57 protein-coding genes and 1 tRNA gene (1 of these 58 running past the window's edge) are annotated in these 57,671 nt (G+C 36.2%); 32 read left to right on the plus strand and 26 right to left on the minus strand.

What is annotated here, in order from left to right; genetic code table 11:
• From AC13DP_RS14995 to AC13DP_RS15005, 3 genes are all read left to right on the plus strand, one after another.
• Positions 1-345 (plus strand): beta-galactosidase small subunit-related protein (locus AC13DP_RS14995; RefSeq protein WP_483068040.1); only part of this gene is annotated, 345 nt, incomplete at its 5' end.
• A gap of 98 nt (positions 346-443) precedes the next feature.
• Positions 444-1,424 (plus strand): family 43 glycosylhydrolase, encoded by a 981-nt coding sequence (locus AC13DP_RS15000; RefSeq protein WP_483068041.1) that lies wholly within the window; start codon positions 444-446, stop codon positions 1,422-1,424.
• Between the two features lie 42 nt (positions 1,425-1,466).
• Positions 1,467-1,682: a hypothetical protein gene (locus AC13DP_RS15005; protein WP_483068042.1), complete on the plus strand. Its 216-nt coding sequence runs from the start codon at positions 1,467-1,469 to the stop codon at positions 1,680-1,682.
• Between the two features lie 268 nt (positions 1,683-1,950).
• Here the strand turns inward: AC13DP_RS15005 and AC13DP_RS15010 are convergent, their stop codons facing one another.
• Positions 1,951-3,243 (minus strand): porin, encoded by a 1,293-nt coding sequence (locus tag AC13DP_RS15010; RefSeq protein WP_483068043.1) that lies wholly within the window; start codon positions 3,241-3,243, stop codon positions 1,951-1,953.
• Between the two features lie 34 nt (positions 3,244-3,277).
• On the minus strand, positions 3,278-4,813 hold the full coding sequence (locus AC13DP_RS15015; protein ID WP_483068044.1) for an SLC13 family permease: 1,536 nt from the start codon (positions 4,811-4,813) through the stop codon (positions 3,278-3,280).
• 610 nt (positions 4,814-5,423) lie between these two features.
• On the opposite strand from AC13DP_RS15015, the gene AC13DP_RS15020 reads away from it, so the two are divergent.
• Positions 5,424-6,563 carry a hypothetical protein gene (locus AC13DP_RS15020; RefSeq protein WP_483068045.1) on the plus strand — a complete coding sequence of 380 codons (1,140 nt, stop codon included), beginning with the start codon at positions 5,424-5,426 and terminating at the stop codon, positions 6,561-6,563.
• Positions 6,564-6,839: 276 nt separating this feature from the next.
• Positions 6,840-8,420 carry a phosphoenolpyruvate carboxykinase (ATP) gene (gene pckA / locus AC13DP_RS15025; RefSeq protein ID WP_483068046.1) on the plus strand — a complete coding sequence of 527 codons (1,581 nt, stop codon included), beginning with the start codon at positions 6,840-6,842 and terminating at the stop codon, positions 8,418-8,420.
• 451 nt (positions 8,421-8,871) lie between these two features.
• Here pckA and AC13DP_RS15030 read toward each other — a convergent pair.
• A tRNA-Arg gene (locus AC13DP_RS15030) sits at positions 8,872-8,943 on the minus strand.
• Positions 8,944-9,258: 315 nt separating this feature from the next.
• On the opposite strand from AC13DP_RS15030, the gene AC13DP_RS15035 reads away from it, so the two are divergent.
• Positions 9,259-10,209, plus strand: a complete 951-nt coding sequence (locus tag AC13DP_RS15035) for a DUF1028 domain-containing protein (RefSeq protein WP_228250871.1) — start codon at positions 9,259-9,261, stop codon at positions 10,207-10,209.
• 14 nt (positions 10,210-10,223) lie between these two features.
• On the plus strand, positions 10,224-11,372 hold the full coding sequence (locus AC13DP_RS15040) for a DUF3095 family protein (protein ID WP_347405727.1): 1,149 nt from the start codon (positions 10,224-10,226) through the stop codon (positions 11,370-11,372).
• A 117-nt stretch (positions 11,373-11,489) separates the two neighbouring features.
• Here AC13DP_RS15040 and AC13DP_RS15045 read toward each other — a convergent pair whose 3' ends face one another.
• The gene (locus AC13DP_RS15045) at positions 11,490-13,043 is read right to left on the minus strand and encodes a M20/M25/M40 family metallo-hydrolase (RefSeq protein WP_272957306.1); all 1,554 of its coding nucleotides are present in this window, start codon (positions 13,041-13,043) and stop codon (positions 11,490-11,492) included.
• 240 nt (positions 13,044-13,283) lie between these two features.
• Between AC13DP_RS15045 and AC13DP_RS15050 the strand changes: the two genes are divergently transcribed.
• From AC13DP_RS15050 to AC13DP_RS15065, 4 genes are all read left to right on the plus strand, one after another.
• Complete coding sequence (locus AC13DP_RS15050; RefSeq protein ID WP_483068047.1) at positions 13,284-15,665, plus strand: S9 family peptidase; 2,382 nt, start codon at positions 13,284-13,286, stop codon at positions 15,663-15,665.
• A gap of 5 nt (positions 15,666-15,670) precedes the next feature.
• Positions 15,671-16,894 (plus strand): cysteine desulfurase-like protein, encoded by a 1,224-nt coding sequence (locus AC13DP_RS15055; RefSeq protein ID WP_228250867.1) that lies wholly within the window; start codon positions 15,671-15,673, stop codon positions 16,892-16,894.
• A gap of 185 nt (positions 16,895-17,079) precedes the next feature.
• Positions 17,080-17,586 carry a type II RES/Xre toxin-antitoxin system antitoxin gene (gene parS, locus AC13DP_RS15060; RefSeq protein ID WP_483068048.1) on the plus strand — a complete coding sequence of 169 codons (507 nt, stop codon included), beginning with the start codon at positions 17,080-17,082 and terminating at the stop codon, positions 17,584-17,586.
• Positions 17,586-18,071, plus strand: coding sequence for an RES family NAD+ phosphorylase (locus tag AC13DP_RS15065; protein WP_483068049.1), 486 nt, complete (start codon positions 17,586-17,588; stop codon positions 18,069-18,071). Before parS ends, AC13DP_RS15065 begins: the two co-directional genes overlap by 1 nt.
• A gap of 111 nt (positions 18,072-18,182) precedes the next feature.
• On the opposite strand, the gene AC13DP_RS15070 is transcribed toward AC13DP_RS15065, so the two are convergent.
• On the minus strand, positions 18,183-19,325 hold the full coding sequence (locus AC13DP_RS15070; protein WP_483068050.1) for a cystathionine gamma-synthase: 1,143 nt from the start codon (positions 19,323-19,325) through the stop codon (positions 18,183-18,185).
• 156 nt (positions 19,326-19,481) lie between these two features.
• Between AC13DP_RS15070 and AC13DP_RS15075 the strand changes: the two genes are divergently transcribed.
• The 3 genes from AC13DP_RS15075 (at position 19,482) to AC13DP_RS15085 (ending at position 21,654) form a co-directional block, all read left to right on the plus strand.
• Positions 19,482-20,252, plus strand: a complete 771-nt coding sequence (locus tag AC13DP_RS15075; RefSeq protein WP_228250863.1) for a DUF3298 and DUF4163 domain-containing protein — start codon at positions 19,482-19,484, stop codon at positions 20,250-20,252.
• Between the two features lie 159 nt (positions 20,253-20,411).
• Positions 20,412-20,765 carry an arsenate reductase family protein gene (locus AC13DP_RS15080; protein ID WP_228250862.1) on the plus strand — a complete coding sequence of 118 codons (354 nt, stop codon included), beginning with the start codon at positions 20,412-20,414 and terminating at the stop codon, positions 20,763-20,765.
• Positions 20,758-21,654, plus strand: a complete 897-nt coding sequence (locus tag AC13DP_RS15085; RefSeq protein ID WP_347405731.1) for a DMT family transporter — start codon at positions 20,758-20,760, stop codon at positions 21,652-21,654. Before AC13DP_RS15080 ends, AC13DP_RS15085 begins: the two co-directional genes overlap by 8 nt.
• A 46-nt stretch (positions 21,655-21,700) precedes the next feature.
• On the opposite strand, the gene AC13DP_RS15090 is transcribed toward AC13DP_RS15085, so the two are convergent.
• A complete protein-coding gene (locus AC13DP_RS15090; protein ID WP_483068051.1) occupies positions 21,701-22,192 on the minus strand; it encodes an acyl-CoA thioesterase in 492 nt (163 codons plus the stop codon).
• 108 nt (positions 22,193-22,300) lie between these two features.
• On the opposite strand from AC13DP_RS15090, the gene AC13DP_RS15095 reads away from it, so the two are divergent.
• The 6 genes from AC13DP_RS15095 (at position 22,301) to AC13DP_RS15120 (ending at position 28,542) form a co-directional block, all read left to right on the plus strand.
• Positions 22,301-23,263 (plus strand): YheT family hydrolase, encoded by a 963-nt coding sequence (locus AC13DP_RS15095; protein WP_483068052.1) that lies wholly within the window; start codon positions 22,301-22,303, stop codon positions 23,261-23,263.
• A gap of 93 nt (positions 23,264-23,356) precedes the next feature.
• On the plus strand, positions 23,357-24,229 hold the full coding sequence (locus tag AC13DP_RS15100) for a YicC/YloC family endoribonuclease (RefSeq protein ID WP_483068053.1): 873 nt from the start codon (positions 23,357-23,359) through the stop codon (positions 24,227-24,229).
• A 31-nt stretch (positions 24,230-24,260) separates the two neighbouring features.
• Positions 24,261-24,833, plus strand: coding sequence for a guanylate kinase (gene gmk, locus AC13DP_RS15105; RefSeq protein WP_483068054.1), 573 nt, complete (start codon positions 24,261-24,263; stop codon positions 24,831-24,833).
• Position 24,834: 1 nt separating this feature from the next.
• Entirely contained in the window at positions 24,835-25,419 is a 585-nt protein-coding gene (gene nadD, locus AC13DP_RS15110) for a nicotinate (nicotinamide) nucleotide adenylyltransferase (protein WP_013069846.1), read from the plus strand.
• 341 nt (positions 25,420-25,760) lie between these two features.
• Positions 25,761-26,756 (plus strand): NAD(P)H-dependent glycerol-3-phosphate dehydrogenase, encoded by a 996-nt coding sequence (locus AC13DP_RS15115; RefSeq protein ID WP_228250857.1) that lies wholly within the window; start codon positions 25,761-25,763, stop codon positions 26,754-26,756.
• Between the two features lie 121 nt (positions 26,757-26,877).
• Positions 26,878-28,542, plus strand: coding sequence for an LVIVD repeat-containing protein (locus AC13DP_RS15120; protein WP_483068055.1), 1,665 nt, complete (start codon positions 26,878-26,880; stop codon positions 28,540-28,542).
• 59 nt (positions 28,543-28,601) lie between these two features.
• Here AC13DP_RS15120 and AC13DP_RS15125 read toward each other — a convergent pair whose 3' ends face one another.
• From AC13DP_RS15125 to AC13DP_RS15145, 5 genes are all read right to left on the minus strand, one after another.
• Complete coding sequence (locus tag AC13DP_RS15125; RefSeq protein WP_228250855.1) at positions 28,602-28,997, minus strand: hypothetical protein; 396 nt, start codon at positions 28,995-28,997, stop codon at positions 28,602-28,604.
• A gap of 12 nt (positions 28,998-29,009) precedes the next feature.
• Positions 29,010-29,252, minus strand: coding sequence for a hypothetical protein (locus AC13DP_RS15130; RefSeq protein WP_013069842.1), 243 nt, complete (start codon positions 29,250-29,252; stop codon positions 29,010-29,012).
• 19 nt (positions 29,253-29,271) lie between these two features.
• Positions 29,272-30,291, minus strand: coding sequence for a phenylalanine--tRNA ligase subunit alpha (gene pheS, locus AC13DP_RS15135; RefSeq protein ID WP_013069841.1), 1,020 nt, complete (start codon positions 30,289-30,291; stop codon positions 29,272-29,274).
• A 92-nt stretch (positions 30,292-30,383) separates the two neighbouring features.
• Positions 30,384-31,073: a membrane protein gene (locus tag AC13DP_RS15140; RefSeq protein WP_013069840.1), complete on the minus strand. Its 690-nt coding sequence runs from the start codon at positions 31,071-31,073 to the stop codon at positions 30,384-30,386.
• Positions 31,074-31,430: a hypothetical protein gene (locus AC13DP_RS15145; RefSeq protein WP_013069839.1), complete on the minus strand. Its 357-nt coding sequence runs from the start codon at positions 31,428-31,430 to the stop codon at positions 31,074-31,076.
• A gap of 56 nt (positions 31,431-31,486) precedes the next feature.
• On the opposite strand from AC13DP_RS15145, the gene AC13DP_RS15150 reads away from it, so the two are divergent.
• Entirely contained in the window at positions 31,487-31,924 is a 438-nt protein-coding gene (locus tag AC13DP_RS15150; protein WP_483068056.1) for an RDD family protein, read from the plus strand.
• 31 nt (positions 31,925-31,955) lie between these two features.
• Positions 31,956-32,504 (plus strand): CvpA family protein, encoded by a 549-nt coding sequence (locus AC13DP_RS15155; protein WP_013069837.1) that lies wholly within the window; start codon positions 31,956-31,958, stop codon positions 32,502-32,504.
• A 57-nt stretch (positions 32,505-32,561) separates the two neighbouring features.
• Here AC13DP_RS15155 and can read toward each other — a convergent pair whose 3' ends face one another.
• The 10 genes from can to AC13DP_RS15205 form a co-directional block, all read right to left on the minus strand.
• Positions 32,562-33,194 carry a carbonate dehydratase gene (can, locus tag AC13DP_RS15160; protein WP_483068057.1) on the minus strand — a complete coding sequence of 211 codons (633 nt, stop codon included), beginning with the start codon at positions 33,192-33,194 and terminating at the stop codon, positions 32,562-32,564.
• Positions 33,195-33,465: 271 nt separating this feature from the next.
• Positions 33,466-34,215, minus strand: coding sequence for an SH3 domain-containing protein (locus AC13DP_RS15165; protein ID WP_483068058.1), 750 nt, complete (start codon positions 34,213-34,215; stop codon positions 33,466-33,468).
• Positions 34,216-34,217: 2 nt separating this feature from the next.
• Positions 34,218-35,993: a BatD family protein gene (locus AC13DP_RS15170; protein ID WP_013069834.1), complete on the minus strand. Its 1,776-nt coding sequence runs from the start codon at positions 35,991-35,993 to the stop codon at positions 34,218-34,220.
• A gap of 167 nt (positions 35,994-36,160) precedes the next feature.
• Positions 36,161-37,075 (minus strand): tetratricopeptide repeat protein, encoded by a 915-nt coding sequence (locus AC13DP_RS15175; RefSeq protein ID WP_013069833.1) that lies wholly within the window; start codon positions 37,073-37,075, stop codon positions 36,161-36,163.
• 1 nt (position 37,076) lies between these two features.
• On the minus strand, positions 37,077-38,120 hold the full coding sequence (locus AC13DP_RS15180) for a vWA domain-containing protein (RefSeq protein ID WP_228250849.1): 1,044 nt from the start codon (positions 38,118-38,120) through the stop codon (positions 37,077-37,079).
• Positions 38,121-38,128: 8 nt separating this feature from the next.
• Positions 38,129-39,133, minus strand: coding sequence for a vWA domain-containing protein (locus AC13DP_RS15185; protein WP_013069831.1), 1,005 nt, complete (start codon positions 39,131-39,133; stop codon positions 38,129-38,131).
• On the minus strand, positions 39,133-40,791 hold the full coding sequence (locus AC13DP_RS15190; RefSeq protein ID WP_483068059.1) for a DUF4381 family protein: 1,659 nt from the start codon (positions 40,789-40,791) through the stop codon (positions 39,133-39,135). The genes AC13DP_RS15185 and AC13DP_RS15190 overlap by 1 nt, the downstream gene beginning before the upstream one ends.
• 10 nt (positions 40,792-40,801) lie before the next feature.
• Positions 40,802-41,668, minus strand: coding sequence for a DUF58 domain-containing protein (locus AC13DP_RS15195; RefSeq protein WP_013069829.1), 867 nt, complete (start codon positions 41,666-41,668; stop codon positions 40,802-40,804).
• A gap of 75 nt (positions 41,669-41,743) precedes the next feature.
• Positions 41,744-42,748: an AAA family ATPase gene (locus tag AC13DP_RS15200; protein WP_013069828.1), complete on the minus strand. Its 1,005-nt coding sequence runs from the start codon at positions 42,746-42,748 to the stop codon at positions 41,744-41,746.
• A 410-nt stretch (positions 42,749-43,158) separates the two neighbouring features.
• Positions 43,159-43,965 carry a DUF4382 domain-containing protein gene (locus tag AC13DP_RS15205; RefSeq protein WP_483068060.1) on the minus strand — a complete coding sequence of 269 codons (807 nt, stop codon included), beginning with the start codon at positions 43,963-43,965 and terminating at the stop codon, positions 43,159-43,161.
• A 165-nt stretch (positions 43,966-44,130) separates the two neighbouring features.
• Here AC13DP_RS15205 and AC13DP_RS15210 point away from each other — a divergent pair, with 165 nt between their 5' ends.
• The 4 genes from AC13DP_RS15210 (at position 44,131) to AC13DP_RS15225 (ending at position 47,922) form a co-directional block, all read left to right on the plus strand.
• Positions 44,131-44,886 carry an SDR family NAD(P)-dependent oxidoreductase gene (locus AC13DP_RS15210; protein ID WP_483068061.1) on the plus strand — a complete coding sequence of 252 codons (756 nt, stop codon included), beginning with the start codon at positions 44,131-44,133 and terminating at the stop codon, positions 44,884-44,886.
• On the plus strand, positions 44,883-46,019 hold the full coding sequence (locus AC13DP_RS15215; protein WP_228250846.1) for an ATP-binding protein: 1,137 nt from the start codon (positions 44,883-44,885) through the stop codon (positions 46,017-46,019). Before AC13DP_RS15210 ends, AC13DP_RS15215 begins: the two co-directional genes overlap by 4 nt.
• A 1-nt stretch (position 46,020) precedes the next feature.
• Complete coding sequence (locus tag AC13DP_RS15220) at positions 46,021-46,752, plus strand: metallophosphoesterase (protein ID WP_483068062.1); 732 nt, start codon at positions 46,021-46,023, stop codon at positions 46,750-46,752.
• Between the two features lie 165 nt (positions 46,753-46,917).
• A complete protein-coding gene (locus AC13DP_RS15225; RefSeq protein ID WP_013069822.1) occupies positions 46,918-47,922 on the plus strand; it encodes an acyl-ACP desaturase in 1,005 nt (334 codons plus the stop codon).
• Positions 47,923-47,995: 73 nt separating this feature from the next.
• Here AC13DP_RS15225 and AC13DP_RS15230 read toward each other — a convergent pair whose 3' ends face one another.
• Positions 47,996-48,388, minus strand: coding sequence for a YkvA family protein (locus tag AC13DP_RS15230; RefSeq protein ID WP_483068063.1), 393 nt, complete (start codon positions 48,386-48,388; stop codon positions 47,996-47,998).
• A 566-nt stretch (positions 48,389-48,954) separates the two neighbouring features.
• On the opposite strand from AC13DP_RS15230, the gene AC13DP_RS15235 reads away from it, so the two are divergent.
• The 3 genes from AC13DP_RS15235 to AC13DP_RS15245 all read left to right on the plus strand — a co-directional run bounded on the left by AC13DP_RS15235 (position 48,955) and on the right by AC13DP_RS15245 (position 50,657).
• Positions 48,955-49,608, plus strand: a complete 654-nt coding sequence (locus AC13DP_RS15235; protein WP_483068064.1) for a hypothetical protein — start codon at positions 48,955-48,957, stop codon at positions 49,606-49,608.
• A gap of 136 nt (positions 49,609-49,744) precedes the next feature.
• A complete protein-coding gene (locus tag AC13DP_RS15240; protein WP_483068065.1) occupies positions 49,745-49,945 on the plus strand; it encodes a hypothetical protein in 201 nt (66 codons plus the stop codon).
• Positions 49,946-50,072: 127 nt separating this feature from the next.
• Positions 50,073-50,657: a PhnA domain-containing protein gene (locus AC13DP_RS15245; protein WP_483068066.1), complete on the plus strand. Its 585-nt coding sequence runs from the start codon at positions 50,073-50,075 to the stop codon at positions 50,655-50,657.
• 114 nt (positions 50,658-50,771) lie between these two features.
• Here the strand turns inward: AC13DP_RS15245 and AC13DP_RS15250 are convergent, their stop codons facing one another.
• On the minus strand, positions 50,772-53,162 hold the full coding sequence (locus AC13DP_RS15250; protein WP_483068067.1) for a TonB-dependent receptor: 2,391 nt from the start codon (positions 53,160-53,162) through the stop codon (positions 50,772-50,774).
• 273 nt (positions 53,163-53,435) lie between these two features.
• Here AC13DP_RS15250 and AC13DP_RS15255 point away from each other — a divergent pair, with 273 nt between their 5' ends.
• Both AC13DP_RS15255 and AC13DP_RS15260 read left to right on the plus strand, forming a co-directional pair.
• Positions 53,436-54,467: a sensor histidine kinase gene (locus AC13DP_RS15255; protein ID WP_228250841.1), complete on the plus strand. Its 1,032-nt coding sequence runs from the start codon at positions 53,436-53,438 to the stop codon at positions 54,465-54,467.
• Positions 54,468-54,475: 8 nt separating this feature from the next.
• Complete coding sequence (locus AC13DP_RS15260; RefSeq protein WP_339809534.1) at positions 54,476-55,201, plus strand: LytR/AlgR family response regulator transcription factor; 726 nt, start codon at positions 54,476-54,478, stop codon at positions 55,199-55,201.
• 11 nt (positions 55,202-55,212) lie between these two features.
• On the opposite strand, the gene AC13DP_RS15265 is transcribed toward AC13DP_RS15260, so the two are convergent.
• The 3 genes from AC13DP_RS15265 to AC13DP_RS15275 form a co-directional block, all read right to left on the minus strand.
• Positions 55,213-55,380: a tetratricopeptide repeat protein gene (locus tag AC13DP_RS15265; protein ID WP_272957231.1), complete on the minus strand. Its 168-nt coding sequence runs from the start codon at positions 55,378-55,380 to the stop codon at positions 55,213-55,215.
• Between the two features lie 33 nt (positions 55,381-55,413).
• On the minus strand, positions 55,414-56,088 hold the full coding sequence (locus tag AC13DP_RS15270) for a tetratricopeptide repeat protein (RefSeq protein ID WP_272957230.1): 675 nt from the start codon (positions 56,086-56,088) through the stop codon (positions 55,414-55,416).
• A gap of 333 nt (positions 56,089-56,421) precedes the next feature.
• The gene (locus AC13DP_RS15275) at positions 56,422-57,276 is read right to left on the minus strand and encodes a helix-turn-helix domain-containing protein (RefSeq protein WP_272957229.1); all 855 of its coding nucleotides are present in this window, start codon (positions 57,274-57,276) and stop codon (positions 56,422-56,424) included.
• 126 nt (positions 57,277-57,402) lie between these two features.
• On the opposite strand from AC13DP_RS15275, the gene AC13DP_RS15280 reads away from it, so the two are divergent.
• Positions 57,403-57,671: the 5' portion of a DUF1186 domain-containing protein gene (locus AC13DP_RS15280; RefSeq protein ID WP_013069812.1), read on the plus strand. It continues 1,420 nt past the right edge of the window; only the first 269 of its 1,689 coding nucleotides appear in the window; it begins with the start codon at positions 57,403-57,405; its stop codon lies off the right edge, out of view.

Here is a 57,671-nt window from a genome sequence, read left to right on the forward strand (position 1 = left end):
AACCAGTTTACCTGGGAGTATATTCGTCCGCAGGAAGCAGGGTATAAAACTGATGCGAGATGGATTCGACTTGAAAATAAAAAGGGAGCCGGGTTACAGATTACCGGGGAACAACCCCTGGGCTTTAGCGCATTGAATGTACCGACAGAGGATCTGGATCCGGGGGAATGGAAAGCCCAACGTCACCCTACCGATATTACGGTTCAGGACAAGGTGTTTTTACATATCGACCTGAAACAGCGTGGCCTTGGTGGTGATGATTCCTGGGGACGGTATCCGCATCAACAGTACCGATTGGAAGATAATAGTTATCAATATTCCTATATTATTTCTTTGCTGAAATAGGAAGCTGAGATGATATAAAATAAGACCACATAAACGCTCTGGTTTTAAATTTAGCAGGTTTTACAAAAATTAGATTGGATTCAAAATTATTATATATAATGACACACATTTTAAAAAAATATGGGGTAATAATCGCACTAATGTTATTTGCTTTGGTGACGAGTTGTTTGGAAAAAAAGAAAAGTGAAATTGTTTTACAAGATCCACTTATCGATGGCGATTTTGCAGATCCTTCAATCATTAAATTTGAGGGAAAATATTATATCTACGCTACGATAGACCCCTGGGGAACAGAAGAATTAGGAGTATTAGAATCAGATGATTTTGTGCATTGGGAGCAAAAACACATCAAGTGGCCAAGCAAAGAACTTTGTACCAGTGAAACGTCTAATTCAAGTAATGTTTGGGCGCCTTCGGTTATTCAGGCAAAAGATGGAAAATTTTATATGTATGTTTCTGTAGGTAGCGAAATTTGGGCAGGAGTAAGCGATCATCCGTTGGGACCATGGAAAAATGCTAAAAAAGATAATTCACCGCTTATTAAAGGCAACATGTTTCCAGAATATCATATGATCGATGCTGAAGTTTTTATAGATGATGATGGACAGGTGTATTTGTATTGGGGCTCTGGGCTCGATTGGGTAAACGGACATTGTTTTGTGGTTCCTTTAAAAGACGATATGATTTCTTTTGATGAAACTGCAATCAAAGATATTACTCCACCAAATTACTTTGAAGCACCTTTTATGGTTAAAAAAGGCGAAACTTATTTTTTAATGTATTCTGATGGAAAATGTACTACAGAAACTTATAAAGTAAGGTATGCCAAATCCGATAATCCATTTGGGCCATTTACAGAAGGAAAGAATAGTCCGGTTTTAACCACTTCCGAAGATAGATCAACTTTAGGACCAGGACACCATAGTGTATTTACAGAAGCTGGTCAGGATTATATTTTATACCATCGCATAACCGATAATAGTGATAAATTGTATAGAGAATTGGCTATTGATAGCCTTAACTTTTCGAATGATGAAATAGAAGTGGTTAGACCATCCAATACGTTGATGAATTTTTAATTATTAAACTTTTAAAAGGTCCAAAGCATTATTTTAAACTCATTGAAATTATTTCAGAAAGTAATCGTTTGCTATCCTTACGAACCTGAAAAAATAAACACTAGTATTAATAGTGCTTTGGAGACTTCAGTGAATCCTACCGGGCTCCATCCCTATAAAGGCTATACAACCAATGGTGAAATGATGCAAAAGAATAATATTAATGTAATACGCATAAGCCATTATCCATACGATTCATATAATTTACCATTTCTTTAATAGAGTAGTATAGAATATATCAATTAAATCACTTCTTACCTCTCCCCTTTTTTACACTGGGAGAGGTTACGATTGATCAGGAGTTATATTTTCGAATGAATTTAAAACAGATCAAATTTTAAATAGTGTTTATTCTTTTTTCATGCACATCACAATGAATAAAGGTGGGTTTTATCTAGTTTTATGAGGCAATAACAATTCTTTTCAATTCCCTTTTGTTCGAGCATAACGACCGTTAAGCGGCAAAAGCACAATAAGAGATAATTTGTTATTTGAACTTAAATTGATACATCAATACCACGAGGGAATTCCTTGAGTTTTTTCTTGAAGAGTCTTTCATAACTACAGGCCAGTTTTGATACCCCAGAACAAATTTTGAATTATGACCATTCATTAAGAAACTAACCCCTCCTTCATAAAGCATAATCGGGTCTTCAAGTTTCTCTAAATCTGAATATTGGGTCAAAAAATAAGGTTGTACTCCTTCTATAAACATATCTTTTTGAAACTTTTGTAAATATCCAGCCTGAAAAACCAAAATGTCTCCGGTACCGTTTACAGGAATCGCATTACCAACACCATTAACAGAAATACTTGTACCTGCATCTGCTATATTATTAGCCGCCAGGTTACGTACATAGTTGGGGCCAATATCGTGGTTTATATATGCTGTATAAAGCGTCCATGAATGATTATTGGTAAGCGCCTGTTCATAATAGGCATCTATGGCAAATGATCTCGCTGCGTGGGTTAAAGTATCATTTAGTGCGGTAAGGCTTTGAGACGACTTGGTTTGGTTTGTAAACCCCGCACCTATGTTAAGAATATTTCTTGTCCCGTGATAGGTGCCGGCACTAAATGGGGTGTTAGGCTCATGCTCTCTAAACTGATACTTCACATAAGCAGAGGTATACACTGCATTTGGATTATAGGTTAGTTTAGCATCTTCTGATAATGATGAGCTACTAACCCTGTTCATAGGTTTTGATAATACCGCACGGTAATCAAATTTTCCAGCAATACCATGTGCAGCTATTGAGAATTTACGGTACAGGTCATCTTGGAAATTGAGGAACGGCCCAGAAGCAAAATTTACATCGAGTCCCAAAGAATTAGATGAAGAAGGTGCCGCATACCTTGATAAGCCAGTCCAGGGATTCTTCCCGGCGGTGATTATAATATGATCACTCAGCTTATAGCTCATATAAAGCTCCAATAATATTGGAGACGTATTAGGGGATTTTATATTTATATTATTGTTTCCAAGTAATAAAGCAAAATCTATTTTATCTGAAACCTCTCCTTTGAATCCTAATCGGTATCTTCTAACCGATATATCCCAGAAATCCTGTACTTCGTTGTTATTAATTTGGGTGCCCGGATTTAAATCACTGTAACGCAACCAAAGCTGCCCAGAACCATTTATAGAAAGGCTTGAAAGTATTTTCTCTCCTTTATTAAGAGTTTTTGGTTGTGCAACCAAATTATAGATGCCAAAAATGCAAACTATACTGGCTATGACATATCCTTGTCTAAAATCTTTAGAAATCTTAAAAATCATAATTTTACAGTTTTAAGAAATTAAAATTGAAAGTCTATAGATTCGGGGTGTCCATAAATTGTCTAAAAACCTGGGGGAAATGAAACTTATCTATATCCCATAAATAAGGCAGAAGGAAATAGGTTATTAGGGTTACGATTAGAATGGAAACTATATTCATCACTACTCCAACTTTTACCATTGACGATATTTTGAGATATCCAGAACCAAAAACCACAGCATTAGGTGGAGTTGCTACCGGTAACATAAACGCGCATGACGCCGCAAGAGTGGCTGCTACCATAATCATATAGGGATGTATCCCCATAGAAAATGCAATAGGAGCTAATACTGGAAGTAACATGGCAGTAGTCGCAAGATTAGAGGTGATTTCGGTAAGAAAATTAACCGCTGCCACCAGGATGAGCATAAGAAAGAAAAGTTCCATTCCTTTTAAATAGGAAAATTGCGCAGCAATCCAATCCGCAAGACCTGTATCTGTAAATCCTTTTGCCAAGGCCATACCTCCACCAAAAAGTAGAATGATTCCCCAGGGTAGTTTAACAGCTTCTGACCAAAGTAATAGCCTCCTATTTGATGATTTGGCCGATATCATAAATAAGGTTATCGCAGCAATAGTCGCTATGATCGTATCATCAATAATGGGGATAAAAATTTGAATAAATGACCGGAAGACCCAGGCCAGGGCAGTCAAAATAAATACAATTAATACCGCTTTCTCTTCATAGGAAATCTTACCCAGATCTTTAAGCATGCTTTTGATTTCTTTATGACCTCCAGGAAAGACTTCGTCACTAATCTTAAAGGCAAACTTTGTTAAATAGATCCAGCATAGAAAAAGCAGTAAAATTGAGACAGGTAATGCAAATTGCATCCATTGCATAAAACTGATCTTAACACCATAAAGCTCTTCTATTACTCCTGCTAAAACCAGATTTGGCGGTGTTCCTATTAAAGAAGCAAATCCACCAATAGATGCACTGTAAGCAATAGATAACATGAGTGCACGACCTAACTTCTTCTCACGCTTTTTACTTGTCTTTGCTCCAAATTGTTTAATTATGGCGACGCCTATGGGAAGCATCATTACTGCTGTTGCCGTATTGGAAATCCACATTGATAAAAATGCAGTGGATACCATAAAGCCCAGTATGATATATTTCACTTTTGAACCAACAATATTCAGGATGTTTAATGCTATACGCCTATGAAGCTGCCACCGTTCTATCGCCAAGGCTAAAATGAAACCTCCTATATAAAGAAATACATATTTGTGACCATAGGATGGGGTTGTGGATTCTAAAGTTAATGCTCCGGTCAATGGAAACAGCACGATAGGCAGAAGGGCTGTAACAGCAATAGGAACGGCTTCAGAAACCCACCAAATTGCCATCCAAATTGCAACAGACAAAATTTCGAAGGCTTCTGGCGATAACGTTTTCGGAGGTTCTACAAATTGTAGTACACAAAACATTATAGGCCCCAACAATAGCGTAAAATTTTTCCACTTTTTCGGTTCTTTTCTGTCAGGATTTCTATTGCCCGAAATATTCTGTACATCATTAATCATAGGTTTGATCTTTAAAATTGTTGAACATTCTCTTTCTATAGGCTAAAAAACCGGCTTTATTGATCAAGCAATAAGAGCGCAAAATTTTTATAGAGTCTACAATTTTATAGATAATTTTTAGGTATTATGTTATTTCAGTAAATTTTATTGATTTTTAATGAATTTTATTGATGATTTTTTAGTTATTTAGTAAAATTTATAATTGATCATCACATGTAAATTGTTACTACAATTTTCATATTGGCCTATAATCAGTCTCCGTCAGTTTTAATTAGCCGCCCATATTTTGAAAAGAAATGTTATCATCTAACCATTCATTCAGTTAAAAGAAAAATTATATGGAATTTGAGAAGTGCGATCTATTAATTTTCCATCTAAATAAAGTAACTCTTAATTTGTACTACGATGTAATAGTACCAATTCTTAGTCCTTTGGTAGATATCATAATATGTAAATATGTTTCCATATTTTTTCTAAAAAACATCGTAAAGCGATCCAGACTTTAACATTTTCTTAAAAAATGAGGAATGATATCCTTCAAAAAATAAGGTATTTACATATATTAGTACAATAAGATTAACGATACTCAATTTAATATTGGTTTCAGAAAATGGAAGAACTGTACGCACGAATTACAGAAAAACTTGAGAAGCTTTACGGCACATTTGAATCTGATAAGAAAAGATTTAAAAACTCCAGTAATTCTAAAATTGCACGTGACCTTGGTTATAGTGATGCCCAGTTTTCACGTTTAATAAATGGGACGGCAACTCCTGGGGAGTATGAGAGAACCTTGCAGAATGTAGATCGCGTACTTAAAATTAAAGAACTGGAGAAAAATGCTACCACAAGTAATTTATCCAAACCTGAGACTTCAAGAAAAAAGAACTGGCTAATAGGCATATTGGCCGCTTTACTATTGATTTCCTTAACATTACTAATTTTAGATCTTCAAGCCACCAAAACAAATGTTGAAGATTACCCAAGAGATTACACGTTAAGATGGGCTTTTGAAACCGAATTCGTAAATCCATACACTAAATTGGAGGAGCTTCCGGCAGATTGTAATTTTCCGTGTTATAAGTTACAGGGACAATGGGAACTAAATAAAAAATACAAAATCCCACTCTATATAGAGACAGATGGCTTTCATTATCAAGCAACCTCTGTAAAAATGTACACACGATGTGCTATCAATATAGAACCCGATGGTAGTTTGCTTGAAGGTTATGAATACCAAAAGCATGAAATCTGGTATGACATGACCGAATCGAATATATCAACATTTATGAACAATAATGATGTGAGGAATGGCGAAGGTTCCTTTTATGAGACACTTGACTTTAATAAGGACAGTCGGTTTGTAAAAGTTGCGACAGTTCATACACTATTTAGAAATAGATTCACCATTGGTGATTCCATTTCCAGAGATGGCCAGGTTATTGGTAGGGATTTAGTGCCTGTGCCACAGGATATATTAAAAGATAAACTAAGTGAGGAAAAAGTAATTTTTATTAATAAAAAACTGAATCTAATCGCCAGAAATGGTTTAGAAGATTTTTCCCGACCTATAAACTGCGCAGAAAGTCCACTACCAGGTATTGATTTTCATGATGTTAAGGAAGGAGATTTAATGAAGTTTACTTGCAAGTTAACCACAAATAGAGTTCCCTCAGTTTATACCAAAGCCTTTAAATTAACCCGGCAGTTTATCAAAAGTACCTGTAGACAATCATTAGATGATGAATAACTACTGCCCTGTTCTAAAAATGCCTTAACTAAAAGCTGAGTCTTATATATCACCCATATAAAATTTGGCGCGCCTTAAAAGACCGTAAACAGCATCAAATTATATAGTCTTACGCAAATGGCATTACTTTTAATAATGAATTATACTTCACATCATTTTTCGATGCATTTATGAAATACGCGCTTAAAATTTAATAAAAATTAATAAAATTCATTAAAACACAACTTATCATTTATATTTTAAGCAAATTGCCATGAAATATTTAAAACACTCATTATGAACGATAACGTTTTAGATGGTGCTCAAGTAGCATTTCAGTTGGATCCAGAAAAACTAAGTCAACTTATTATTGAAAATAATGAGGGAGTCAAAACTTCCTCAGGCAGTATTGCTATACAAACAGGAACTTTTACGGGAAGGTCCCCGAAAGATCGCTTTATTGTAAAAGATGAGATTACTAAAGAACCTGTAGATTGGGGATCTATCAACCAACCCATAAATTCTCAAAATTTTGCCCGCATTAAAAAAGACATCCTCGATTATTTAGAAGGAAAAAAGATGTATAAACGTTTTGCTTATGCTTGTGCACTTGATAAATACCAACTAAATATAGAATTCATATCTGAATATGCATGGTCAGATTTATTCATACACAATATGTTTTTACGTTTGAAAGAATCTGAACTTAAAAACTTCACCAAAGAATGGACAGTTATCAATGCTCCGGGTTTTAAGGCACATCCAGAAATACACGGTACCCATAACTCAAACTTTACGGTAATCAGCTTTAAAGAAAAAACGGTATTAATAGGTGGCACAGGCTACACAGGAGAAATAAAAAAAGGAATATTCTCTGCTTTAAATTTTTTATTCCCGGTTTATCATGATGTATTGCCTATGCATTGTTCTGCCAATGTTGGAAAAGATAAGGATACCGCACTATTCTTTGGGTTATCAGGCACAGGAAAGACCACGCTTGCTGCAGACCCTGAACGCAAACTTATAGGAGATGATGAACACGGATGGGATCCTAATAACACTATTTTTAATTTTGAAGGAGGCTGCTATGCAAAAGTGATCAACCTGAATGAAAAATCAGAACCCGACATTTTCAATGCAATTAAAGCGGGTGCGCTTGTTGAAAACACGGTCGTAAAAAACTCTGAAATAGATTTTAACGACTCCTCTATAACTCAAAATACACGGGTAAGCTACCCAATACACTATATTGAGAATATACAGATTCCCTCTGTAGGGAGCACGCCAAAAAATATTTTTTTCCTCACCGCTGATGCTTTTGGTGTATTACCCCCGGTTTCAAAATTGACCGCAAGCCAGGCTGCCTATCATTTTATTTCAGGATATACTTCAAAAATAGCTGGTACTGAAGCAGGTATTGTAGAACCTTTGCCTTCATTTTCTGCGTGTTTTGGAGCGCCTTTTATGCCATTACACCCCACTAAATATGCAGAAATGTTAAACAAAAAAATCAAAGAAAGTGGAGCCAATGTATGGTTAATCAATACCGGATGGACCGGTGGTGCTTATGGGGTAGGTACACGTATAAAACTAAAATATACTAGAGCCATGGTAAATGCAATTCTTGACGGTAGCATAAATCCTGATTATACCTACAAAGATTATCATATTCATTCGGTATTTGGTGTTGCACAACCAAGAACATGCCCCGGAGTTCCGGATGCTGTATTAAGTCCTCGTAAAATCTGGGATAATGATTCCGCTTACTACAAGGCGGCCTTTAAACTTTCTAATGCTTTCCGTAAAAACTTTGAAAAATTTGAATCATACGCTAATGAAGACATTCGAAGAGGAGGCCCTCAGCGTTTTGATTTTTAATGGAATGCAAAGTTTATCGCAATCTTATAAGTATTAGTTGTTAATATACTTTTTTTAAATAAAGTTTTATTTAGCAGTGATTAATGTTTGATGTAGCTAAAACTTTGGATCTTTATTTTAAAGAATTATAATCTTTGAGGGCAAAATAGTTTATAAACTAGGTTTATTGAATTAACCATGAAATAGTTTAAACAGCCTCTGTAAAAATAATGATGCCCATAAACCTGCCAGAATTCTTTTTTCGGGGTGCAGTCTAAATGATCTAGATATTATTTTTTCGCTAAGCCATTTGCGCTTTAAAGAGAATAAATATAAATCAAATGCTCTGATCCATATACTAAACCCTTTTTGACCTTTCAATTCCTCTGGGGCTATTCCCGGAGGAATTTGCATTTATAGACAGAGGTATCTGTAATTTAAAAATAACAGAAAATATCTATTATTACTCCAGTAGCCTCGCCAGGAATCGAACCTGGATCTAAAGTTTAGGAAACTTCTATTCTATCCGTTGAACTACGAGGCCATTTTTCTTTGGCAACACAAAAATAAAAATGTTTTTATTATGGAAACGCTATACTCGTTAAAACTTCCCTAAGAATATCAATAAGATTACATCCAAGTGAATACAGGATGCTCTAGATTAAAGACTAATATTATCGGCTAAATATTCTGTTACTCAACACCTAGCGAGCAGGTCTGGGACATCGCGTCTTAATTATCTAGTAAAATTTAAAAAAATCGAGCTACAACTTCTGCCAAGATTGTATATTTAAATTAGTTTTTATTTATAGACGATCCCATGAAAAAGATTACATTATTTATTTTAATTAGTTTTTTTATGATAACAGCAAATGCTCAAAACGCCAATATCGATAAAGAAGCTTTTGCTCACACCTTCTCTATTGTTGCTAAAGATCCAGGAACCGGCGAAATGGCTATTGCAGTCCAAAGCCATTGGTTTTCTGTAGGCTCCTTGGTAAGTTGGGGTAAATCTGGGGTGGGCGTGGTAGCAACACAATCTTTTGTGAACCCCGCGTATGGTCCAAACGGACTTAAATTAATGAGCGGCGGAATGTCTGCTAAAGATGCTTTAGAGGAGTTAGTTAAACAGGATGAAGGCCGCGATTACAGACAGGTTGCCTTTTTAGATGTTCAGGGCAATGTTGCTGCCTATACAGGAAAACTTTGTGTGGAAGCTGCATCGCATATCGAAGGTGAGAATTTTTCTGTGCAAGCCAATATGATGCTGAACAATAAGGTAGTTCCTGCAATGGCCGAAGCTTTTAAAGCCCATAAAAATCTTCCTTTAGCTGAAAAGATGATCGAAGTTTTAAAAGCGGCGCAAAATGCCGGTGGCGATATTCGTGGTAAACAATCGGCTGCACTTATCGTTGTAGGTCCCAAAAAAGTAGAAAACTCCTGGGAAGAAAAGAAAATCGATCTAAGAGTAGACGATCATCAAAATCCAATTCTGGAATTAGAGCGATTACTCAAGACTGCGCGAGCTTACGAACATATGAACAAAGGGGATCTAGCCGTCGAAAAAGGAGAGGTGGATATTGCTTTAGAAGAATATGGTATTGCGGAAGAAATGTTTCCTGATAATCTGGAAATGAAATTCTGGAAAGCAGTAGCTATGGCTAATAGTGACCGCCTGAAAGAGGCATTGCCTGTTTTTGCTACTATATTTGAAGAGGACGATAACTGGCGGGAAATGATTACCCGACTTCCAAAAGCAGGACTGTTAAATCTTACTGAGGAGGAAATAGATCAGATCACCGACCTGTAAAATCATGACTTAAAATGGCTAATAATAGCACCCGTTTTTATGAAAATCTGCCGGCTTTAAATATTCCGGTAAGTACACTTGTGGGAGATATTGGTCATTTTCATCGTGTTCCTGATAGCTGGCATATCGTTGCTGCCGATATTAAAAATTCGACCAAAGCTATTGCCAAAGGTCAGCATAATTCGGTTAACCTGATCGCTACAGGTGCTGTAATTGCCATCATTAATATTGCCTATAAGGCAAAAATTAATATTCCATTCTTTTTTGGCGGCGATGGTGCAATTGCTCTGGTACCCCAGGAAATTCTACACGAAACGCTTAATGCACTTCAGAAACATAAAAAAAATACCCTTAAAAACTTCAAATTAGAACTTAAAACCGGATCGCTTCCGGTAAAAACCATCTATCAGGAAAAGATTCAGCTTAAAATCGCCAAACTTAAGGTGAATGACGATCTAAATATCCCTGTTGTACTGGGGGATGCTTTGCATTATGCAGAAGACCTTATTAAGAATACCTTACCCCAACAGGAAATTATCCCAGATCATAAACCACTTGATCTGGAGGGCATGGAATGTAAATGGGATAAAATAAAGCCCCCTAAAAACGGACAGGAAGTAGTTAGCTTAATCGTAATTTCTAAAGACGACACTAAATCCTCTAAAATTTTTGCTGAAGTACTTAAAGCTATCGATGATATTTATGGTTCGCCCAGTCGTAGAAAGCCTATAACGGCAAGACGATTAAAACTGAAAGCAAACCTTCGTAAAATCAATGCTGAAATGAAGGCTAAATTAGGCAAATTTAACCTTCCCTATCTTTTGAAAAGCTGGATGATTGGACAATATGGAAAACATATTTGGCTAAAAAAAGACAACTCAAAAATTTACCTTAAAAAACTAGTTGCCTTAACCGACACATTAACGATCGATGGCCGAATTAATACGGTCATTTCAGGAACACCTCAGCAAAGAGATGCACTTACCGGCTATTTAGACAATCTGGAAAATTCAGGAAAAATAGCTTATGGAATTCATGTTAGTGAAGAAAGCATTATGTCTTGCTATGTACGGGATATTAACACCCACGAACATATTCACTTTGTAGACGGCGGTAATGGCGGATATACAAAAGCAGCTAAAAGTTTAAAGCGTAAACCCTAAACTATTAACTGCTTTATGATTAATCTTAGAAATTATCGAATCGCTGTAAACCAGCCAAGCCAATAGGCATTTATCAGCCCTTTGGTTTTGAGCGGTAGGAATTCAAAACCTTCGGGATTAATCTAAACCTCCTCTACGGGTCGCATCTCTGGGTTCTGGCCAGGTAGATTGCTCACCTGTTCTTTGATTTATAGGAAGAACACGTTGCTTTCTGGAAGTCTTATCAGCGTCTTCACTTGCTTTATAGGCTAAGATGGCAGCAAGGATGGCATTGCTTTGCACATCGTCCCAAACAATTTTATCATAGGTGTCACGGTTAGTATGCCAGGTATAATTCCAATACGACCAGCTTAGTGAACTTAAATTAAAAGCCGGTGCTCCTGCCGCAAGAAAAGAAGCATAATCTGATCCTCCTCTACCAGGCATTCCCGGAAAATTGGTTTCAATCTGGTTAGAAATACTATCCGGCACTGCAGATAGCCAGTCTCCTAAATAATCGTAAGCGTCTACCAATCCATTTCCAGAAAGATTAACTACACGCCCAGTACCATTATCCTGATTGAAAACGGCCTGGATATTTTCTACAATTTCAGGGTGATCTTTTACAAAGGCACGAGAACCATTCAATCCCTGTTCTTCACTTCCCCAGTGACCGGCAATAATGGTACGTTTAGGATTTGGATATACTTTTTTAAGAATACGCATTGCTTCCATCATTACTAGAGTACCTGTACCATTATCGGTAGCCCCGGTTCCTCCATCCCAACTATCAAAATGCGCGGAAAGCACAATATATTCTTCAGGTTTTTCTGAACCTTCAATGCTTGCGATTGTATTAAATGTTGGTACTTCACCAAGATCTTTAGAAGTAGCTACGATATGAAGCTCTGGTTTGTCTCCGTTTTCTGCCATTCTGAACACCAAACCATAATCCTCCAAAGATAGATCTACAGTAGGAATGTCCCTGGTATAAGCAGAAAATACTTTGTTCACACCAAAGCCACTAGACCAGTTTAGAGTGATAATACCCTCTGCTCCTGCTTTCTCTAAAATTTCAGGCAATTCTCTTGAAGAATATCCGGTAGCTTTTATACGCGCTCTCCAGTCATTTTCAGCTTCAGATCGTTCTTTTTTCATTTTTTCAAATGACTGCTCTGTTGCCCATTCTTCCCAGTTATAATCAGGACGGCCGGTTGGCTCGTTAAAAGACAACAATACAAACTTTCCTTTTACCTGGTTTAATTTAGATTGAAAATCGGCCGAGTCTTTCGCTTCTGGTAAAATTATAGCCTCAGCGGTAACTCCTTTTTTCGATGTCGATGGGCTCCATGCTAATTGTCTTCCCTCTAAAGTTCGTAAACGAGGTGCTACAAGATCGATATGGGTAATCCCACGTTCCCAACCTTTCCAGGTACCCCATTGCTGATTTTCAGCAGCGATCCCCCAGTCGGCATAGGTTTTAACAGCCCAGTCATGTGCCTGTTCCATTTGTGGTGAACCTACGAGTCTTGGTCCTATAACGTCTAAAAGTTCATGGCCTAATTTTTTTAATTGAGAATTTTCGGTAGCCTCTGTAACGATTTCCTGTACCATGGGATCCGGCTGTTGTGCAAACGAAGTTGTCGCGGCCAATACCATAGATACAAAAGCTAGTTGTAATTTGGTTTTCATTGGATTTTGATTAATTATTGGTGAAATATAGCTCTCAAATATAAATATATTCTTTACCGAAATCATAGCTTAGCACCTATTATTCTTGAATCCGACAGTGTTTTTAAGTATATTGTGTGCAAATTTTAAGGCTTTTTTCACGGAAAGCTGAAGATTATATTTTTGAGAATTTTAGTTTCGAAAGCTTTATTTTTCGATTATAGAAATCTCACCACTAATTGAAATTCAATATTTACCTAAATGACAAAATTTACGCTTCGTTTTAGCAATTTCGCAATCCTGACATTTATTGCTTTTAGCAGCTTTTTATTGCAGGCACAGCAAAGTGATCTTTCTGTTGAAAAAATCATGCAGGATCCCAAATGGATGGGAACTTTTCCTTCTGGCATACATTGGGGAATAGAAAGTGAGAATATTTACTTTCAATATAACCTGGAAAATGATCCGGAAGATTCGTTATACAAAATCAACATTTCCAACCAATCAAAAATCATAAAAGTATCTCAGCAAGAAAAAGAAAATATGATTCCGCGATATGGTGATTATAACGACAAAAGAACCGAAATGCTATTTACTGAAAATGGGAAGCTGTTTTTATACAATATCAGGAAAGCATCTAAAAAAGAACTGATCGATCTGGGAGAGCGAATTATAGATCCTCAGTTTATGGCAGATGACTCCAAAATTTCATTCATTTTAAATGATAATGCCTTTATTTATGATCTGGATAAGGGAAGTATTACCAAATTAACCAATATCAATAAAGGAACAAAACGAGAGGAAAAAGAAGAAAAACTTTCAGATAAAAATGAATGGATACAGGATGAAAATCTGGAACTTTTAGAAGTTATAAATCAACGCAAAGAAAAAGCAGAAGCTTCTAAAGTTTATCGTAAAAGTAAAGCTCGCGATGATTCTTATGCTTTTTATACCGGAGATAAGCAAATTTCAGGCATCAGCATTTCTCCTAATGGAAAATACGTAAGCTTCAATTTAATTAAAAGAGAACGCGGCGATAATACCGAAGTCCCTGATTATGTAGACCAGTCTGGATATACCAAAGAGCTACCTGCACGTTCTAAAGTGGGTGACGATAAAACCGAAGTGGAACTAGCTCTTTATAATATCGAAAAAGATACGGTCTTTATGGTAAGTACAGACCAACTTGAAGGGATTAAAGATTTACCAGATTATGTGAAAGATTATCCAGACAAAGAATGGGAAGAAAAAGTTCGCGAAGTCATTACCTCGCCAGCTTATTTTTCTGAAAATGGTGAGAAAGCCATCGTAAGCATCAGATCTAAAGATAATAAAGATCGTTGGATCGCTCAACTTCATCTTGAAGACGGCAGTCTTACTGTTCTGGATCGGCAACGTGACGAAGCCTGGATCGCAGGACCGGGACTGGGTTGGTCTTTTGGCGGTGGTACGCTTGGATGGTTACCCGATAACAAGCATATTTATTTTCAATCTGAAGCTACAGGATATTCTCATCTCTACGTATTGAATGTAGACAACGGAGAAAAAAAAGATCTCACTCCTGGTGATTATGAAGTTTTTGATCCCGAATTATCGAATAATAAAAAGTACTGGTATTTAACCACTTCAAAGGAAGGGCCTGATGTTCGACATTTTTATAAAATGCCGGTAATGGGAGGTAAAATGGAAAAGCTTACCAATATGACTGGTAACAACCAGGTATATCTTTCTCCAGACGAAAAGTATATGGCGATTTACTATTCGTACAGTAATAAACCATGGGAACTTTATCTTAAAAAAACCGGGAAAGGAGAGGCAAAACAGTTAACCAGCGGCCAATCTGAAGCATTTTCAAATTATGACTGGAGAATACCAAAACTTATAGAGTTTGAGGCTAAAGATGGCGCGATGGTGCCCGCAAGGCTATACACTCCAAGCGAAGAAACTAAAAACAACGCTGCTGTTGTTTTTGTGCATGGCGCAGGTTATTTGCAAAATGTGCATCAGTGGTGGTCTTCTTATTTTAGGGAATATATGTTCCATAATCTATTAACCGATTTAGGATACACCGTTATAGATATTGATTATCGCGGAAGTGCGGGTTACGGCCGCGACTGGAGAACCGGAATTTACCGCCACATGGGTGGCAAAGATTTATCAGACCAGGTTGACGGTGCAAAATACCTAATTAAAAACCATGATATCAATCCTGATAAAATCGGAATTTATGGGGGAAGTTACGGTGGATTTATTACCTTAATGGCTATGTTTACCGAGTCCGATACTTTTACTGCCGGCGCAGCATTAAGATCGGTAACCGACTGGGCACATTATAACCATGGATATACTTCAAATATTCTTAATGAGCCAATAAACGATCCTATCGCCTATCGTAGATCTTCCCCGATTTATTTTGCGGAAGGTTTAGAAGGAGATTTATTGATCGCCCACGGTATGGTAGATGTAAATGTACATTTTCAGGATGTGGTACGGCTTTCCCAACGTTTAATCGAATTGGGAAAAGATAACTGGGAGATGGCTATTTACCCGGTAGAAGATCATGGTTTTGTAGAACCAAGCAGCTGGACCGATGAGTATAGCAGAATACTCAAATTATTTAATGAAAGCCTTCTAAACAAATAGATTTTATGGATATAGAATTTGTTAGAAAACAGTTCCCTGCCCTCGATAAAGACTTCATCTTTATGGACAATGCGGGTGGTTCACAGATATTGGGAAAAGTTATTCAGCGAATTAACGGCTATTTAATTCATCATAACGTACAACTGGGAGCATCTTATAAAGTTAGTAAGGAAGCCGGCGAAAAACTGGCCTGGGCAACCAAACAAATAGCAAAATTTATAAATGCTAACCGAACCGAAGAGGTGATTATTGGGCCATCTTCGAGTATGCTTTTTAGAATCTTAAGCTTATCTATTAGCAGGAAATGGCAGGAAGGAGACGAAGTTATTGTCACCAATACCGATCATGAAGCCAACATTTCTCCCTGGACCGATTTAAAGGAGAAAGGAATAAAAATAAAGATTTGGAAAGCCAATCCTGAAACGATGGAACTTGAACTTTCGGAACTTAAAAAGCTACTTTCTAAAAAAACAAAACTAGTTGCTGTTACACATTGTTCTAATATTTTAGGAACTATAAATCCTATCAAAGAGATTACCCAAATGGTACATCAAAATGGTTCGCTTATTTGTGTAGACGGTGTGGCTTATGCACCGCACCGGCAAATTGATGTACAGGATTTGGACATCGATTTCTACACCTTTAGCTGGTATAAAACTTATGGCCCGCATTTAGCGTTGATGTATGGTAAATACGATTTGCTTTTAGAAATGGATGGTATTAACCACTATTTCTTTAAAAAAGACGATATCCCTTATAAATTTCAGCCGGGGAATTTCAATTTTGAGCTCACCTATAGTCTTTTAGGAATTACAGAGTATTTCCATGAATTTTACAAACAACACTTTCCAGAAGATAAAGATTCAGCGGTTTTAATGCTAAAAAAATCTTATGAAGTTATCGCTACGCATGAACAAAAACTGGCAAAAAGACTTCTTGATTTTTTAAATGAACATCAAAAAGTAAAAATTATAGGAACTCCTGAAGCAGATGCTTTAAAAAGAGTTCCAACAATTTCATTTATACACGAGGATTTAAAAAGCAATGAAATCGTAAAACAAATTGATGACTATAGAATCGGAATTAGGTTTGGTGATTTCTACGCTAAAAAACTGGTGGAAGATTTTGACTTAACAAAGAACAACGGTGTGGTTCGTATCAGCTTAGTGCATTACAATAAGGAGGAAGAAGTAAAACGACTCATCTGGGCGTTGGGTAAAGTGATTTAATATAGGAGTTAGATCGCTTTGCTTCTAGAACCTACATGCTAGAAAAAACAAGGGGCTGAAATTCGGTAATTTCGGCCCCTTGTTTTTTAAACAGCAAAATTTTCACGAATGCAATTTGTTCTGAATTGTAAATAAAAATTTTAATTGCAGTAATATTGTTGTGAATTAACAACAAATTGATTGTTATGCCGGTTAAAAAAAAGTCTGATAATAAATCTTTTGATCCAAAAAGAAGCGTAAAAAGGGCCAGAGCGGTTAGAAAAATAAAGAACCAAAGTTGGACTATAGAGACTTCTGATAGATCATACGTTTGGAGTAGCAGGATGGAGAGGGTTTCCATTATCAGAAAAGGGCTACCCTACGAATCCATAGAATTTATCAGTAATAAATCGAATTTACCCATCAAGCATATCCTTCATTTATTGCAAATGCCACAAACAACCTACAATAAAAAAAAGAAAGACAAAGACTTGTTGAGCGGTAGGGACAGTGAATTAGTTTTAGTATTAACCGAAGTATTAGAATTTGGATTAGAAGTATTCAATTCAGAAAAAGAAAAATTTCAGCGTTGGCTACAAAAAACTAATATTTCGTTAGGTGGAGCTGCACCAATCAGTCTATTCGATTCGTTAACCGGCATTCAGGAAGTTAGGAATCGCTTAAATAGACTTGAATATGGAAATCTAGCCTAATGAGAGTATATAGGAGAGAAAGAAAAAAACATCTTGAAACCACCTTAAAGGGAATAGGAGCAGCACTTACAGAGGGTTATAGATGGAATAGCCCTAATACATTTTTAGTTTACACTTCAGAGTCCAGAGCTTTAGCAACTTTAGAAGTTTCGTTGCATTTAGATCTAAACGAAGATTTACCCACAGATCGCTATTACGTAGAAATTAATATTCCCGATGACATTGAAATACTTGAATTAAAACATAAAGATTTACCAGCTAAATGGGATTCCAAACCTCCAATTCTAGAAACGCAATTTATTGGCGATGATTTTGTAACTGATAACCAAGCAGCGGTCTTAAAAGTACCAAGCAGTATTGTAAAGCCTGAGTTTAACTATTTGATTAATCCAAACCACCCAGACGCTAAAAAGATAACCGTTATTTCGAAAAAACCCTTAAAGTTTGACGAACGCTTCAATCAAACAAAGAAAAACGAATTATAATCCTTATCTATCAAATTAACATATCAGTAAATTTTAAAATTAAAAGTGAATAAACCTGATCGTACTTCTTTAGTCTATATTCTAATCGCTTACAGTGCAGCGGTCTAAAATTTACCCCAACGCCTGTTTTAAATCTTCTACTAAATCATCTCCATCTTCAATTCCCACACTTAAACGGATTAAACTATCCACTACTCCCGTTTTTTCCCGCTCTTCTTTTGGGATGGAGGCATGTGTCATACTCGCAGGATGCCCTGCTAAAGATTCCACCCCACCTAAAGATTCGGCCAAGGTAAACACCTTCAGATTTTCAAGTATTTTAACGGCACTTTCAGCGGTTCCCTGCGTAGTCGAAAAAGAAATCATTCCGCCAAAACCTTTCATTTGCTTTTTAGCAATTTCATGATTGGGATGATCTTCAAAGCCTGGCCAGTTTACCTGTGCAACTCCCGGATGCTCCTTTAAAAACCGAGCTATTTTCTCTCCATTTTCGCAGTGGCGTTGCATTCTTAAATGTAAAGTTTTAATTCCGCGTAGTACCAAAAAGCTATCCTGCGGACCGCAAACACCGCCGCTAGCATTTTGTATAAAATACAATTTATCGGCAAGCGCTTTATCTTTTACAACAAGCCCACCCATTACTACATCGCTATGGCCGCCCAAATATTTAGTCGCACTATGCATCACAATATCGGCTCCCAAATCCAAGGGCTGTTGTAAATAAGGTGTTGCAAAAGTATTGTCTACCGCTAATAAAATATGATGTTTTTTCGCAATTTTAGCAGTAGCTTCGATATCGATAATATTCATCATTGGGTTAGTTGGTGTTTCTACCCAAATAAGCTTTGTATTTTCATTGATATATGATTCGATATTCTCGGCTTCCTGCATACCTATAAAATGAAATTTAATGCCCAGATTTTCAAATATCGAAGTAAACAAACGATAAGAACCGCCATAAAGATCATTAGTACTTACTATCTCGTCTCCCGGTTTAAATAATTTCATCACCGCATCGATTGCTGCAAGTCCAGAACCAAAAGCCATCCCATAATCACCATTTTCGATACTGGCCAGAGAACGCTCTAAAGCGGCACGGGTTGGATTACCACTTCTGGAATATTCAAAGCCTTTATGTCCTCCGGGGGTGCTTTGCGCGTATGTACTGGTTTGATAGATGGGTGGCATCACTGCATTATAGGCAGGATCTACATTTTTCTGGCCACCGTGTATCGTTTTGGTATTAAATTTCATAACAGGTTATTTGGTAAAGTACTAAGCTGAAGAGACAGCTTAAATACTGATTTTCGTTAAATTAAAAATCTTATAAGCAAAAATAAGCTTCGCATTGGCAATGCCAAAATTGCTACGTACTTTAGCAAAAAAATAACCTAAAATCCGAAAATTATTTTGAAAAAATTTCTTTTAGTGCTGCTTGCCAGCCTGATGCTGTATGCCTGTGAAGAAGAGAAAAAAGAAAACCTTATTTTCACCAATTATAATATAGAAAAGGCTTACAAAAAATGTAATCCAGAAAAAGGGAACTGTACTTTCATCAATCTGAATTTCCCTGTTGCCAAAGGAAAGGAGACGGTTGCCAAAAAGATCAATGATTCTATAGAACATCATATTATAGAGATCGTTTCAGGTTTTAACCCGGATAATAACCCAGAGACCATGGAAGAAATGGTTGATGGTTTTATTGCAAACTATGGTTCTTACCGTGAAGATTTTCCCGAAACCGATATCCCGTGGGAAGCGACTGTTTTTGCTGAAATAACCTCGGAAACTCCAAAATTACTGAGTATCGATTTCAATTCTTACACCTTTACCGGTGGTGCCCATGGCTACGGAAGCAATACCTATATGAATTTTAATCCTGAAACCGGGGCAGTCTATACTCATAAGGATCTTTTTACGCCAGCCTTTAAAGATTTTGTAGAAAAAGACTTTAGAAATAAAGAAAACATTCCTCAAGGAGAGAATATCAACAGTACGGGAATGTTCTTTGAAAATGATGAATTTCACCTTCCTGCAAATATTGGTTTTAGGAACGATAAACTTATCCTCACTTACAACCCATACGAGATCGCTGCTTATGTCGAAGGCCAGAAAACCTATGAGTATAATTTGAATGAAGTCTCTAACTATTTAAAAATAGATTTTTCAGAAAAGGAATAGCGTATTTATAGATCGTCTGCGATGAATCTGAAAAACTTTTACAATTTCGAATTATCCCGGTAATCATCAGCATCGGGATTTTTATTCCCGTTTGGGATACCAATAAATTGCAAGAGCTCTTTTAAAGTTTTTTCTTTGTACTCCTAAACAAAAAATGAAATGAAAAAGATCTATTACCTTTCTACCTGTGATACCTGTAAACGAATCCTTAACGATATCGAAGCTCCGGCTGATTTTGAACTTCAGGATATCAAAACCGATGAAATAACTAAAAAGCAAATTGAAGAAATGCAGGCGCTTGCAGGAAGTTATGAATCACTTTTTAGCAAGAGAGCAAGACTTTACAAAGAACGTGATCTTAAAAACAAGGATCTTAGCGAAGAAGATTACAAAGCCTTAATCTTAGAACATTATACTTTTTTAAAACGTCCCGTAATCATTAACGGTAAAGAGATTTTTATTGGCAATGCTAAAAAAAACGTAGCTGCTGCTAAAGAATCTATCCATGGATAAACGCTTACTGGCCATTTTTGCCGCTACCGGAGCCAGTGCAATTTATGGCTTAAATCATACGATTGCCAAGGGGGTAATGCCTACGCATATCGAAGCTTTTGGATTCATTATGCTACGCGTTTTAGGCGCAGCTATTTTATTCTGGATATTAAGTCCGTTTGCTCCCAAAGAAAAAGTCGAAAAAAAAGACTGGCCAAGAATGCTTTGCTGTGCCATTTTTGGTATGTGCATTAATATGCTATTCTTTTTTAAGGGTTTAAGCCTTTCTACCCCGATCAACAGCTCGGTAATCATTACCGTTTCGCCGGTTATGGTTCTTATTCTGGCATCGATCATCTTAAAAGAAAAAATCACCTTTTTAAAGGGAGTGGGGATTGCTTTTGGGTTATCGGGAGCTTTAGCTCTGGTTGTTTTTAGTACCGATAGTGTGACCAATGCGCCAAATATTCCGCTGGGCAATTTGATGTTTATAGTTAATGCTTTTTCATACGGATTATACCTGGTAATCGTAAAGCCACTTACCAAAAAATACCACGCCATCACTCTTATGAAATGGCTTTTCTTGATGGGCGTTTTTCTTAATTTGCCGGTTACCTATTCTGAATTTGTTGCGGTAGACTGGTTTCATTTACCTTTCGATGCGATTTGGCGAATGGCTTTTGTCGTTGCCGGCACCACATTTTCTACCTACCTACTAAACATTTATGCACTAAAGCAATTATCGGCTTCAACAATAAGTGTGTTTATTTATTTGCAACCTTTAATCGCAATTATTTATGCCATTTTAGTAGGTGCTGATCAATTAACGACAATAAAAGTTGCTGCCGGACTACTGGTTTTTGTTGGGGTTTATCTGGTAAGTTTTAAAAAAACAAAAACCCGGGCATAGCCGGGTTTCAAAATATTAAATCGGTATATTCTATTTTTACGTTGCTTTATGTTAGCAACTCGGGATCGATATCCTGTGGTTTTCTACCATGCTTTCTGGTGTCTTCTTTAGTAAGTACTTTAAAATCATCGGTATGCGTTAGACTATCCAGATTCTCAACCATCTCTGGAGGTAAGCCAGTTAGTTTTCTTTCCTTTAAGTCTATCCAACCACCCATCATCTCACAGCTGGCAAAATTTCTTCCTTTGCTATCATAAAAATTATGTACAAATTCAAAATACATTCCGTCTTCAGAAAGCCCTTTTAATTCCAGGCTTACTTTAACCGGCTCTCCCGCAAAAACTTCTCTAAAATAATACACGTGTTCATAAAACACCACCGGCCCCAGATTATGTTTTGCCAGATCTTTCTGTCCAAAGCCATTCTCCATTAAAAATCCCATTCGGGTGTGGCTCATAAAATTGATATAAGCCGTATTGGCTAAATGTCGGTTAGCATCGATATCACTCCAGCGTATTTCAAATTCTTTGGTATACATAATTTTTCTTTCAATTTTATAGAAAAGCTAAATTACAAATATTTACTATGCATGCATAAAGATTTTATGTTAGAATGTTTAGTAAAAAAATTTTCGGAAATTTGACGCATGCCAGTAATCCAAAGTAATTATACCGCTCCGCCTCTTTTTAAAAATGCGCATATCGCCACGATCTATGCAGCAACGCTTAGAAAAGTAAATTTTAAATCTGAAAAAAGGGAGCGTTTAGAATTAAGCGATGGCGATTTTTTAGATCTGGATTGGGCTTTTTCTAAAAACCAAACCAAAAAATTAGTGATTAGTATGCACGGACTGGCAGGAAATGCCAACCGACCGTATATGTTGGGAATGGGTAAAATCTTTACTGAAAATGGCTGGGATTACTGCGCAATGAATTTTAGAAGTTGTAGCGGCGAGATCAATAGATTATACCGAAGCTACAATGCCGGTGCTACCGAAGACTTAGAGGATGTGCTAAATTATGTTTTAAGGAAAAATAACTACGAACAAATTGCCCTAATAGGCTTTAGCCTTGGCGGCAATCTTTTATTAAAATATCTGGGCGAGCGTGACCAGCTGCCACCGCAAATAAAAGTGGCGGTTGCTGTTTCAACGCCTTGTGATCTTGGTGCCAGCCTGAAAGCTTTAAATCTTCCTAAAAATAAATTGTACACCAGCCGTTTTGAGAAGAATTTAAAAGATCAGCTTTTTGAGCGGCAACTGGCGTTCCCAAAAGAACTCGAAAAACAACAAATATCTGCCTGTAATTCGCTATTGGCAATCGATGAGCTGTATACGAGTCGTGCGCATGGGTATGCTTCAGCTTCAGAATATTACGAAAAATGCAGTTGCCTTCAGTTTTTGCCCAATATCAAGATCCCAACACTTCTTTTAAATGCTGAAAATGATACTTTTTTAACCTCAGCCTCATTTCCGAAGAAAATAGCCGAAAATTCTGCATTCCTGCATCTGGAAATCCCAAAATATGGCGGACATGTGGGCTTTATTCAGTATAAAAAAATGTATTATCAGGAAGAAAGAGCGCTTCAATTTATCACAAATCATCTTTAAGATCCTTGTAGTTTCCTTTCTTCAGCTAAATTATTCCATACTCTTTGCGCTGCTTAAGAATTGATTATCTTTGCACAACCGTAAAAATGAAGCATGATTCAATCAATGACAGGTTTTGGGAAAAGTGTACTACAGCTTCCCAATAAAAAGATTACCATAGAGATTAAATCTTTAAATAGTAAAAATCTGGATCTAAATGCCAGAATTCCTTCGCAGTATCGTGAAAAAGAATTGGTAATGCGAAATACGATTTCTTCGGCTTTAAAACGCGGCAAGGTAGATTTCTCCCTTTATGTAGAACAATCTGGTGACGAAACATCGGCATCTGTAAATGCTGAAGTTGTAAAAGCTTACATTAAACAAATGATGGATCTTAAATTACCAGGTATTGGTAGCCAGAGTGATGCCCAGCTTTTAGAAATTGCCATGCGTTTACCCGATGCGTTAAAAACGGAACGTGAGGAAATTGACGAAAATGAGTTTGCTGAAATCGAAAAAACCTTAGAAGAAGCACTTACTGAAATTAATGAATTTAGAACTGCCGAAGGTGCGGCTTTAGAAAAGGATCTCAAACTTCGCGTTAGCAATATTGCTGATTTGCTGAATGAAATTATGCAGATAAACCCGGAACGTGTAGAGAATGTACGCGAGCGTCTTCGTAAAGGAATTGAGGATTTAAAAGAAAATGTAGACGAAAATCGCTTTGAGCAGGAATTGGTATACTACATCGAAAAATACGACATCACAGAAGAAGAAGTTCGACTTAAAAACCACCTCTCTTATTTTACCGAAACACTGGGTACAGAAGACAGCAACGGTAGAAAATTAGGGTTTATTGGCCAGGAAATGGGACGTGAGATTAATACCATCGGTAGTAAAAGTAACTATGCTCCAATGCAGCAACTGGTAGTACAAATGAAGGACGAGTTGGAAAAAATTAAAGAACAGGTCTTAAACGTACTATAATAGCATTTATACCAAATTAAAGTAAAGCACCATGAAAGAAGGGAAGCTAATTGTATTTTCAGCTCCGTCTGGTTCAGGCAAAACCACTATTGTTAGACATCTCTTAAAACAGGATGATTTAAAGCTTGACTTTTCCATCTCGGCAACCTCTCGTGCCCCCCGTCCTAACGAAATTGATGGTAAGGATTACTATTTCCTATCTTTAGAAGATTTTAAAAAGAAGATTAAAAACGACGAATTCCTGGAATGGGAAGAAGTTTATCGCGATAATTTTTACGGAACGCTAAAAGCTGAAGTGGAGCGAATTTGGGAAAAAGGAAAACACGTTATTTTTGATATTGATGTAGTGGGCGGTTTAGATATAAAAAAGATCTACCCTGAAAAAACCCTGGCTGTTTTTGTAAAACCACCGAGTATTGAAGAGTTAAAAATCAGGTTAAAAAAACGTAAAACTGAATCGTTGGACAAAATCAATATGCGTGTGGCCAAAGCCAGTATCGAGCTTGCCACTGCACCGCAATTTGATTTTATAATCGAAAATAATGATCTGGAAGTCGCTTTAAAAGAAGCCCATGACCTGGTTGCAGATTTTATAAAAAAGTAAGATGAATAAAAAAATCGGACTTTTCTTTGGAACATTTAATCCCATCCATATTGGGCATGTGATTATCGCAAACCATATGGCCGAGTTTTCAGATCTTGATGAAGTATGGCTGGTAGTGACTCCACATAACCCCCATAAAAAGAAAAGTACGCTTTTAGATAATCATAACCGCCTGGATATGGTATTTATGGCCTGTGAAGAATTTGAGCATTTACAGCCCAGCGATGTAGAGTTTAGATTGGAGCAGCCTAATTATACGGTAAAAACCCTGGCACATCTTCAAGAAAAATATCCAACAAATGAGTTTTGCCTTATTATGGGGGAAGACAATCTAAAGACCTTCCATAAATGGAAAAATTATGAGGTAATTTTAGACAATCATTCGCTGTATGTATATCCAAGGAAATCCGGTGGAAAGGTCGAAAATCAATTTAAAGATCATCCAAAAATCACCCGCGTAGATGCCCCGGTTATAGAAATTTCTGCAACATTTATTCGGGATTCCATAAAAGAAGGTAAGTTTATAAAACCTATGTTACCGGCGAAAGTTTGGGAATACGTAATCCATAACAACTTTTATAAATAGCAGAAAAAAAGAATCTCGATTATAGATTCGCTTTACTACCAAAGTTAAAATAACGACAGTCAAAACCAATAGTAGATAGGCGAAAGGCTAGCAATTAAAAAACCGCCCTGTATCTCTCATACAAGGCGGTTTTCAAACTAAATAACCAACCAAAAAAACTAAGAAATCTTCTCTGGTTTAGGAGAAGAACAATTTAATAACGCAGGGCGTTCTATTAAGATTGTCTTTAAAGATCGCTATTTTGTGTTAAATTTTTGCCATACTTACGCCCATACCGACTTCAGAAATTTTAAAGCCCTTTATAATCTTTATTTTTGCAGTACGTACAACAAACCAAACACATGAGTACAACTTCTAATATAGCTGTTATTGGCGGAGGTAGCTGGGCAACCGCGATCGTAAAAATGCTAACCGAAAATCTTGAAAAAGTACATTGGTACATGCGAAGCGTTTATGCGGTAGAACATTTAAAAAGACACGAACACAACCCTAATTATCTTAGTGATGTAGAGTTTAATATTAATCAACTTCAACTTAGCAATGATATTAACGAAATAGTTGATTCTGCCGATGTCTTGATTTTTGCTATTCCTTCTGCATTTTTAAAATCTGAATTAGATAAACTTACTGTTCCTTTAGAAGGGAAAACGATATTTTCAGCAATAAAAGGGATTGTACCTGAAAGCAGCTTGATTGTTGGAGAACACTTCAATAAATTTTACAATATCGGTTTTGAGAACATCGGGGTAATTACCGGCCCATGCCATGCCGAAGAAGTAGCTTTAGAGCGTTTATCCTATTTAACAATTGCCTGTAGTGATGAGGATAAAGCAAAAATGCTGGCCGGCTTCTTATCGAGTGATTACATCAAGTGTAAAACCAGCGACGATATTGTTGGAACTGAATATGCTGCGGTTTTAAAAAATATTTATGCAATTGCTGCAGGAATTGCTCATGGGCTTGGATATGGTGATAACTTCCAGAGTGTCCTAATGAGTAATGCTATTCGTGAGATGAAAAAATTCATCAAGAAAGTACACAAAATGAAGCGTAATATTAATGATTCTGCTTATTTGGGTGACCTTTTAGTAACCGGATATTCTGTATTTAGTAGAAATAGAATGTTTGGGAATATGATCGGGAAAGGCTATACCGTTAAAAGTGCCCAAATGGAAATGAGCATGATTGCCGAAGGCTATTACGCCACTGCCAGTGCTTATAAAATCAATGAAGAGCGTAAAGCAAAAACACCAATTATCAATGCGGTTTACGCCATACTTTATGAGGGAAAAAATCCTAAAAAGACCTTTAAAAAACTTGCCGACAAACTGGATTAACTGGTAGCCAGATAATGACCCCTTATCTCTTACAGGCGTCGATTAAACGAAAAAGAACTAGCGCGCGTCTATTTCTTAATTACATTTAATGCATAATTTAAAATCCCTCTAAAAAAATACAATGAGTAAAAGACTTCTAGCAGGATGGATTATCCTATCTATCCTTGTTATTTCATGTAGTGACAGCAACAACAATTTTGATGAGAACGAATACACTCAGGAAAATTTCAAAATTAACAATGATGCCGGAACATTAGAAAACGTATTGAACCGAAATGGTGCAGGAGTATTGAGTATTTCTTCCATCACTGCGATCAAAGCAAATCGTTCAAAACAAGCGGTTGAAGACGAAGATCCGCAGGTAAGCAATATCGCTTTAGAGCAAATTGCTACTGTAGATCCACCAATTGTAGACGGAACAACACTTAGAGCAAGCCATGTAAAGATCGATGGAAATTACGCCTATGTAACCTATATGATGGAAGGCGAAGCCTATCTTGGGGGTGTAGATATTATTAATATTGAAGACAAGACCAATCCTTTTGTGACTAGCCGGGTAACTTCAGATATTGTAGATTTTACCTCTGCCTATTTCAGCAATGGTAGATTATACTTTGCTTCTGCAGTAGATACTGATGAACTTTTAAATCTAGAATACCGGGCGAATCTTGGATATGTAAATGTCTCGGCAGGGAACTTTTTACAAAACTTTCAATTAAAACCTATTGAAGGAAATGTTGCGGTTGATATTTCAGGTTTTGACGATAAAATTATTGGTGTTAGTGGTGCCACTGGTGTTTTAGGTCTTTATGATGCAGCAAGTTTGGAAACTATAGCAGAACAACCTATACCAGACCTTAGATCGATAGCTTACGGAAATAACAAAATTGCCGTGTTAAGTGGAAGTGAAGGCCTAGCCATGTATAATCCCGGAGACCTTTCTGTTTTGAATAGAATTAACACTCCAAACCTAGCCAGTGAATCTAAACGAACCATTGCATTTAAAGATCAGGCAATTTTAGTTGCTGAAGGCGGTAATGGAGTAGGCATATACGATAGTAATTCCGGAAATACATTGCAACAATTAAGTATCCCCCTACCTGTTGATGCAGCATATGATAGTGAGGATGTGGTTACAAATGCAGTTTCTATTGCCGGAGATTTTATTTTAATGGCCAACGGCGGTGCCGGATTTGGAATTGCCAAACTGGATGAAAACAATACTCTTGTAGAAGAAGGTATTGTTGATTTAGAAGGCTCTTCTAATTACATCCAATCTGATGGCGATTATATTTTTGTAGCCTCTGGAACTGGCGGATTAAAAATCATCAAGGTTAGTCAACCAGAAGCAACCGATAATTTTGCAGCATGCGAATCTTATGATGTTTATAGAGGAAACTCCAACTTAAATGTAAATAGCAATCAGGTTATGGCATATCGTGGTGCTGCAACGCTAAAAAACCTAAATGTTGGTGGAGATTTCACTTTCTGCGGATCGATAAACATTCAAAACAGTACTAATATTAACAGCCAGGGAACATTTAATATGCGTGGCGCAATGGCCGTAGGAATTTTTGGAAGAAATCATGATCTTAATATCAATAGTGGTTCTGTTTTAAGAATAGAAGGAACTCTTGTGGTATACGGAAATTTAAACCTAAATAGCGGATCGACTTTAGAGTTTATTGGAAACGGCTCTAGAATTCATGTATTTGGAAACGTAAGACAAAATAGTGGTAGTACTGTAATTGGAAACTACATCGACACTTCTAATAAACTTAAGTAAGCATAGTTAGAAAAACACATAAAAAAAGCCTCTGAAAACAGAGGCTTTTTTTATGTGTTTTATTCTGCTAAAATGCCCATCTTGGGTATAATTGGCAAGTCTTTTTGTTTGTCTTTGCTAACGGTATTTTTCTTAAAAACAAACGTCTTTTCAAACATCTTATGGTCAGCAAAAAAAGTCACCTGATACTCGTTAGTAAGCTCTAAAACTGCATCCTGAATAAATTCTATCTTCGCGAAAGAATGTGGTGGTAATTTTTCAAGTTTATGGCGCATCACCGATGTTTCTTTGGCACCATCATAACCTTTAGCTACGATCAGGATCATTTCAATAGAAACATTCTTATTATTAATGATATAAGCATTCCACTCCTCTGCCTGAAATTCTTCATTAAATTCCCTTACCGCAGCAACATGAACTTTTTCAACCTTAGGAATTTCTATATCCTTTTTCAAAATACAATCTTTTTAAGATTCGCTTTCAAATTTTTCCTCCCACTTATGTTTAATCATATGCCAAAGCACAAACAATACTACTGCAGCAATCGCCAATACAATTAAACCTATGGTAATTTTTAAAACCGCTATAGCTAAATAGGCGGCAACACCTAAAACTATTACCGCAAGAATAATAAAACCAGACTTTTTCATAAGCTCCATTTTTGCGGTAAGTTCGTATTTTAAAAGCTGTTGTTCTCTCAACAAACTCATAAAATCTTTCTGTCAGAACTTAGATAGACGATTTAAACTGTTCCAGGAATCGCACATCGTTCTCATAGAACATACGAATATCGCCAATTTGATAAAGCAACATCGCGATACGTTCTATCCCCATTCCAAATGCAAAACCAGAATATTCTTTAGGGTCGATATTACAGTTCTTTAGAACGTTAGGATCCACCATACCGCAACCTAATATCTCTAACCAGCCAGTTCCTTTTGTTATTCTATAATCGGTTTCTGTTTCCAGCCCCCAGTAAATATCCAACTCGGCACTAGGCTCTGTAAATGGAAAATAAGAAGGTCTTAGCCTAATCTTAGATTTTCCAAAAAGCTGCTTGGTGAAATATAAAAGTGTTTGCTTTAAATCGGCAAACGAAACATTTTTATCAATATAAAGTCCTTCTACCTGATGGAAAATACAATGAGAACGAGCAGAAATAGCTTCGTTCCTAAAAACACGCCCGGGAGAAATTGTTCTGATTGGTGGCTTATTATCTTCCATATATCTTACCTGTACCGAAGAAGTATGTGTTCTTAGTAGAATATCTGGATCGGTTTGGATAAAAAATGTATCCTGCATATCTCTTGCCGGATGATACTCCGGTAAGTTTAATGCGGTAAAGTTATGCCAGTCGTCTTCGATCTCTGATCCTTCAGAAACATTAAAACCTATATTAGAAAAAATCTCTATGATTTGATTTTTCACTATTGAAATAGGATGACGGGAACCAATCTCTAAAGGTTCTGATGGTCTGGAAAGATCACCATAAACGCCTTTTTCTTCTTCCAGGCTGTCCAAACGCTCTTTTAGCTCGTCTACTTTTTCCTGTGCAGCCGTTTTAAGTTCGTTAACCGTTTGTCCAAAATCTTTCTTTTGTTCGTTAGGAACGTTCTTAAATTCAGCAAAGAAGCCGTTAAGAATACCTTTTTTACCAAGATATTTTATTCTGAAATTTTCAATCTCCTCTTTTGTCGTAGCATTAAAGGCTTTAACATCAGTAATATGTTCCTTAATCTTATCAATCATAGATTCCATTCTTATAAGATGGCAAATTTATAAAAATTTACGCCTATAGCCCTTATTAAAAACCGATAAAACAAAAGCCCGGAAAGAGAAAATTAATCGAACTGATTTATAACTTTTGAAGTTTCGGCATCGTGAAAAACATACTTCATTAAGAAGAAGACCGAAAAAGCGCCAAAGCTATGCCACAACCAGTGCGTTCCCATAGAGAAATGAATATAACGATCTAATACCCGAAAGCTTATGGCCATTATAAAGCTAATTACTGCAAAAGCCATAAACCTAAAATGCTTAAACCTTGTTTGATAAACATGAATGCCAATAGGCAATAATAGTCCGATTGCCGTAGCGATATACGAGTAGGTTTGGCCATGTGATCTAAACGGAATAAAACGTACTCCTAAAACCAATAAAAGCACCAACAACATCAACCCCAGTACCTGCCTTTTTTTAGAACTGGCTTTAGAAGCAAAATAAAGTGATGCCGACAAACATAGAATATCGATGGGCACCCAATCCATTAAAAGCCAGATTTCATGACTTCTTGTTGCATGATATATCGTACCTCCAATCCATCCTATAAACAAAACAGGTAAAGCAAAACTTAGAAATAACTGAGCCCTGAAATTTTTGTAGACACGGTACGAAAAATAAATTACGATCGCTAAAAAGAAAATATTGCTAAAAGTGTTAAACGGTTCTACAGGAAATCTTCCCGCTACAGTTTCAGTATAGATAGGCCCAGAATCGTTGGGAAAATCGGTAAAAAAAAGCAACGCGTTCATTTAAGATATATATTCTTTTTCAAGAAAATATTGCACAATAGCTTCTTTCATCAAAACACTTTGCTCTCCAGCTTTTAAATTGGGAAGCTGCTCTAACACCTTATAATGCGGCCAACCATCATCATCAAAATAATCAAACTCATAATATCCGTAAGGCTCCAATAACCTACAAATTGCAATATGCATTAAATCGACTTTTTGATCTTTTTTAAAACGACGGTGCAATTGCCCAAGTTCCTGTACCCCTATAATATAAATTACAGCATCTAACTCCATAACCTCCCCATCAGCAAATTGATTTGCTAATTTTTGCTGAAGGTTTTCCCACCGCTCTTTTAATTTCTCGTCTCTTGCCATGCTGCAAATATAAGTTTTGCGATCAAATTATTTATATTTGATTAGATATCATTAACATGGATAATTTTGAACCTCAGGAAGAACCAAAACCTAAATATATTGGCAGAAGATTCCTAGCTGGCTGTATTGATTATACTATTGTAAATACGATTGCTTTTATGCTCATTTTTACCGTGGGGACACCAGACAATGAAGGAGTTTATCATCTAGAAGGTTTACCTTCACTAATCCCTATATTATTTTGGTTATTTTTGATCGTCTGTACCGAGACCTGGTTTGGTGCAACCGTAGGAAATTCGATGGTACGATTAAAACCTGTAACACTTTCCGGATATGCTACAAACATAAGTTTTACGCAGTCTTTACAAAGGCATCTTTTAGATCCTATTGACATGTTTTTCTTTGGAGTTGTAGGGATCCTGGTTATTCAAAGTTCAGATAAAAATCAAAGATTAGGTGATATTTGGGCAAAGACTACTGTAACAAAATATTAAATAAATTTACCAATAGCGAAAAGAAAAGCCTATGAACACCATAGATATTATCCTGGGAATTGTTTTGTTATACGGACTTATTCGTGGGTTCTTTCGTGGACTTTTTGCTGAAGTTGCCGCCCTTGTAGGGTTGATTGCCGGGATCTACGGAGCGATTTATTTTAGTTATATTTTAAGTGATTTTTTGGCCAGACATGTAAACTGGGACGAAGGTGCGATTAACCTCTTCGCTTTTGCCATCACTTTTATTCTTATTCTTTTTTTGGTGACCCTGGCAGGAAAATTTTTAACAAAAGTGGCCAATCTAGCTGCATTAGGAATGATAAATAAAATTTTAGGAGCAGTTTTTGGGCTTTTAAAACTAGCATTTTTAGCCAGTGTCGTGATTATGTTTTTTAGGGCTACAGAAGAACAAATTGATTTGGTTGAAGATAAAACTATTGAAGAATCTGTACTTTACCAACCTATAGCAATGCTCGCTCCTGTACTATTGCCCACTATTTTAAAAGAAGCCAGAGAACGTGATATCTGGAATCCCCTGGACAATTCTGAAGCTAAAGAAGACCAGCAAGGTGAATGAAATCTAAGATAAAGCAGAAATTCAAAAGATATCTTTTCTTCCCATAACGAAAAAAACCTAGAATTTTAAATTATAAACTTCATCTAAATTTTCATTCCCGGTTAAGTGAACATTAAGATCTTTTACGATACCAGTACCAACTCCATAAACCCAACCATGAATCACCACTTTTTGTTTATTTTTCCAAGCATTTTGTATAATTGAGGTTTCAGCAAGATCATACACCTGCTCGATTACATTCAATTCTACAAAGCGATCCCAACGGGCTTTTTCATCTTTTATCGTCTCCAGTTCGCGAACATGCATTTTATAAATGTCCTTTATATGACGAATCCAGTTATCGATTAAACCTATAGATTGATTATCCATAGCAGCTTTTACCCCACCACAGCCATAATGACCGCATACAATAATATGCTGCACTTTTAAAGCGTTTACTGAGTAGTCTAGCACGCTTAACATGTTCATATCGGTATGAATGACCATATTGGCAATATTACGGTGTACAAAGACTTCGCCAGGCTGCGTACCAATAATTTCGTTCGCAGGGACGCGACTATCCGCACAACCTATCCATAGTAAAGGAGGTTGTTGACCATTCTCTAACCGCTTAAAAAATTCGGGATCTGATTCCAGCTTACTGCTCACCCATTGCTTGTTATTTTCTAAAATCTGCTTATAAAAATCCATTTTACTTTTGTCTACAAGTAAGTCTTGACATTAATTGCAAAAATACCGAATAACTTTTGGGCTGTACTACTTTTCTAATTTAGTTATCAGCAGAATCTTGTATTATTGGCTTTAAGTATCGAAAACTTATTGATATTTTCAAAGATATGACAACTATCGAGGATAAGTTCAGGTTGATGGTATCTGCTTATGATTCGGTATGAACATTCAATATTTTACCCTTATCAAAAAGAAAAGGAACCTATACCAAGAGCTTCGGTAAAAAGTAATCTTACAGTTCTTTTAGATTTTCTTTTAGCATCCAGCCTTGTTTACCGTCGGCTATTTCAATTTTATACCATTCCTGATAATTTTCCAACAACTTGGCTTTAGTGCCTTCATGTAATAAAAAAGCAGGTTCCCCTCTTAGGTTGGGTTCGCTTCTAACCCCGGCTTCTTCAGCAAAAACAATGGCGTAATTATTATTTAGTTGAATATTTTGCTGGCTAAAAGCAAAGCATACGGAAACGATACAAAGAAATATAGAAACCATTGAGGTAATAAAAAAAATACGTTTTGACAGCGTAGTCCTTCCGTAATAATAAAACAAAAATAAAATAACGAAAAGCACCATAAACACAATAGCCAGCATGGCCCAGGTATTAAAACTAAATGTAGCGATTAGATCATCTATAGTTTTAGCAATACCTGTACGTTGTACATTTTCGATATCGTCCATTGCCATATTTCTGGCAAACTGAATATTATTTTTTACATCGGCATCGTTGGGCGCTAATTGCAATGCTTTCTCATAATAGTATATGCTTGGAGCGATATGGTTTAATTTGTAATGGGCATTTGCAAGATTGTAATATAAGGATACAGCAGTTTCGCCTTTATCCAAAATACTTTCATATTTTTTAATCGCATCTTCGTAATTACCATCGGCATAGGCTTTATTTGCCTGCTCAAAAAGTGCCTCATTTTGCCCAAAACCAATTGTAGTGCAAAAAACCAGCAGGATAAAAAAGATCTTTTTCATAATTACAATTGTTTATCTAAAGTTGATATTACATTGGCCGCCTTATCATAATCCTGTTTCATGGTATCCATAGATGCCGGCGTATATCTTGCAAATTCGCAACTTTTTAAAATCTCGATAAATTGAGTGGTTGTAGCTTGATCTACCCCCCTTTCTGTAAGAATCTCATTAATTCTCTCTTTGCTCATTTCACCGGTCTGGATATGCAATTTTGCTTTTAGATAATTATGCATTGCTCTTTCCAAAGCAATATAGAATTCCTGTTGCTGTCCAAGATTTTTTCGAGCTTCAGAGAGATATTTTCTTGCCAATTTATCTGCTTTCCGGATTCGGTTTCCGGTGATATCATTTGCTCTTGCTTCACGCTTCTTACCAAACATAATAATCAGTGGAAGTATGAGCAAAGGAATTATTAAAAGCGCCCAAAATAACCAGGATCTAAAAAATGCTGGTGCATTTAAAGGCTTTAGATTGGCATTAAGTTTTATATATCTAAACTGGTCACCACTAAGATTTACCGGCTGTTTATTCGAAGCTACCGTATTGTTATCCTTAGTAGCCGAATTAGTTGGCGCCCCAACAGGACCATTTTCAACATCAATAACGATATCATCTGTACTTATGCTTTTATAAGTCTCAGATCGCGGATCAAAATAAGAAAAATTTAGTCCAGGAATTGGATATTTACCTTTACGAGTGGGCACAATGGTATAATCTTCTGTAAGACTTCCCTGAGTCCCATTTAATGTGGAGCTAAAGTTCTCTTTTCTTTCCGGCTCATATATCTCTAATGAACTAGGCACCGTAAGATCTGGTAACTCAAAAAGCATTAAGTTACCACGACCTCTAACTTTTACTGAAGCGGTTAGTGATTCCCCGGCATCTAAGGTGGTTTTACTTGGATCTACACTAAACTCGAAACTTCCTACTGCACCGGTGAAATTTGCAGGTTTGCCCTGGGTGGGTAATGGCTTCACATCGATTTCACGGCTTGCTGAAGTTACTCGTTTCTCGACTGTTTGATAAATGACGCCTCCAAAAATACTTCTACGCTGACTAGGAACATCTACAGAAACTGAAATGGCAACTGGATCGATCTCTAATTTTCCGGTTTTTTGGGGATATAAAAGTGTTTTATAAACTACCGCATAGCGATAGGGTTCGCCTCTATAAGTGCCTTGCTCAAATCTGTACCCATTCATATTTAAGGTCTGACTCCAAAAATCGGGAAAGCTAGGATTATCTAACATCCTAAAATTACTTATCCCTATTCTTTCACTCACATAAAGTTTATAAGTCACGGTAACTGCCTCATTAAGATAAGGGTTGGGTTTCGATACTTCGGCAACAAAATGCAAGTTATCTTCCGGTACAATAGCAGCATCATTACCATCCTGAGGTCGCTCTACGGCATCCCCAACCTCTACATTTACCGGTGAAGTTTTATAAACTGTCCCGGCGACGGTAACCTGTGCCTGCCCGATCGTTTTAGTCCCTTTCGAATTGGGCTCAAGATAATAGCTATAGGTTTTAGAAAAGGTACTCTTCCCATTCACCCAACTGTTGCTTACCTGCTGGTTTGGTCCTCCCACTACTTTAAAACCTGTAAAGGAAGGTGGAGTAAAGTTATCCCCGTCTTTATTCATATTGAAATCAACACGTAAACGCTCGTTGATACCAATCTGCTCCCGGCTAACTTCTGCTGTAAACTTTACCTGTGCAGAAAGAAGTGAGGTCGTAAATAGAAACAGACTTAATATTATTAACTTTAATTTCATTTGTAAACCTTAATTCTAATCTAGATCTAGTTAATAAACTAACCTCAGGACAAGTACATGAGGCATGTATTAGAAAATTATTTTTTATTTCACTGCATCCCAATCGCTCAGCTACCGGGATCACAACCTGAACATCTAATCTCGATTATCGAGCAAAACTTAGAATGTTACCAGTCTTTATCTGACCGTGTTTTAACAGCTTTAGCTTTTTCGGCATTCATCTTATCCTGAGTTTTCTCTTCCTGGTTATTCATAGCTTCAAGCAGATTTTTAATCTGTTGTGGCGAAAGCTGTCCTTGTGCAGGTTGAGGTTGCTGCTGTTTTTGCTGATCGGGTTTTCCCTTTTGATCCTTTTGATCTTGATCTCCTTTATTTTGTTCGTTAGGATCCTGATCTTGGGGCTTTTCATTTTCCTGATCTCCTTCTCCATCTTTTGGATCCTGTTTTTCGTTATCACCTTCATCTTTAGGTTTACCGTCCTGATCCTTATCTTCTCCTTTGTCTCCCTGATTGTCCTGGTCCTGATCTTTCTGATCTTCGTTTTGATCTTTATTATCCTGGTTGTCCTGATTATCGTTATTATCCTTGTTTTGCTGTTGCTCTTCTTCAAGTTTCTTTTTCGCTAAAGCAAGGTTATAACGGGTTTCATCGTCCGTAGGATCATTTCGCAAGGCATTCTTATAAGCTTCAACAGCTTCCTTATATTTTTTCTGCTTCATAAAAGAATTACCAAGATTATGATTTATCTTATGGCGGTCTTCTTTATTTTCAGAAACTTTATTGGCTTCCACAAACCTGGATTGAGACTCTCCAGATTTCTCACGATTATAATACAGGTTTCCCATATTATATTTTGCTGTGGTATTTGATGGATCTTTGGCTATGGCCTTTCGGTAAGCAGCTTCGGCTCCGGCAAAATCATTTTCACTTAACGCTTCTTCAGCTTGGTTCATATAAGCATTTGCTTCCTTAATAAGTTTTTCCGTCTCGTCATTTTGCTGGGCAATCCCGACCCTAGAAAAAAGCAATATTAAAATCAGGAAAAAAGAGTGTTGCGCAAATGTCATTTTAGCAGTTCTCATATTAATCCTTTTTTGTTTCATTAAACAAATTAAGCTTTTTAATCCACGCCGTACTTCTCTCCAAGAGAAATACGTCTAAAAACAGAAATATAAAGCAAAGCCCTAAAAACCACTGAAAATGCGATTGATAATCGGCAAATTGTTTCGCTTCAAATTCTGTTTTCTCTATGTTCTTTAACAAATCCTGTACCGTTTCTGCAACCTTGGCAGTTACATTCCCTTCGATATATTCTCCATTCGCTTCAGATGCGATTTGCTGCAGAGTATTAGGATCAAGTTTTGTAATGACGGTTTCCCCGTTTTGATCTTTTTTATAATTCTGAACCACCCCATTTCTTTTAATAGGAATTGGGCCTCCTTTTTCGGTTCCCACGCCAATGGTATAAATTCTAATCCCTTTCTCGGCAGCTTCATCAGCAATAGATTCTACATTACCTTCATGATCTTCACCATCACTGATAATGAAGAGTACTCGATTTGTTTGGTTATCGTCATCATAATAGGTTGTAGCCAGATCGATTGCATCACCAATAGCAGTTCCCTGAGAACTTATCATATCGGTATTTAAGGCCTGGAGGAACATTTTTGCAGCTGCATAATCTGTAGTAATAGGTAACTGCGGAAATGCACTTCCTGCATAGGCTATAATCCCTACACGATCACTGCCTAAACCTCCTAAAATTTGCCTTACAATTTGCTTCGACTTTTCCAGACGGCTGGGAGCGATATCTTCGGCGTCCATACTTTTAGAAACATCGATCGCAAAAACAATATCTACTCCTTCGCGTTTAACCGTTTCCATAGTGGTTCCCATTTTAGGGTTTACCAGAGCAACGACCAAACAGGCCAGCGCCAAACAAACTAAAATCAATTTAAGTATAGGCTTAAAATTCGATTTATTGGGCGCCAGTTTTTGTAAAAGCTCATCACTGGCAAAGCTTTTACGGGCTTTTCTTTTCCAGATTAACAGGAAAATAAAAAGTACCAGTATCACCGGGATAACCAGAAACAGCCAAAAATATATTTCTTCTTCAAATACTAACATCGCAAGCCTTATATAAAACTTCTAAATAGGGTATACCTCAACAACAATTCGAATAGTAATAGTGCGCCGGCAAGTAATGCAAAAGGGCGAAATTTCTCGTCGTAATTGGTATACTTAAATTCTTCGATTTCTGTTTTTTCTAATTGATCGATTTCATCATAGATATCCTCCAACTTCTCGTTATTGGTAGCTCTAAAGTACTTTCCTCCCGTTTCATCAGCAATTTGCTTTAATAGATCTTCATCGATCTCTACCTGGCGATTACCAAATTGAAAACGACCATTAGCTGCAATACCTACGGGAGTTAACGCCATACCATTTGTACCAACCCCAATCGTATACACTTTAATACCAAACTCCTTTGCTAATTCACTAGCTACTTTTGGATCGATAAAACCTGAATTATTTACCCCATCGGTAAGTAAAATAATCACTTTACTTTCGGCTTTACTATCTTTTAATCGATTCACCGAAGTAGCCAAACCTGAACCTATTGCTGTACCACTTTCTAAAATATTATTAAACTCAACATCTTCCAATGCGCGTAACACAACCGATTTATCACTGGTAATTGGTGTTTTGGTAAAACTTTCTCCGGAATAAAGCACTAATCCTATACGATCTGAAGGCCGGCCTTTTATAAATTCTTCCCCTACCGCTTTTGTAGCTTCTAATCGGTTTGGCTGTAAGTCTCTTGCCAGCATACTGGCCGAAACATCTATTGCCATAACAATATCGATCCCCTGGGTACTGTTGGTTCGGGTAGAAACATCTACTGTTCTTGGCCTTGCCAAAGCAACGATTAATAAAGCCAGCGCCAATATCCTTAAAATGAAAAGAACGGGTCTTAATTTTGCCAAAATACTGGATTTAGCTTTAAACCCCTGAATACTTGACATCCTTAATGCCGGTGTTTGCAGATTTCTTTTCCAGAAATACCATGCGATCGCCACCGGAAGTAAAATAAACAACCAGAAAAACTCAGGATTTTCGAAAGTGAAATTCGCAAACATTAATTATTCAATTTTATAAGTTCTACTGAATTAATGATCCTTCCAGAGATTTCGTCAGCATAACTGTCGTCTTCATCGTAAATTACAGTGATTTGCTGGAAGCCACCATTTTCAGCAAAATTCAAAATACTATATTTTTTAGGTTTAATTTCGTCGTTCACAGGATTCTTTATTTCCAGGGTACCAAATACTTTTACACCCTTGGCCCCATTTACCGTGGTAAATTCTTCCTGTTTCATTACAATATTTTGGGCTCCCTGATTTTCTAATTCCTTATAAACACCGTCTACTCCCGTTTTAAGATCAAACTGGTCTTTTTTGGTGAAGATGCGGGTACTTAAACTGGTATAAAAATTACTCACCAAACTACCAAAAGCAAACATTTGTGCATCGGCATAAGTTTGGGTAGCATCTTTGCTTAATTCCATTTCCTTTCTCACCAAGACCTCTGGAGTAGTTATGACTACGGGCGGCGTGCCATATTCGCTTCTAATCCACTCCCCTTCCAGTAATTCTTTGGTAGGATGCCCCCAGTAGGTATCGATCACATAATCCAGTCCTTTGGAGCTAATCAAAACAGCCAAAGCAATAAATATCACCAAAACACCGCCAGAAATACCAAAAATCAATCGTTTCTTACGCTTTTTCGACAGTTTATTCTGGCGATATTCTTCGTCCTGCATAAGCTCTTCTTCACTTGGCTCTGGCATCGACGATTTAACATCGTTAATAATCATCCGCGTTTTGTTACGATCCTCTTTTGCTGTAATTACATCAGGTCGGGATCCTGCAAATTTCGCCAAATCGGCTCTTTGTAGAATCTGTTTTAAATTCTGCAGTGTTTTTCCATGTAAATGAAGTACACCTGATTTTTGTTGCGCTTCCAGAAAATCTATTAACTCGGTCGAAGTACTCTCCATCGCACGATCATATACCTTTTCATCTAAATAACGTCTAACGGCATAGGTTAATCTCGAATAATACTCTTTAACCTCTCTATTTTCTATAAGCGTACTTTTATCTAGCTCATCCAGGTCTTTCATCGCCTGCTCGTATGGTGGTAATTTATTTTCCAGCGCTTTTTCTCTTCTGCGTTTTATAAAAAAGAATACTAAAACGCCCAATATCACCAGAATTAATAATAGCCACCAAACCCAAACTGGGATACTAAAACTTTTTGGAACTTCTACCGAAGGCTTTATAGGATACATTTGCTGCTGCGTAGTATCTACAGCAACATCTGCCACCTCAACACGCATTGAATCAGTTAAAAATGGTTTATTATTTATGATAATTCTTTGCTGCGGAATGGTATAAGAACCTGAGTCGAATTGTGTAAGGCTGTATTCTTTAAGAAGCTGAAATTTATTTTGTACCCTGGTCGTATCGGCGCCCAAGGATTCCACCACTTCTAAAGGGGAGAAAGTATTCCCTTCGGGAAAAACCACCAGGTTTGTAGAATCGGTTTCCACATTGATTTGGTATAAAATCTGCTCCCCAATTTTAATCTGAGCCGTATCAATACTTGCTGAAACCTGAGCTTCCTGCGCCATTGCAGGTAAAGCAAAAAAAGCAACGGCAATAATTAATATGGCCTGAAACTGCTTTTTAAAAGAATGTTTTTTATAAATAAAATCTAACAATTTATTTTTTTTCATCTTTATACGCTTAGCCTCTCCTTTTAAAATACCCTAAAAGTTTTTTCACATAACTTTCATCTACCCTGGTATTAATTACTCCTGCTCCACTTAGGGCAAAGCTTTCTTCGAAATATCCTACCCGCCCCAAATAATACTCGGTATAGCTGCGCCTTACTGCCTTGCTCCCGGTATTCACAGTGATATATTCGTTGGTCTCTTCATCCAACATTTGTACCAAACCAATATTAGGAATTTCCTTTTCTCGCTGGTCGTATACCCTAATACCTGTAACATCGTGACGATTTCCGGTAATCTTAAGCGTTTGCTGATAATCATCCCCCATAAAATCGGATAGCACAAAAACGATGGCTTTCTTCTTCATCACATTCGATAGATATTTCAGGCCTAAACCAATATCGGTCTTCTTACTTTTTGGCTGAAATTCTAATAATTCCCTTATAATCCTTAAGACGTGAGATTTTCCTTTTTTGGGAGGTATATAATTTTCTATTTGGTCTGAAAACATCAACAAACCAATCTTGTCGTTATTCTGGGTTGCAGAAAATGCTAAAGTTGCCGCAATTTCGGTAATCACTTCTTTTTTAAACTGACTTTGCGTCCCGAAAAATTCAGATCCTGAAACATCGACCACCAACATCATGGTAAGCTCCCGCTCTTCTTCAAAAACTTTAACGAAAGGCTCATTATAACGTGCCGTAACATTCCAGTCGATATTACGAACATCATCACCAAATTGATATTGTCGCACTTCGCTAAAAGTCATCCCTCTTCCTTTAAAGGTAGAATGATATTCACCGCCAAAGATATGATCACTAAGGCGACGGGTTTTTATTTCGATCTTACGAACTTTCTTAAGTAACTCTTTGGTATCCATATTTTTCAATAAACAAATAACAATAATCAATTACCAAAGTGTTTTTGATAATTGCCAATTGATAATTGTGTATACCTACGGCACTTCGATCTCGTTCACGATCTTACCAATAATATCTTCAGAAGTTATATTTTCAGCTTCGGCTTCGTAGGTAATTCCTATTCTATGTCGTAAAACATCATAAACAACGGCTCTAACATCTTCAGGAATAACGTATCCCCTACGTTTTATAAATGCGTAACATTTTGCCGCAGTTGCCAGGTTAATACTACCACGGGGGGAAGCACCAAAGCTAATTAATGGTTTTAGATCTTCTAAACGGTATTTCTCTGGCGTACGGGTAGCAAAAATAATATCCAGAATATATTTCTCGATCTTCTCGTCCATATATACCTCACGTACCGTTTGCTGTGCTCTTAATATCTGCTCGATACTTACCACCTGATTTACCTTCTCAAAACTTCCTTTTAGGTTCGCTCGAATAATTAATTGCTCTTCCTCTAATTGCGGATATTTAATGACGGTTTTTAGCATAAAACGGTCTACCTGTGCTTCAGGTAAGGGATAAGTTCCTTCCTGTTCTACCGGGTTTTGCGTTGCCATTACTAAAAACGGCTTATCTAATTTAAAGGTTTCGTCACCAATAGTCACCTGCTTTTCCTGCATTGCTTCCAGTAAAGCCGATTGTACTTTTGCCGGTGCACGATTAATCTCATCTGCAAGCACGAAATTGGCGAAAATAGGCCCCTTTTTTATACTGAAGTCATTAATCTTCATATTATAAATAAGCGTACCTACAACATCCGCAGGAAGTAAATCTGGTGTAAACTGAACACGACTGAAAGATCCATGAACAGCTTGAGATAATGTGTTAATCGCCAGGGTCTTTGCAAGTCCAGGAACACCTTCTAAAAGGATATGTCCCTGCCCCAGTAAGCCTATAAGTAAACGCTCTACCATGTGCTTTTGCCCCACGATCACTTTATTCATCTCTTTGGTTAGCACATCTACAAAAGCACTCTCCCTTTCAATTTTTTCATTTAGACTGGCGATATCTAAAGAAGATTGATTATCTGTCATTATTCTAATTAGATTTTAAAACGTGAATATACAACCATACTGCGGTCGTAGCAAATTCAATATTATTAAACTTTCGGGTATTCAATAATCTATATTATTTGTTTTGAGCATAAATTTAACGGAATGCTCTAAATTCTATTGTGTATCAGTGATTAATATTTTTTAAAAATATAAAAACTCCGCTTTATTTTTTATTTTCTGGTCAAAGTTCTTAACCAAACTGGATAAATTGAGTAAAATGTATCCAAAGTATATTCTAAAAACAGCTTTAGTAAACCACCTCAAGACATCTCCACCCCAATAACTACCGGACCGGGAAGGAACAAAGTATTTAATCTTTATTGCTTAAAATAAAAAAAGGTGCTTAAAAAGCACCTTTTACATAAGTATTATTAACTAAGTTTCTTTCTTTATTCCAGAAACAAAGTCTCTACATCTGTAGTACCGTCATCATCCACCTCTACATTATCTTTAGTAATAGGATCTAAGCCAGAGATTGGATCGGGCTCAACCTTAATTTGATAAGTTCCTTCTGGTACACCGTACAATGCAAATTCTCCACTGGCATTGGTATAAGCAGAAATACGATTTGAAGCATTTGTAGCAGTCACTAAACTTCTAAATTCTGAAGGATGAACTTTCCCCACGATCTTCCCGGCATCATCCTCTACAGATAAACGAATTACAGGTTTTAATGTATAGCCTCCGTTACCCTGAGTAACAATAGATTCATCTACATCAAAATCTAAAATATAAAGGTACTCTTCGCCAGGTTCAAGCTCTTCGTTAATATTTAATTTTAAACCTGATTGCTGTGCACTTGGTGTTGCTAATGGGAATTCTTCTCCGTTTACAACTATGGTATTATCGTTTCCTAATACCAAACGAATCTGCCCGGCATACCCAGGGGCGATTTCTTCATCAGCCAATAATTGCGAAACTCCACCGGTAAGCTCCAATAGATTATAAATTCCGGCTTCAGTATCTAAAGTTACCCAACCTTCATTTTCGTCTTCTTCTACTCCGGTTTGTACTCTAACTGCTTCCACATCGATATTTACAGCATCATAATCTCCTGGTGCATCTACCATTCTTACAGAAATTCGGGCATTCCCTTCTGCTCCGGCAGAATCATCGTCGTCGCTACAAGAGGTTAAGGCCAGTCCTGTAAATACTAATAGAAATAAAGTTTTAAAATTTAAAAATTGCTTTCTCATAAAAATAGATTTGGTTTATTCAGCCTAGATAACGGCGTGAAATTAAAATCATTTTCAACCTTTATTCACATTAACGCTTTTTAACAAGATTTAAATGCTTATTAATTCATCTAAGCCCTTTACTTGCAAATACTTTAGTACTTTAGTCTTAAAAAAACATTAACAATGAAAACTGCACTAATCACCGGCGCAACAAGTGGAATAGGAAAAGCAACCGCTAGAATTTTTGCGGAAGAAGGATTTAATTTAATTATATGCGGAAGAAGAGAAGGAAGATTAAACGAACTTAAAGAAGAATTACGCAAAATTACTGAAGTTTTAAGTTTAAGTTTCGATGTTCGTGACAAGGAGGAAGTTTTTAAAAAGATTGAAAATTTACCTCCAGATTTCTCAAATATCGATATTCTAATTAATAATGCCGGAAATGCGCATGGTCTGGATCCCATACAAGACGGATCTATAGACGATTGGGAGGCTATGATAGATATAAACCTAAAAGGTTTACTTTATGTTAGCAAAGCGGTAATTCCGGGAATGATCGACAGAAAATCAGGACATATTATTAATATTGGTTCTACCGCCGGTAAAGAGGTTTACCCCAACGGAAATGTCTATTGCGCCAGCAAACATGCCGTTGATGCTCTTAATCAAGGAATGCGAATAGACCTTAACGGTAAAGGGATTAGGGTTGGTGCTATCAATCCGGGGCTTGTGAAAACCGAATTTAGTGAAGTTCGTTTTAAGGGTGATTCTGAAAAAGCCGAAAAGGTTTACCAGGGTTTTGAAGCTTTACGGCCAGAAGACATTGCAGACATTATTAGATTTGTGGTTACAAGACCTTATCATGTAAATATTGCCGATTTAATCGTGATGTGTACCGCACAGGCTACCAGCACTATCGTAGACAGGAAATTACTATGATTAACAAACGGCTTCTTATCAAAAACCTTTTAGCGCATAACGACGAGAATAGCTTTTATGATAAAAAGTTACAACTGAATATAGGCGAAAAAGAAGGAAAAGCTAAGTTTCTAAAACACATTTGTGCGCTGGCAAATTCTAATCCTAAAAACAACTCTTATATTGTTATTGGGGTTAAAGACGAAGATAATGACATTGTGGGTATCGATTTCTTTGACGATAGTAAAATCCAAAATCTTATTAACGCATATTTAAGCAATCCGCCAAAAGTGATATACGAAAATATTCCTTTTCCGCATCTTCCCGATAATTTGGTTGTTGGTCTGGTAACCATTCGACCAAATAATGGTAGAATATGTTCACTAAGGAAAAATATCTGGAAATATTATGGCGGTTCTATTTTTCTTAGAGATGGTAGCATAAGCATGCCAAAGGATTTTGACATTAAAATTGAAGATGAGAATTCTGAGGTTGTCGCCTCGATCGAAAAACATGCACAGAATAATATAGAATTAACTTTAAACGGTGTTTTTGATTTTATAAAGCATCACAAAAAGTTAAACCCTACTTACCAGGTTTTTAAGGAATATTTTGTGGTATGCTGGGCAGGTAAAAAAAAATATACCAAAGGTGAAGTTTATTTTAGTCGTGTAGACATTGCATTAATTAATGAACAGGTAAAATTATTCTATTCAGATTTAGATGAAGTAAGTATTTCTTCTGATGCGAATAGCTTCAAAATTCTGGAATATGTGCATCTTGGATTGCCTAACAGCTATAAATACTATCCATTAGAAGAGGTTACGATTCATTTTAAAGATAATGCCACTTACGAAATCCAAAGTGAGCTGGTCTTTCAACCTCCATTATTCGATAAAAATACACTTTATCATATTTACAATAGCAATAATATGCTGGTAGAACGATTAAAAAAATTATTGCCACTTACTAAAAATCAGCGAAAGGATGTTAAAAACCTACCATCTACTTATTTGCTTTGTTATCTTAACGGCTTTGGAGAAGCGATGGAAAAACTGGAGGAGGCTAAACCTTTCCTAAAAAAATACAGTAGCCAGGCCTACCATTATTATAAAGAAAGTACACGAATTTTAAGAAAAGTAAAATATAGTTAATATGGGTAGAACGCTAAGCATTGGCGATATACACGGAGGATTAAAAGCATTAAAACAATTATTACACGATAAAGTTAAAGTTACTACAAAAGACACAATTATTTTCCTAGGTGATTATGTTGATGGCTGGAGTGATTCTGCCAACGTGGTATCTTATCTTATCGAATTAGCTAAAGATTTTGATTGCATTTTTATAAGAGGTAATCATGATGATCTTACTCATCAATATTTAAAAAGTGGTGCTATGACTGATCGATGGGTCATCCATGGCGGACAAAGTAGTATTGATGGCTACGCAAAATTATCTTCTAAAGAAATTCAACAGCACCTGCTATTTTTTTCAGCAATGCAGAATTATTATATAGACGACCAAAATCGATTATTTGTTCATGCCGGATTTACCAACTTACATGGACCGGAAAATGAATATTACGACACTGGATTTTACTGGGATCGTACGTTATGGGAAATGGCAATCTCTTTAGATCCTAACATTGAAAAAACCAGCGAATTTTATCCAAAACGACTTCAAATTTTTGATGAAATCTTTATTGGTCATACTCCGGTAACAAGAATTGGTGAATCTTTACCCGTGAACAAAGCAAGCATCTGGAACATAGATACCGGCGCAGCGTTTAAAGGAAGTATTTCTGCAATCGATATCAATACAAAAGAAGTTTGGCAAAGTGACCCCGTGTATACCTTATACCCTAATGAGGATGGTAGAAATTAAACTATTAGCCTAAAACATTTAGAACTTTGTAATTCAATGTATTTCCCTTTAATTTGCAAACCCCGTGTTTGTAATTAAATTACTTGCATGGTTATTGCATTTTATATTGCTAACAACTCTGTAAAGAGAAATAATTTTCTTAATTTACAGTAACATACAAAAATAATGGCCCTAGAAAACATAAGACTTGAAGTGATGAAAACTATCGAAAGTAAAGTAGATGGTTTTATTGACAAATATCTAATTCCGGTTGATAATATTTGGCAACCTACAGATCTTTTGCCGAATCTTCAGGGAGAAGAAGGAATGGAGCACGTAAAACAAATTCGTGAAGAAGCGAAAGAATTAGGTTATGATTTTTGGGTGGTGCTGGTTGCAGACATGGTTACTGAAGAAGCCCTACCAACTTACGAAAGCTGGCTTATGGATGTAGAAGGTGTAGACCAGCAACGCCGTGCTGATGGTGAACAAAACCCATGGTCTAAATGGGTAAGACATTGGACGGGGGAAGAAAACCGTCACGGTGATACTTTAAATAAATACCTTTATCTCTCGGGTCGTGTAAATATGCGCGAAATTGAAAAAACCACGCAGCACCTAATTAATGATGGTTTTGATATTGGTACCGGAAGAGATCCTTATAAAAACTTTGTGTATACCAGCTTCCAGGAACTTGCTACCAATATTTCTCATAAAAGAGTGGGACAATTGGCCAAGAAAAAAGGAAATAAAATGCTGGGTAAAATGTGTAATATCATCGCAGGAGACGAGATGCGTCACTATATGGCGTATCGCGAATTCGTAAAAACAATTTTTGAGCACGATCCTAGCGAAATGATGTTGGCATTTCACGATATGATGAAAAAGAAGATCGTTATGCCGGCGCAGTTTTTAAGGGAAAGTGGCGAAGGTATTGCACAGGCTTTCGAGAACTTCTCGAATGCAGCACAGCGCCTAGGTGTTTATACTACTTACGATTATATCGAAATTCTTAAGAAATTAAACGAATACTGGGAGATCGATAAGATGAGAGCTCTTACCGATGAGGCTGAAAAAGCTCGTGATTATCTTATGAAATTACCGGATAGAATGACAAGAATTGCAGACCGTATTGCTATCCCGCAAGATCAATATCAATTTAAATGGGTAGAACCAAACGGAATCATTTAATTCGCGAAGAAAGCAAAACATAAAAAGTCCGCTATAATAGCGGACTTTCATTTTTTGATCATTGTGGTCTATACTAAGATTTTGAATTTTTCCAGACTTTATAAGCGGCAAGATCTCTTTCAATCAAACTTAAACAGAAGGCGATTACCGCTGCATCATCCAAATAGCCTATCAACGGAATAAAATCTGGGATTAAATCAATTGGTGACAGCACATACAATAATGCCGCACCTACTGCAGCGACGATATTAAACGGAATGTCACGATACTCCCCGCTCGCATAATCCCTTACCAAATTAAATAACAACTGGGCATCGTCAAAATATCGTCTTAAAGCATTTTTACTCTCAAATTTTGACTTAATTTTTTCCTCTTCGTCCAGAACCGTTTCTACATCTTCTTCCTGAAAATCTTCCTGTTTCTTTTTATGCTCTTCTTCGATGGTATCTTTACTGAAAATGCTCATTATTGATTTTTTTAAAGCTCCAAATTAAAAAAATTATGGCAGACCACTATTGAAGTTATCATTGTTTTAAGACTAAACTAAAATATATTCCCAGGACCATAAAATAATACACAGATCGCTATAATTATCAAAATGCCTATAAACTATAATTGACTAAGATCTCCCGAGCTTACCACAAAATTCTTTATTGCAGCGTATTTGTTCTCAAGCCTTTTTAAGATTTATTTGCTAAAAGCCAAGTTTTATCATGCAAAATCAAGACTTCAATTTATTCAAGCAAAATAAAACTTAATAATAGCTAATTTTAAAAATACTTTTTAGTACGCAAATTATGACTATTTCTCAGACCTCCTTAAAGAAGCTCAATTCAAAAAAAACATACCAAAAATTACTGATTTTTACATTTATTTTCTTCGGAACTTATTCCGCTTTAGGGCAAACTTCAGCTTGTGATTGCCTTACAGTTTTAGATGATGCTTCGTCACTAATCCAGCATTCAAAAAGCTATAAAGTTCAGATTAAAAAAGAAGATCGGGAACAAGAATTTCAACAATGGAAAGATAAAATTGTTCTCCAAATCAAAAAAGACAGCTTACGCAGCTTTTTTTTGCGCGGGTTATCTGCAAAAATATATTACGTTTATTAACGATCGCCATAATCAGATTTATAAAATTCCTGAAACCGTTGCAGAGCATATTCCTACCTACCAAAAACCTATAGATACTACAAAACTGAAAGATAAAATCTCTGGCATTTACTATGCAGGAAGAGACCAGATATTCGTAAAAAAAGAAACGGACAGTTTATGGTATGGGATCACGCTAAAATCAGCATTAGAGGGTTTGGAAAAAGGAAAAATAAGGCTGAAAATTCAAAAAACTAAAGAGGGGCATTTAGAATTATTTGAGTTTTACCCTAACGGCGTTCTTTCTTACCAAAACAATATCACAATCAATGATGGGAGAATCCGGAGAACATTTTGGAATAAAGCGAACCGATACTTTTTCCAAATCAATCACGAGCAAAATTTCAATTATAAATCTGTGAATAAGAACTTTGATTACATCGGTATCAAAACATTGAGCAGAACCCGAAATTTGATGAAAGAAGCCGAAGCCTTTTATGAAAAAAAACTTAAAAACCTACGTAAAGAAAATCTGATTGTAGATTTAAGAAATAACGGCGGCGGCGCAACTAAACAAGCTGCCCCCCCTTTTTAAATGGCTTAAGAAAAACAAGCATATTAAACAGGTTTTTGTACTCATTAATTTTCAAACAGCAAGTGCTGCTGAACTCACGGCTCTTCAACTAAAAAAAGATCGCCGGACTATTATTGCCGGTGAAAATTCACGTGGAATGTTAGCATATGGCTACGGAAACCAGTCTTTTTCAGCAAAAACAAAATGCCCAGAATTCAGCGTTAATTTTTCAACCAAACATAAAAACGGTAAATTAAACCAATACGAAAAGAAAGGCATCACACCAGAGCTATACCTGCAAAACACCTCAAACTGGATCAATCAAATCCTTGAGTTTAACGAAAAGAATCAGCTTTAAAAATTGATGGTATTCCCCTCTAATTTTAAATATGTTTTCAATATCTAAATTTATTCAAAATGTCAAAAATTTAGTATTCTAGCTTACAAGCGGAAATAAAATGTATTTTTGCAAAAATTTTTAGAAAATGAGCGTACTTGAAAAAAAATTAGTAGACCGTAGTGGTCACAAATGTGAATTATGTGGTTACGAGCACGACTTGCAAATTTATCAGGTACCGCCAACTTCAGAAGGGACCTTAGAAGATTCTATTTTAGCCTGCGAAACCTGTGTAGCGCAAATCGAAGATCCTGAAAAAGTAGAACCTAACCACTGGCGTTGTTTAAATGACAGTATGTGGAATGAACATTTACCGGTGCAAATTGTAGCCTGGAGAATGCTAAACAGATTACGGGCTGAAGGCTGGCCGCAGGATTTACTGGAAATGATGTACCTGGATGAAGATGCTTTAGCATGGGCAAAAGCTACGGAAGATGCTCAGGATGAATCAGAAAAAATCATTCACAAAGACAGTAACGGCAATATTCTTGCAGATGGTGATTCTGTAGTACTTATAAAAGATTTAGATGTAAAAGGGGCTAATTTCACCGCAAAAAGGGGAACGCCCGTACATCGCATTTCTGTGGTTTGGGATAACGCAGAACAAATTGAAGGCCGTGTAGAAGGCCAACAAATTGTAATTCTCACCCAATACGTAAAGAAAACAAAGTAGTCTTAAGGCTACTTTGTTTTCTTTACGTATTGGTTTTTAGCGTTTGCATTATTAACCTCCTTATCCTCGATTTTATAAAAACCAGAAATGGATTGAAATCGCTGTAACAAAAATTTACATCCTACTGCTTTCTTCCTGAAGTGAGGTAGATTTCACCTTTTTAGATGTTCCTTTTCCAAAATTATAAGTAACACCAAATACAAACTTACGGGTTTCCCAACGATTTATCCAATGTGTTGTCACGTTATCTTGCTGGATAACAGAATTCCACATTGATTTTTTTAAGATATTCTGACAGCCTAATTCTAACTTCAACTTATCATCAAATAACATTTTTTTCACGTTAACACTAATATCATAGAGAGGATTCATTACACTATTCCCACTTTGAGACCTTCCGCTATAAAAACCAGATGCATTAAGCGTCCAATTATCTTTTAAGGTAAGGTTATGGTACATTTCCATACTATATCCAAAACCAGAACGATCGTAACTAAAATTGACAATTTTGGACTCTTCCCTTGTATGATAGCCATCAAAGCTAAACTGAAAATTCCACCAATCCACAGGTTCAAAAGGGAGGTTTAAAGAAATACCCAGGCGGTTACCTGTTGCCCCATTAGCCGTAAATAACAGGTTATAATTTTCGTTATCCCGATAATCGATTACGGAGGTGAGTTGATCATTATAGAAATTACCATATAAGCTGGCACTCATTGCATTTTTATAAATATAATTAACTTCAAAGCTATGATAAAACTGTGGTTGCAATGCGGGGTTTCCGATTTCTAAGGTGTAAGGATCCAGATATTGATAATAGGGGTTTAAATCTAAATAATTTGGTCTCCCTATTCGCCGGCTATAGCTTAACCTGTATTGATGGTTTTCTTTTTCATAATTAATAGACATCGAAGGAAACCAGGCAATATAATTATTGCTATTTGTTTGATTTAATTGTTCAGAAAAACCAGAATAATCTATGTATTCTGCACGGATTCCTGTCAGCACATTCCATTTTCCCAATTGATAACTTCCCTGTATATAAGCAGAAAACAGCTGTTCTTTATAGGTAAAGTTATTGGTAAGCAAATCCTCTGGTATAAATAATTGAGAGCTATCGTTTGCGGCATAATCACTGCTATAATTCATCTTGATTCTAGAGAGTTTCGCACCACTTTCCAATTTTAATTGTTTCGAAAAGCGATGTTGACCATCTGCCTGGGCTGTCAATAATTTATAATGGATTTCTTCAAAAATATCCAATAAAAATTCATTTTGAGGAGTGGGATTTATAGGATACGTATTTTGCAAAAGTCCTTCTTGGCTTTTTTCGTAATCAGCATAATTTAACTGGACATCCAACTGCGTGTCCAAACTATCAGAGATATAATTATAAAACAAATTCCCGCTCGTATTTTTGGTTGGTTCTTTGATCTCTTTTCGAAGCTTTACCTGTCGGTACAAATTATCGTTCCCATATTCATTAGTAGTTCCAAGAGTAAGTTCACTGGAATGTGAATTAGCATAATTAAAAGCAGTGCTTATTTTATGATTTTTCGAAAAATTGCGTTCTATACCTGCTGTAAAGTTTTTTGATATGGTTTTGGGTAACCATTCGTTTTGCTGGTCCAGTACTTTTATAGAATCTTCTAACTGAATGGTTTGTGTAATATTCCGGTGATTAACACTATTATTCCTATTATAATTAGCACCCAGGTTGATATTCCATTTGGAATCATTATAGTAAAGATTCAATCCATTTCTGTTTTTAAAATATTCTGCATACCCCACAGAGGAATATACATTTCCAATAAAAGAAGCTGCTTTGGGTTGTTTCAGATTAATATTGATAATCCCTGCTGTTCCAGAAGCGTCATAACGGGCAGAAGGCTGAGCAATAATTTCAACATTCTCAATATTTTGTCCGCTTAAAGACCTAATATACTCTCGTAAAGCATCGCCTTTTAATAAAGTAGGTTTACCGTTTATCATTAGCTGCACATCTGCATTTCCACGAAACTGAACATTTTCATCTTTATCTAAACTCACGCCGGGGAGCTGCCTTAAGGCTTCCAGGCCATTACTACTGGTAATAATCCCCAATTTTTCTAAATTAAAAATCATTTTATCTCCACTAATTCGTATCGCCTTCTTTTTAGCAATTATATTTACTTCTTCCAACTGGCTGGTATCTTCCGTTAATCTAATCTCAAGTTCAATATGTAAGGCATCACCTTCTAAAATTGTATGGTAAGGCTGGTATCCCATCATGTCTACTTCTAACAATATTACATCCAATTCGATATCTTCCAGTATAAAAACTCCCTTTTCATTAGAATAGGCATAAGTTATAATACTCTTGTTATCTGGGTTTTTTATCAAAACATTAGCATAGGCTAAAGCTTCTCCGGTTTTTTTATCTATAATTTTTCCATTTATCTGATGTTGCGCGTGTAGTTGAATACAAGCGAAACAAAAACATAACACATGTAGAATAGTTCTCATAATTTTCGGTTTTATGAGTACAAGAGTAATCCAAGCTTAGCAATCAAAACTCAGGAGCTGACCAAACGCCTTTATCACAACACCATCCCATTAAAATTCTTATTAAAAAGTTTTGTTGTATAATATTACAGATTCATCCTTTATTTTAAAGGAAAACGTTTATACAGGATCCTTAATCGGGAAGCTATATTATCTTTATGTTCGTAAATTACCTCTAGGCAAGCCTGGGAGCATTTAATCTGGATCATCGAGTTAAGAAACACCTCCATATTTATGAACGAAAAACAGGAAATACGTTATCATCTTCTCTTTTGGGGACTTTTTGTGGGAATGGATTTGTACTTTGAATTTCTCTTGGGAAAATATGAGACCTTTAGCCTGTGGTTACTACTTCACAAAATAGGTTTCTTTTTTTTACAGGCGCTCATTTTTTATTGGGTGTATTTAGGAGTTGCTCCCTATACTATCCCACAAAAAAGATGGTTAAAATTAATTGGAGGGATAGTTATTTCTATTTTTTTGTTTGCGGGAATTCGATATGTTATAGAAGAAGTCATTATTTACCAGATCACCGGTGCCCACAATTATAGTGATTACTCCCGCCGATGGTTATTCTACATTTACGATAATTCATATTATGCCTTTAGGATTATCCTCCTTAGTTTAGTGTTTTATGGCGTAAAATATTTATTAACTGTGAATCAGGAACTCCATCAGCTTCAATTAGATAAAAAGCAAGCTGAACTTAGAGTACTGAAATCGCAATTGAGTCCGCATTTTTTATTCAACACTCTAAACAGTTTTTATGCCGATGCTTTGGAAGTAGATTTAAATTTAAGTAACGACATTCTTAAGCTTTCTGAAATGCTACGCTACATCACCTACGAAAATGACACTGAAATGGTTCCATTAAAAGGCGAGCTCACATTCTTACAGCATTATATCGCCCTTTTTGAACGTCGTTTTGATAATAAACTATACATAGAAAGCCGTTTTCCCGAAAATCCAGGAGAATATCAAATACCATCTTTACTGCTCATCCATTTTATAGAAAACACGTTTAAGCATGGTATTCTAGATGACCCTCTACAGCCGGTATGGCTAGACATAAGTATTGATAATATGTATTTAAAAATGGAAGTAAAAAATGCGGTAAAGGCCGGGGATAATTATGATGAAAAAGGGATTGGATATAAAAATATACGACAACGCCTTGATTTAATTTTTGGAAAGACCTATACCTTAAACATTGACGAAGAGAAAAATTATTTTAAAGTATTTCTTCAATTTCCATTGACCCGTTGATAATTTAAATGATGAGAAATAAAAGTTTTACCTGCTATATTATTGATGATGAACCACCTGCAGTGCGCATACTGGAAAAATTCATCCAACAGCTGGAGGTGCTTAGCCTTTTGGGAAGCAGCAATAAATCCCTGGAGGCTTTAAACGAAATACAACTAAAAAAGCCGGATATTCTTTTTTTGGATATTCAAATGCCGGATTTAACGGGAATACAGCTTTCTAAGCTTATCAACTATTCTCCCTATATTATTTTCACCACCGCTTACGCTCAATTTGCCGTTGAAGGATTTCAGGTAAACGCAATAGATTATTTATTAAAGCCCATTGCTTTTCCAAGATTTATCGAAGCTATTGAAAAGATAAAAGAACGCCATCAAACCACCCCTTTGGATGGTTTAATAGCTCCCACTCAGGATTATTTTTTTGTAAAAACCGATGGTAAAAACCGGTTTCAAAAAGTGGCTCTGCCCGATATTCTTTATTTAGAAAGTATAAAAAATTATGTTGTCATCCATACTAAAAACGAACAAATAGTAACCTATAGTACCTTAAAAAGTATACAGGAAAGCCTTCCCGAACATAGTTTTATTCAAGTGCATAAATCGTATATCGTGGCTTTAGATAAAATTGAAAAAACAGATAACTATGAGGTATGGATCGATGGCAAAGACCTTCCATTAGGCGATACTTATAAACATGGTTTTTTTGAAGCTATCCACCAACGAAAACTATAAAAACAACGATATTAATCTTCACTTTTACGAATTATATTTTTCGCATTTTCGTTATTTGGGTCTAATGCTAAAGATTTCTTATAGGCTTTTATGCCTTCTTTTTCTTTGCCTAACTTCAGTAATATTTCACCATAACTATCCCAAGTATTTGCTGCTTTAGGATATAATTCTGTATTCAACTTTAATACTTTTAAAGACTCATCTAACTTATTTTATCCCATTAATTGATAACCAAAACTATTGATCGCACTTTCAGAAACATTATAAACACTTGTTTTTCCTTTCGCCTTTTCATTCTTAATTAAAGCAATAGTTTTTTCGATTGAACTATTTTCAACATAAAAAGAGAATATACTTTTCAAATTCATTATACGCTCTTTTTGTTTTTGCTCTTCAAGAGTTTCTACCCGATAATAGATACGTTCTTTATCGGTAATTTTAGTGGTATCTATTTTATATCTTTTAAGTTTTCCGTTAGTAGAAGAGTTACTCACATATTGAGTTCCATAAATTTGTGGCTCTTCTCGGCGCATCAAATCTCGATCTACCGCAGCAGCGTACCACCAACGGTTTAAAGTAGAATCCATTTCAATTGCTTTTTTAAAACTTTCTACTGCCATTTTTGATGCAATAGTGTCTTTACCGTGCTGAAAAATAATCCCGGCATTATAATAATCTTGCGCAGTTTCTAATTCACCATCGTTAAAAAGCTGCGTGGCTTTAGCCAATCGAATACTATCTTTTTTATTAAGCTCGACCCAATTGATATTTCCCGACATTCTTTCTGATTGATCGGCATCTGCCATTTTTTGTAATTCTGGATTGGTTTGGGCAAAACCACTACTAATTACTACTAGTAAAATTAAACTGAAATAAATATTATTCATTTTATTATGTTTTATGCTCCTTCTATTTACACGATTGATAAAAGATTTTGTTACAAATTCTGCTTAAATACTTATCATTCTATTTAAATTTCCGCAACCCAAAGTGCTTTACTATTGTAATGTTGCTGGAGATTAGTTATTATCAACTTTCGATCATAATTCCTTTTTTTGATCATACACCAAACTATCCGGTAAATAGAGCTTTTCCTCATAGTCTTGCGCAGCGACTAAACCACTTAAAGTGAAAACCAGAATAAAAAGAGAAGGCCTCATCGATTACTTTTCAGCAAAAATAGAAGCCACACTATTTAAAAAATTGTACTATTGGGACAACTAGCTATAAAAGTTCCAAAAGGTATCCTCATCCCCCAATTTACTGACTGCTGCCATAAACTTTTTTGGGGATAATTGGGTAAGCTTTTTAAACTGCTTAATAAAGTCTGACTGGTCGTAGTAATGTTCTGCAGAAACCGTAGTAAGATTGATATTATTTTGTTGCTGAATTTTCTCTAAAGCAAAGCGGAAGCGGACTAATTTCCGATATTCTTCAACCGAGCAATCGAGATGCTTTTGAAACAACCGAAGTAAAGTTTTACGATGAATATCTAAATCTCTGGCCAAGGCTGAAACTGAAATCATACCTTTACTTTCTATAATTTTATTCACAGCTCCAATAATTCTTTCTTCTTCAAATCCCAGGCATTGTTGTTGAAAAAATTTATCTAACAAATTCGCTTTTTCTGAAATAATTGAAGTTAAAAATACTTGATCCAAAACTTCATTGAATTTCAAACCAAAAGGATTAGTGAAATTTATGGGCTTAGAAAAAACCTCACTATAAACTTCTTTTATAAAATGCTGAATTCCCAAAGGCTGAAAAACTACTCCGATTTTCACGAATTTCCCATTTATTCTCACTCGTCCTAGATTTTGGTACAGCTTAGAATAAACAACCTTCAAAGAATCTTTCTTAGCTGAAGAAACCTCAACAGAAAAATCTGGCAAAATATTATAATCCACATTTTTATATATGGTAAGTGCATTTTTATAATGCGGATAATAGGTGAACGATTGCTGAAAATCTTCATCATCAGATTCATGAAAATAATAATAGGCAATGTATGGTTGAAGTTTTGTTGAAGGTTTACAAGTGAAAAAAGTAGCTGTAGCCATAACTCCAACAAACATAAGAAGTACAAATATAGCCAAATTAAAAAACCTCTACGATTTTTAAAACCTATTCAATTGTTTTCAATTTGGCGTAAATCTCGATAATATTATATTTAAATTTGAATAACCAAAAAGAGATAAAAAATGCTTCAATACCAGCTCCAATCTTATACTATAAGTTCAGATCACGAATTATTGGACAATGAAAACCATATTACTTCAAAAATACGTGAAATTCTTGAAAGCATACACCCCGATGTTCTTAAAGGCAAAGGATACCTGCTAAAAAAATTGCCCCGACTTATTAAGCAATATCCACGGGTGCCCGCTTTAAAAAACTTTTTGGCCACGCTACATAAAGAACGGGGAGAAATGGAACAGGCGTTTAAAGCCAACCGCTGGTTGGTAAAAGA

The organism is Zunongwangia sp. L-65 (assembly GCF_056859415.1).

Excerpts from the sequence above, each read along its gene's own strand:
- AC13DP_RS15175 (WP_013069833.1), bottom strand. The coding sequence starts at position 37,075 with ATGAGAACTGCTAAAATGACATTTGCGCAACACTCTTTTTTCCTGATT.
- AC13DP_RS15170 (WP_013069834.1), bottom strand. The coding sequence starts at position 35,993 with ATGAAATTAAAGTTAATAATATTAAGTCTGTTTCTATTTACGACCTCA.
- AC13DP_RS15200 (WP_013069828.1), bottom strand. The coding sequence starts at position 42,748 with ATGACAGATAATCAATCTTCTTTAGATATCGCCAGTCTAAATGAAAAA.
- AC13DP_RS15260 (WP_339809534.1), top strand. The coding sequence starts at position 54,476 with ATGATGAGAAATAAAAGTTTTACCTGCTATATTATTGATGATGAACCA.
- AC13DP_RS15240 (WP_483068065.1), top strand. The coding sequence starts at position 49,745 with ATGTTAGCATATGGCTACGGAAACCAGTCTTTTTCAGCAAAAACAAAA.
- AC13DP_RS15120 (WP_483068055.1), top strand. The coding sequence starts at position 26,878 with ATGAGTAAAAGACTTCTAGCAGGATGGATTATCCTATCTATCCTTGTT.
- AC13DP_RS15155 (WP_013069837.1), top strand. The coding sequence starts at position 31,956 with ATGAACACCATAGATATTATCCTGGGAATTGTTTTGTTATACGGACTT.
- AC13DP_RS15085 (WP_347405731.1), top strand. The coding sequence starts at position 20,758 with ATGGATAAACGCTTACTGGCCATTTTTGCCGCTACCGGAGCCAGTGCA.
- AC13DP_RS15050 (WP_483068047.1), top strand. The coding sequence starts at position 13,284 with ATGACAAAATTTACGCTTCGTTTTAGCAATTTCGCAATCCTGACATTT.
- AC13DP_RS15190 (WP_483068059.1), bottom strand. The coding sequence starts at position 40,791 with ATGAAAAAAAATAAATTGTTAGATTTTATTTATAAAAAACATTCTTTT.
- pheS (WP_013069841.1), bottom strand. The coding sequence starts at position 30,291 with ATGATTGATAAGATTAAGGAACATATTACTGATGTTAAAGCCTTTAAT.
- AC13DP_RS15210 (WP_483068061.1), top strand. The coding sequence starts at position 44,131 with ATGAAAACTGCACTAATCACCGGCGCAACAAGTGGAATAGGAAAAGCA.
- AC13DP_RS15040 (WP_347405727.1), top strand. The coding sequence starts at position 10,224 with ATGGCTAATAATAGCACCCGTTTTTATGAAAATCTGCCGGCTTTAAAT.
- AC13DP_RS15035 (WP_228250871.1), top strand. The coding sequence starts at position 9,259 with ATGATAACAGCAAATGCTCAAAACGCCAATATCGATAAAGAAGCTTTT.
- AC13DP_RS15080 (WP_228250862.1), top strand. The coding sequence starts at position 20,412 with ATGAAAAAGATCTATTACCTTTCTACCTGTGATACCTGTAAACGAATC.
- parS (WP_483068048.1), top strand. The coding sequence starts at position 17,080 with ATGCCGGTTAAAAAAAAGTCTGATAATAAATCTTTTGATCCAAAAAGA.
- AC13DP_RS15145 (WP_013069839.1), bottom strand. The coding sequence starts at position 31,430 with ATGGCAAGAGACGAGAAATTAAAAGAGCGGTGGGAAAACCTTCAGCAA.
- pckA (WP_483068046.1), top strand. The coding sequence starts at position 6,840 with ATGAACGATAACGTTTTAGATGGTGCTCAAGTAGCATTTCAGTTGGAT.
- AC13DP_RS15225 (WP_013069822.1), top strand. The coding sequence starts at position 46,918 with ATGGCCCTAGAAAACATAAGACTTGAAGTGATGAAAACTATCGAAAGT.
- AC13DP_RS15140 (WP_013069840.1), bottom strand. The coding sequence starts at position 31,073 with ATGAACGCGTTGCTTTTTTTTACCGATTTTCCCAACGATTCTGGGCCT.
- AC13DP_RS15270 (WP_272957230.1), bottom strand. The coding sequence starts at position 56,088 with ATGAATAATATTTATTTCAGTTTAATTTTACTAGTAGTAATTAGTAGT.
- AC13DP_RS15250 (WP_483068067.1), bottom strand. The coding sequence starts at position 53,162 with ATGAGAACTATTCTACATGTGTTATGTTTTTGTTTCGCTTGTATTCAA.
- AC13DP_RS15115 (WP_228250857.1), top strand. The coding sequence starts at position 25,761 with ATGAGTACAACTTCTAATATAGCTGTTATTGGCGGAGGTAGCTGGGCA.
- AC13DP_RS15045 (WP_272957306.1), bottom strand. The coding sequence starts at position 13,043 with ATGAAAACCAAATTACAACTAGCTTTTGTATCTATGGTATTGGCCGCG.
- AC13DP_RS15275 (WP_272957229.1), bottom strand. The coding sequence starts at position 57,276 with ATGTTTGTTGGAGTTATGGCTACAGCTACTTTTTTCACTTGTAAACCT.
- AC13DP_RS15220 (WP_483068062.1), top strand. The coding sequence starts at position 46,021 with ATGGGTAGAACGCTAAGCATTGGCGATATACACGGAGGATTAAAAGCA.
- AC13DP_RS15015 (WP_483068044.1), bottom strand. The coding sequence starts at position 4,813 with ATGATTAATGATGTACAGAATATTTCGGGCAATAGAAATCCTGACAGA.
- AC13DP_RS15150 (WP_483068056.1), top strand. The coding sequence starts at position 31,487 with ATGGATAATTTTGAACCTCAGGAAGAACCAAAACCTAAATATATTGGC.
- AC13DP_RS15255 (WP_228250841.1), top strand. The coding sequence starts at position 53,436 with ATGAACGAAAAACAGGAAATACGTTATCATCTTCTCTTTTGGGGACTT.
- can (WP_483068057.1), bottom strand. The coding sequence starts at position 33,194 with ATGGATTTTTATAAGCAGATTTTAGAAAATAACAAGCAATGGGTGAGC.
- gmk (WP_483068054.1), top strand. The coding sequence starts at position 24,261 with ATGAAAGAAGGGAAGCTAATTGTATTTTCAGCTCCGTCTGGTTCAGGC.
- AC13DP_RS15055 (WP_228250867.1), top strand. The coding sequence starts at position 15,671 with ATGGATATAGAATTTGTTAGAAAACAGTTCCCTGCCCTCGATAAAGAC.
- AC13DP_RS15000 (WP_483068041.1), top strand. The coding sequence starts at position 444 with ATGACACACATTTTAAAAAAATATGGGGTAATAATCGCACTAATGTTA.
- AC13DP_RS15130 (WP_013069842.1), bottom strand. The coding sequence starts at position 29,252 with ATGAGTTTGTTGAGAGAACAACAGCTTTTAAAATACGAACTTACCGCA.
- AC13DP_RS15195 (WP_013069829.1), bottom strand. The coding sequence starts at position 41,668 with ATGGATACCAAAGAGTTACTTAAGAAAGTTCGTAAGATCGAAATAAAA.
- nadD (WP_013069846.1), top strand. The coding sequence starts at position 24,835 with ATGAATAAAAAAATCGGACTTTTCTTTGGAACATTTAATCCCATCCAT.
- AC13DP_RS15245 (WP_483068066.1), top strand. The coding sequence starts at position 50,073 with ATGAGCGTACTTGAAAAAAAATTAGTAGACCGTAGTGGTCACAAATGT.
- AC13DP_RS15010 (WP_483068043.1), bottom strand. The coding sequence starts at position 3,243 with ATGATTTTTAAGATTTCTAAAGATTTTAGACAAGGATATGTCATAGCC.
- AC13DP_RS15205 (WP_483068060.1), bottom strand. The coding sequence starts at position 43,965 with ATGAGAAAGCAATTTTTAAATTTTAAAACTTTATTTCTATTAGTATTT.
- AC13DP_RS15230 (WP_483068063.1), bottom strand. The coding sequence starts at position 48,388 with ATGAGCATTTTCAGTAAAGATACCATCGAAGAAGAGCATAAAAAGAAA.
- AC13DP_RS15070 (WP_483068050.1), bottom strand. The coding sequence starts at position 19,325 with ATGAAATTTAATACCAAAACGATACACGGTGGCCAGAAAAATGTAGAT.
- AC13DP_RS15165 (WP_483068058.1), bottom strand. The coding sequence starts at position 34,215 with ATGAAAAAGATCTTTTTTATCCTGCTGGTTTTTTGCACTACAATTGGT.
- AC13DP_RS15180 (WP_228250849.1), bottom strand. The coding sequence starts at position 38,120 with ATGTTAGTATTTGAAGAAGAAATATATTTTTGGCTGTTTCTGGTTATC.
- AC13DP_RS15020 (WP_483068045.1), top strand. The coding sequence starts at position 5,424 with ATGGAAGAACTGTACGCACGAATTACAGAAAAACTTGAGAAGCTTTAC.
- AC13DP_RS15185 (WP_013069831.1), bottom strand. The coding sequence starts at position 39,133 with ATGTTTGCGAATTTCACTTTCGAAAATCCTGAGTTTTTCTGGTTGTTT.
- AC13DP_RS15095 (WP_483068052.1), top strand. The coding sequence starts at position 22,301 with ATGCCAGTAATCCAAAGTAATTATACCGCTCCGCCTCTTTTTAAAAAT.
- AC13DP_RS15065 (WP_483068049.1), top strand. The coding sequence starts at position 17,586 with ATGAGAGTATATAGGAGAGAAAGAAAAAAACATCTTGAAACCACCTTA.
- AC13DP_RS15100 (WP_483068053.1), top strand. The coding sequence starts at position 23,357 with ATGATTCAATCAATGACAGGTTTTGGGAAAAGTGTACTACAGCTTCCC.
- AC13DP_RS15215 (WP_228250846.1), top strand. The coding sequence starts at position 44,883 with ATGATTAACAAACGGCTTCTTATCAAAAACCTTTTAGCGCATAACGAC.
- AC13DP_RS15090 (WP_483068051.1), bottom strand. The coding sequence starts at position 22,192 with ATGTATACCAAAGAATTTGAAATACGCTGGAGTGATATCGATGCTAAC.